Origin of the sequence: Hymenobacter translucens (genome assembly GCF_020685205.1) — a bacterium.
Classification (GTDB): Bacteria; Bacteroidota; Bacteroidia; order Cytophagales; family Hymenobacteraceae; genus Hymenobacter; species Hymenobacter translucens.
Window position 1 is genome coordinate 227,987 of the sequence record NZ_JAJERB010000004.1, and the last position, 56,521, is coordinate 284,507.

Genomic DNA, 56,521 nt, shown 5'->3' on the forward strand with positions numbered 1-56,521 from the left:
TCCTGAAGAGCTTCGACATCTCCTTCATGGTGCATTGGAAAAACGGTGGCTACATCTCCAACCTGAGCCGTCTGCTCCAGGATGAAGCTGGTACCACGGTTGACTGGAGCGACCCCAGCGGCCGGAACGACGGTCAGACCATCGGTCAGTTCCGCGCTGGCCAGGCCGGCGTAGATGCCCGTCAGTTTATTGAGGATGGCAGCTACGTGCGTCTGCGCGAGGCTTCGATCTACTACAGCGTGCCGTCGGGTGTTCGCACCAGCCTGTTCAAGAACTATGTGCAGAACATCCGTGTTGGCGTATCGGCTAACAACCTGCTCACCTTCACGGACTACACTGGCTATGACCCCGAGGTTTCCAACTTCGGTGCCACTTCCAACTTCGCGCAGGTTGACGTAGCTGGCTACCCCAACACCCGTCGTCTGTTCTTCCACCTCGGCATTGATTTCTAATTTTTGCTAACTCTTCCAATGCATAAGATCATTTTCCCATATCAGAAGACCCTTGCGGCCGGCGCACTTGCGCTCCTGCTCGGTACGTCTTCGTGCAGCTTCTTCGAGACGGAGGCTGTAACCGACCCCAACAACATCAGTATCGAGAGCGTCCTGCAGAATGCTAATCAGTCGCAGATCAACGCCCTGGCCGTCGGCCTCGAAGCTTCCCTCCGCCTAGGTCACGTAAGCAACGCGCCGAACAACCAGGTTGTCGGTACGTTTGGCCGGGAGGTGGTTGTAATGGCTGGCACCGAGTCGCGCTGGTATACCGAGCTGCTCGGTACCCGCAGCGCTACCCTCGACGATGCTGCCTACTACAACGCGGCTTACTCGGACTTCGCCCGTGTTCGTCGGGCTGCGCAGATCTTCCGCGAGTCGGCGCAGAACGCCCAGATTCTGACTGCTCCCCAGAAAGCCGGAGCTGCTGGCTTTGCCCGCACCTACGAGGCGCTGTCCAAGCTGCACATCCTGATTCTGCAGGGCGGCGAAGGCAGCACTGATCCTAATGCCGGTGGCATCCGCATCAACCTGGATGACATCCGCAAGCCGGGTAAGTTCGTGTCCTACGCTGAAGCGCTGACGCATCTTCGCCAGCTGCTCGATCAGGCTGCTGGTGAGCTTGATCAGGCCGGTAGCACGTTTGCTTTCCCGCTGTCGTCCGGCTACGCCAACTTCAACACCCCGGCTGACTTCAAGAAGTTCAACCGGGCACTGGCAGCCCGCGTAGCTCTGTATCAGAAAGACTACGCCGGTACGCTGACGGCCCTGGGCCAGTCCTTCTACAGCCGTACGGCCGCTCTGACCCTGGGTCCGAAGATTACCTTTGATCCGGGTGCCGCAAACAACTCGGGCAATCCGTATTTCCAGCTCTCTAACTCGAATGCCGCTACGGTGGTAACCGTTCCGGATAACTTCCAGGCCGAGGCTGAAACCGGTGATACCCGCCTGAACAAAGTAGCCCTCCGCACCACTCCCCGCCGGGTAGGCACGGGACCAACGGCTGTCGATGGTAACTACGAGCCCCGGGTATTTGCTTCGCAGACCACCCCGCTGGATATCATCCGCAACGAGGAGCTGCTGCTGATTGCTGCGGAAGCCCGGGCCATGACGAATGACTACGCCGGTGCCACGCTCGACATCAACGTGGTTCGCACCGCTGCTGGTCTGGCCCCCACGGTTCTGACGTCGGCTAACGCCCTCGACGTGATCCTCAAGGAGCGCCGCTACTCGCTGTTCTACGAAGGTCACCGCTGGCATGACCTGCGCCGTACCGGCCGCCTCCGCACGGAGGTAACCCCGGCCGGCGTAGTGGGTGTTGTAAAGCCCCAGACCCTTATGTACAGCGCTACACCATTCCGTCTGTACACCCGCATGGAGCGTCCGGTTGCTGAGAAGCAGTGGGACATTGCCAACCCGTAACGGAAACCACGCTCACGAAAAAGGGCTGCGCAACTGCGCAGCCCTTTTTTTGTGTCCTGACTTCAGGTTTCGTAAAACTCAGCTCTGCATCAGAAAGCCCCGGATATACTCGTCCAGATCCCCGTCGAGCACGTTCTGCACGTCGGTCCGCTCGATGCCGGTGCGCAGGTCCTTGATAAGCTTATAAGGGTGCAGCACGTAGTTGCGGATCTGCGAACCGAAGTCGATGCGCTTCTTGCCGGCTTCCACCTTGTCGCGCTCGGCGTGGCGCTTGTCCATCTCCAGCTGGTAAAGCCGGGACTTGAGCATGCGCAGAGCGTGCTCTTTGTTCATAAGCTGGCTGCGCTCAATCTGCACCGCGATGATGATGCCCGAAGGCGCGTGGGTAAGGCGGACGGCGGTTTCCACCTTGTTCACGTTCTGCCCCCCGGCGCCCCCGGCCCGGTAGGTGTCCCAGCTGATGTCGGCCGGGTTAATCTCGATCTTAATGGTGTCGTCGACCACGGGGTAAGCAAACACCGACGCAAACGACGTGTGGCGCCGGCCGCTGGAGTCGAACGGGGAAATGCGCACGAGGCGGTGGACCCCAATCTCACTTTTCAGGTAGCCATAGGCAAAGGCGCCGTCGATTTCCAGCGAGGCCGACTTGATGCCGGCACCTTCGCCGGGCTGGTAGTTTACCTGGCGCACGGCAAAGCCGTGCTTTTCGCCCCACATGATGTACATGCGCATGAGCATCTCGGCCCAGTCCTGGCTTTCGGTGCCGCCCGCGCCGGGGTTGATGTCGATGATGGCGGAAAGCTGGTCTTCCTCGTCGGAAAGCATGCGCTTGAACTCCAGCTGCTCGACGGCCTTGAGGGCTTTGTCGTACTCGCGCTGGATTTCGGCTTCCGGAACTTCCCCCTCGCGGTAGAACTCAAACAGCACCTCCACGTCGCCCACGGCGGCCAGCACGGCTTCGTAGTCGTCGGTCCAGACCTTTACGGCCTTGATTTCCTTGAGCACGGCTTCGGCTTTCTTGGAGTCATCCCAGAAGTCGGGAGCGGTGGTTTGCTCCTCGGTGGCGGTTACCTGGGCTTTGCGGTTATCGTAGTCAAAGATACCTCCTCAAGGCCTCAGCGCGGCCCTTCAATTCCTTAACCTGGTCCTGGGTCATCCGGAAAAAATAAGTGTGAAAAAAGAATGCTACTCGGGCTGCAAAGGTATCCAAACGAAAACGCCCGCCACCAGTCCAGGACCGGAAGCGGGCGTTTTTAGCCGGATTAGTTTACGCTACACGCTCACCATCCAGTTGTGCGTATCGGGCGCCTGGCCGGTGCGGATAGCATCCAGGGCCGCCGAAACGCGCTTGGAAAAGGCATTGGCCGGGGCCGTGGGCAGGTCATGGTCCTGACCCCGGAAGCCGATGGTGGCAATCGGGGCGATGGTCGCGGCCGTACCCACCCCGAAAGCTTCCTGCAGGGTGCCGTTCTGGTGGGCTTGGAGAATTTCGTGGATCGAGATTTTGCGCTCTTCCACCGGCATCCCCCAGTCACGGGCAATGGTCAGCACGCTTTTGCGGGTGATGCCGTCCAGAATAGAAGTACTCAGCGCCGGCGTAATCAGGCGGCCGTCGATGACGAACATCACGTTCATGGTACCCGACTCTTCCACGTAGGCATGCTCGGAGGCGTCGGTCCAGAACAGCTGGTGGTAGCCTTCGTTCTGCGCCAGCTTGGTGGGCCACATCGAAGCACCGTAGTTACCGGCCGCCTTGGCGTAGCCGGCGCCACCCTCGGCCGAGCGGACAAACTTCTCTTCGAAGCGCACCCGCAGCGGCTTGTTGTAGTACAAACCCACCGGGCAGGTGAAGATCATAAAGCGGTACGACTCGGAGGGACGCACGCCGATAAAGCCGTCGGTGGCAAACATGAACGGGCGGATGTACAGCGCGCTGCCGGGCTTGTCGAGCACCCAGTCAGCATCGAGGCGAATCAGCTGGGTGAGGCCCTGCATAAACAGCTCCTCGGGTATGGCCGGCATACACATCCGCTCAGCCGAGACGTTGAGGCGGTGCAGGTTGTCGTAGGGCCGGAACAGGGTGATTTCGCCCTCCGCATTCTTGTAGGCCTTCATCCCTTCAAAGATGGCCTGCCCGTAGTGCAGGGCCGAGTTGGCCGGGCTGACGGCCATGTCGCCGTAGGGCACAATCTGCGGGTCCTGCCACTCGCCGTCGTGGAAATCCACGGAAAACATGTGGTCGGAGAAGATTTTGCCAAACTCAATATGTTCGGGGTCCAGCTCCTGGCGACGGGAAGCGGTAGTGCGCTGGGTCCGAATGGTAAGGGTGTCGAGCATAAGCGTGAGTGGGAGTGAGAAGCCGGCTGGCGGGAAGGTGGGATTCCTGAAACGGAGGGCCGGGGCCGCCCGTTGCTGACCGGCAAGTGGGAGATATGACCTTTAACTGAGAAGTCCTGAAAATGAATCAATCAGGGAAATAAAAATGCTTACATACGGGGCCGCCAGCTAACCTCTTCGGCACCCAGGTCGTGGGCCATCTGCCGGCTCAGCACAAACAGATAGTCCGACAACCGGTTCAGGTACATCACCACCAGCTCGGCTACAAACGCGTCTTCCTGCAGACTGATGACCAGCCGCTCAGCCCGGCGACAGACGCAGCGGGCTACGTGGGCAAAGGAAACCGACTGGTGGCCGCCGGGCAGGATAAAGACGCGCAGCTCCGGCAGCACCTCGTTCATGCGGTCCATCTCCTGTTCCAGCAGGCGGATGTCTTCGGCGTGCAGGTCCGGAATCTTCATCTTCGACTTCTCGGGGTCCGAGGCCAGGGAAGAGCCAATCGTAAACAGGCGGTCCTGAATTTCCTTGAGCAGGTCGCGGCGGGACGCATTCACGTCCTGGTCGCGCAGCAGCCCAATGTAGGAGTTGAGCTCATCGACCGTACCGTAGCAGTCGATGCGCAGGCTGGACTTCGGCACGCGCGTACCGCCAATGAGGGAAGTGAGACCCTGGTCGCCGGTCCTGGTGTAGATCTTCATTGGCGGGTGCGGAAGGTAAAGGGGAAAGGATACCTGCTGAAAGCGTGTTCGAGGTAAATTGTTGTAGTCGGCCAGGCAAATGCCAAAATTTTCAGCCCGGATCCCGGAAAGTAAGCTGCCGGGGCATCGTACTCTCTTGGGTGCGGCAGCTACGCGCCGGCGGGGTGATGGGTCGCAATATCGGTGTTGACCAGGTCGGATTCCACGAGGCCGTCGCGCAGGCGCACGATGCGGTGGGCGTAGCGGGCAATGTCCTCCTCGTGGGTTACCATGATGATGGTGTTGCCTTTGGCGTAGAGCGCCTCAAACAGGTCCATGATTTCGTGACTGGTCTTGGTGTCGAGGTTGCCGGTGGGCTCGTCGGCCAGGATAATGCTGGGGTCGTTTACCAGGGCTCGGGCAATGGCCACACGCTGGCGCTGACCACCGGACAGCTCGTTGGGGCGGTGCTTGGCCCGGTCGGCGAGGCCTACGCTGCGCAACGCCTCCAGGGCGCGCTCCTGGCGGGCGCTCTTGCCGTAGCCGGCGTAGATGAGCGGCAGGGCCACGTTGTCGAGCGAGGTAGCCCGGGGCAGCAGGTTGAAGGTCTGGAAGACGAAGCCGATTTCTTTGTTTCGTACCTCCGCCAGCTGGTTGTCCGACATGTTGCTCACGTCCTGCCCGTTGAGCACGTAAGTGCCGCCGGTGGGCGTGTCCAGGCAGCCTACGATGTTCATCAGCGTGGACTTGCCCGAGCCCGAAGGGCCCATAAAGGCTACGTACTCGCCGCGCTGAATAGAGATAGTGACGGAACGCAGGGCGTGAATCCGCTCGGCTCCCATCTGATAGATCTTGGAAATATCGTTGGTTTCAATGACGGGGGGCAGCATAGCAAAGCTAAGTTATTGCCAGGAGGCCGCCGCCGCAGCCTGAGCGGCGCGCCGTTGGTCGTACTGGGCGAGAAAGGTAGCGTATTCGGCCGGGGCAAGCAAAGTACCCAGTTTCTCCACCGACGTTGCAGCGTACTCCCGCAGGCCGGCCTGCACCGCCGCAAAGGCATGGGCCCGGAGCATCGGCACTGATTCTGGCGCGTACTCAATGCCCCGCAGCAGGATGGAATAAGCTTCGAGAGGATTCTGCCGGCGGGCAAAGAAGTCGGCCCCGGCCAGCATACCCGATTCCTGAAACGGTGCCTGAAAGCTCAGCTGCTGGTAAAGCCGGCCGGCTTCGTCGGGGCGGTTCTGCGCCTCAGCCAGGGCGGCACGGAAGTACAGTCGCTCGGGCTGGGCGGCCGGGCCGAAGTAGCCCTGGCTGAGCAGCCTGTCGAGCTCAGCCGGCAGCTTGGCTTGGAGCAGGTAGTGCCCCCGCAGCACGTTCCAGGCCGAGGCGGAAGCGGAGCGGGTGCGGGCCGCCGGGGCAAAGCGCTGAATGACTTCGGCTACGGCAGCCAGCTGACCCGCCTGCAGTGCCCGCGGCACCTGGGCCAGCAGCGCCGCCTCCCGGGCCGCCGGGCTTTGAATGGCGGTAGCCTGGGCCAGCAGACTTTCGGGATAGAAGCTGCCGCCCCGCAGCACCAGGTACTGCGCCCTGGCCGAGTCGGGAACCTGAGCCAGCTGCTGGGGCGTAAGATTTAGAATAGTGAGCAGGCCCACCGCCTGCCTGACTACGGGCATATCCTTCTCTTTGGAAGCCCGCAGGGCCTCGGCTTTGGCGGAATCGGGCCGGGCGGTGAGCGCCAGGGAGTAGGCATGGGGCAGCGCGGCCGTGGTAAAGCCGTTGGATACGGCCCGGGCCAGCAGGGCTTCGGCCGAGGTGTACTGCTGCTGCTCCAGCAGCCAGAGCCCCCGCATCTGCTGGTAGTAGGCTGCGCTGGGTGTGTTGTTGCCGCCCAGCAGGGGCAGCAGCAGGGCCTGCGCTTCCACGGGGCGGCCCCCATAGTGCAGCAGCAGGCTTCGCAGCAGCGTCAGCTGTTCGAAGTAGGCCTCGTTGCCGGGCCGGGCCGAAAGCGTAGCCAGCATGGGCAGCATACTGGTGTCGCGTGCCGCTACCTGGTGCAGGCCGGTATGGTAGAGCCGCCCAAATGCCGGCAGGTCCAGGTCGTGGTTGGGTGGTACGTCGGCCTGGGCCGGGCCTGGCTGACGGAGCAGGCGACCTAACAGCAGGGCATTGCTTTGCAGGGCGGGCTCATCGGCGTCCTGCCCTTTCAGAAATTCCGTTGCGGCCGGCAGCTGTCCGCTCTGGATCAGGTATGCCAGCTGGTTGACGCGCAACACCGGGTCGTCAGGGGAGGCGTCTTCGGCCCGGGCGCGGTAATAGGCAATGGAATCGGTGAGAAACGAGCGGCCAAACAGCTGAGCCAGGTTGGTGGCCAGCGGGGCGCTGTCGGGTGCGTCGCGGATACCGCCCCGCAGCACATCCAGGCGGTCGAAGAAGTCGGCCTGCTCGTTGAACAAAGCCGCCAGGCGCAGGGAAATCCGCTCGGACGGCTCCCGGCGCAGGGTCCGGCGCAGCACGTTAATCTCGTTCTGCCGCTGCCCCCGAAACCGGTACAGGGCCGCCCGGCCCAGGCTGGCCTTGTGGTTGAAGCGGTCCAGCACGTCGCTCTCGGCGTAGTAGCGCTCCGACAGCAGCGCCAAGCCTTCGTTGTCCGGCTGCTGCTCGCTTTGCAGTCGCACCAGGTCACCGAGGTTGTTGTAGTAGCCCGCGCTTACCTGGTCGGTGAGGGCGAAGTTGTAGCGGTAGATAATCAGAAACAATCCGGCTATGCCCAGCAGGTAGGCCGCATAAAACGGAAAACGCCGGGGCTCAAACACCACCCGGTACACGCGCAGCCGCTGCTTGATCAGGGGGGCAAAGTTTAGCAGGATATACAGGAAGAAGGCCGCCCCGATGGCCAGTAATGCCCAGGCCGTAAAGCTGCGGGCCGCGTCAATCAACGGGGTGTTGAAGCTGGCAAAGGCGTAGCCCAGGGCCGCCAGGGCCAGGCCAGCCACGGCCAGGTACAAGTGGGCCGCCCCCGGCCAGAACGGCACCCACGCCCCATACGAGGCGGCACGCCGGGGCAGAAACAGCCAGCCGATAACCACTGCCGGCAAGAGTAGCACCAACGGGTCGAAGCGCAGGCCGGGCAGGATGAATAGCTCACCCTGATTCAGAAAGTACAGCAGCAGTATGCCCAGGTACAGGCCGCTGGCCAGCACGAACGGCAGCAGGCCAAAGCGGCTGCCGGGGTTTTCGGCCTGGGTATTAAACCAAAGCAGCCCGTGGATATTCTCAATGGCGACCCAGACTACCAGCAGAGCCACGGCAGCTGCCCCGGCGTACGTAGCGTAAGCGGCCAGGTGCAGCACGGTAATGTCGGCGGGAAAGCCGCTTTGCAGAAAAATCAGGACACTCAGCGCGGCAATCAGGCCCGTAAAGGCCAGCAGGCGGCGGAGCAGCGGAACGTCGGTCCAGAAAGCGTGGAACACGTAGGCCGGCAGCCCCAGCGTGAGGAGGGAAAGCAAAAGAAAATACTGCTGCTGGGCGCTGAAAATACCGAGCTGGTCGGTGTTGAGCGACATCAGCAGAAAGATGACCAGGGCCATGCCGGCTACAAACGCCATCCGGGGCAAGGCAGTAATGGCGGCCAGGAAGTATGCCAGGCAGCCGGCCAGAATCAGCAGGAAAACAGCGGCTGCCTCGGGCTGCACGTAGGGCCCGGCCACGTCGTAGGTCTGGGTGATAAGGTAGCCGTTGACCTGCAGGGGCAGTTCGGCCAGCCCGATCCGGACGGGCGTCAGCGGCACCGGAACCGGGGTTAGCTGGGAGGTAGCCTGTAGCGGCAGGGTGCGGTCGGCGCCGGTTGCGTAGTGAAACAGGGCCAGGGCAAAGGCGAGCAGGACCAGCACGGCCAGACCGGCCAGGGGCCCGCGCCAGGGGGAGCGGGCGGGGGAAGCGGGGAGGAGCGCCAAGCCTTATTCCAGTACTTTCGGTACGCGGAAATAGTCGGAGTCCTTGCGCGGGGCATTGCGCAGGCCTTCCTGGTGCGTCACCGAGTTCAGGGCCTCGTCGGGGCGCAGCACGTTGATTTCGTGCGAAAGGTGCACCAGCGGCTCTACGTCGGTGGTATCCAGCTCACGGAGCTGCTCTACCCAGTCGAGAATCTTGTTCAGGTCGCCGAGCATCTGCTGCTCTTTGGTAGCATCGAATTCAAGGCGGGACAGGTGGGCCAGTTTGCGCAGGGTGGCAAGGTCAGTACTCAAGGGAAAGCAACGTTAAGAGACGGAAGAAGAGGGAAGGGGCTGGGAGCCGGCCCGCTGGGCTTGGCGGGCCGCTTTGTGGCGCAGGTTTGGCCGGGGCAGGCGGGAAGCCTCGGGGATGCCGGCGTCCTCGGGCCGAAACTCACTGGCAATGGCGTTGTAGGCCTGCTGCTTGAGGGCATCCGCATCTTCCAGGGTAAGCCCGGTCGTCGGAATCGGCTCGTGCAGCACCACCCGGAGCGGGGAGTAGCGCACCCGCAGGGAGCCTTCCACATCGGGCAGGAAACGGTGGTTCAGGGGCATGGAAACCGGCACTACCGGTACTCCGGCGCTGATGGCGAGCTGAAAGGCGCCCACCTTAAACGGCAGCATCTCTTCGCCGGGCTTGGTCGAGATAGTACCTTCCGGGAAGATGACGACCGAGCGGCCGGCGGCGAGGCTTTTGCGGGCCTGCACGATGGAGCGGCCCCGGCTCACGGCGCTTTCGCGGTTCACGGTAATGTAGACCTGCCCGAAGATGGGGCCCCAGAGCGGCACTTTCGCCAGGGAGCTTTTGCCCACAATGTTCAGAAAGCCCGGAATAGCCTTGAACAGCAGAGGAATATCAATGTAAGAGCTGTGGTTGGCCACGTACACGCAGGGCTGGGTCGGGGGAAGGGGCTTTTTGATGACCACGTCCACCGGCATGCCCCACATGCGGATGATAAAGATCGACCAGCTGCGGTTTAGCTGGTGCAGGTGGCGGTGCCAGGCCGGCTTGCGCACCAGCACCAGCTGCAGGGGGTAAGTGACCACGAAGGGCAGCACAAACCAGAAGGTGCTCCAGGTAGTGTAGAGCCGGTGACCAATAAAACGAAGCAAACCAGGCATACGACAAAGGTAGCGTAGAACTCGTAGTGCGCCCCGGTTCCGGGTTCGCACCTCTAAAATACACAAGATTAGCAAGCCTGAAAAGCCCGGCCCTTTGCTGAACGCACTACTGCTCAGCTGAAATCAGCGGCTGGCCAAGACTTTTTCAGCTTTCAGCAGGCCGGCCACGCTGATGGCGTCGGTGATGCGGTTGTCCATGGCCATGCGGACGGCTTCGGCCAAGGGCAGCTTCCAGAGGCGCAGGTCCTCGGTTTCCTCGGGCTCGGTTTCGCCCGGGGTCAGCTCTTCGGCCAGAAACACGAAGCCTTCTTCGTCGGTAACGGAGTTGGAGGTGTGCAGGCGGGCAATGTTGGTCCAGCGGGCGGCGCTCAGGCCGGTTTCTTCCCGCAGTTCCCGCCGCGCCGATTCCAGGATGTCGAGCTCCACCGGGCCTCCGCCCATCGGAATCTCCCAGGAGTACTCGTTAAGCGGGTAGCGGTACTGGCCCACCAGCCAGGTGTTGCCCTCGGCATCCACCGGCACGATGCCCAGGGCCTTGTTTTTCATCGACACCACCCCGTAGATGCCTAGTCCGCCCGCCGGGTTGATCACCTGATCTTCCCGCACGCTGATCCAGGGGTTCTGGTAGCGGACTTCGGTGCTGAGCACCTGCCAGGGGTTGTGGTTTTCGTCGAAGGGGAAGCCGGGCACGTGAGGCATAAAATGGATAGCAGAATAAGTGCGGCACAAAGGTAAAGCGTAGCGCCGGGCTATTTTCATTCGCAGCGCAGAAGCCAGCTTCCGGCGAGTAAATCCTGCCGTTCATCCAAAAGTTGAAACTAAGCCCCTGAGGGAGAGTATTTTTGTATCAGTAATAAAGACCAGCGCAGTGGAAGTCTGTGGAAAGGAATACTTCTGCTGCGTCGCGCCGTCCCGGTAGTGAGTAGGGTGGATTTTAGTTTTTACCGGACGGCGCCGGTTCAGGCCGCTACTGATTCAGTAGCGGCCTTTTTTATGCCGTTTGCCTTAGCCGGGAGGAGTCACGCACAGAAGCCGTGCCCAAAACCTGCCCGCCGCCGGTGCGTACCAATCAGGGAAGGCCGCAAACATCCCGGCCCGCACCGCACCCCTTATGGCCAATCAACCAAAAAACCAGTCCAACCCCGAGCCTCAGCCCGGTGACCCGCTCTTCAACCTCAAGCACGCCCAGGCCGAAGCCGAGCTGCAGCAGAACACCGGCGGCCTTGGCCCGACCACCAATGTGTACATCACCACCGACGAAGAAGACTCCATGGATGATGGTCCGCGCGACAAGCAGGGCCACCGCCGCGGCGAGCCGGATGGTCCGGAAACCGGTACCACGGCCGGCCGCCACTAAATAGCCCGGGACTTGGTCCCAACCAGAAAAAGCCTCTCCGGTCGCACTGCGGCCGGGGAGGCTTTTTTGCGTTCGGGGGCGGGGCGGCTGCCGGCGGGTTGTAGCTTTGCCGGCTATGCTACTTGCTTCCTACTCGGGCCGGCCCCGCGAGGCGGGCCTCGACGAAGCCGGCCGGGGCTGCCTGGCCGGCCCCGTATTTGCCGCCGCCGTAATCCTGCCCCCCGATTTCGCCTGCGCCTATCTGAACGACTCCAAGCAGATGACGGCCCGGCGCCGGGAGCTGGCGCGGGCACAAATCTGCCGGGAGGCTGTAGCCTGGGCCGTGGCCGAAGCCTCGCCCGATGAAATTGCCTCCATCAACATCGCCAACGCCAGCTACCTGGCCATGCACCGGGCCGTAGCCGCGCTGGCCGTAGCGCCCGAGTTTCTGATTGTGGACGGCAACCGGTTCAAGCCCTATCCCAGCCTGGAGCACTGCTGTCTGATTCAGGGCGACGCCCGCTACCAAAGCATTGCTGCCGCGTCAGTTCTGGCCAAAACGTTCCGGGACGAGCGGATGCGGGAGCTGGCGGCCAAGTTTCCCGAGTACGGCTGGGAGCAGAACGCCGGCTACCCCACCGGCCGGCACCGCGACGCCATCCGCACCCACGGCCCCACTCCCCACCACCGCATGGGCTTCCGGCTACTGTGAGAGGAGTGACGGAAGCGCGGAGCAAGCGTACTGGTAGCGGTAATAGGTCAGCCGTCCTGGGTGATACCGAAGCCCTTTTCAACAGCAAAGCCCCGGCGTACGCATACGCCGGGGCTTTTATAACAGAAGATTTTGCTTACTGCTCAGGCGGGTGGTATCGGAACCCATACTGCAGCAGATGCAAAACTAGCTTTCCTTGAGCTGTAGCAGGTCGAGGAAAAGGCTGAAGCCGTCGACGGTCGAACCGCCTTCACCGAACTTGTCGAAGTTGAGGGGCTTGATGATGTAGCCGCTGACGGCCAGGTCCCGGGCTTTCAGGCGGTCGGTTTCCAGGTCGGAGGTGGTCATGATAAACACGTTCAGTCCTACCATCTCCGGGTCCGAGCGCAGGGCTTCGAGCAGCTCCAGGCCGTTCATGCGGGGCATGTTGATGTCAAGCATCACCACGCTGGGCTTGTCGATGCGGGTCTGGCCGCCCTCACCGCGCAGCATACCCAGGGCGTCGCGGCCGTTGCGGGCAATGTGGAGGGGGACAGTAATGTTGTGCTTGCGCAGTTCACGCTGCACATTCATAATATCCATCTGGTCGTCTTCGACGAGCAGAATACTGGGTTGATGAAGGTCAGAAGACATACAGTTCGGAAAGGAAACGCGGCGGGGCAGAAGGTTTCTGTGGGGGTATACGCAAAACTGACAGCTTAGGCCACCTGAGGAGTATCTACGGCCGCTCCGCGCTTCAGCATGGCCAGGCTTTCCTCTTTCGGCCAGGTAAATACAAATGTGGCGCCCTTGCCCTCTTCCGACTCCACGTGGATGCTGCCGCCCTGCCGCTCCACGATTTTCTTGACGATGGCCAGGCCTACCCCGGTGCTTTCCAGGGTGTCGCGCTCAGTCAGCGTCTGGAAGATGACGAAGATCCGCTCGTGGTACTCGGGCGCAATGCCAGGGCCGTCGTCGGCCACAGAAAAGATGTACTGCTGCCGGTCTTCCCGGCAGGAGATGCGCACGGCTCCTTTTTCGGGCTGATGATGGTACTTCAGGGCATTGCTGATAAGGTTGGTAAACACCTGCTGGAGCTGCACGCGGTGGGTAAACAGGGTGGGCAGGTAGGTGGGCAGCTGCACCCGGAATCCTTCGGGCGGGGCCAGGGAGTCCACGATTTCGGTGAGCAGCTCCCGCACGTTTACCCGCTCGGTGGCCTGCTGTACCCGTCCCACCCGGGCCAGGTCCAGGATGCCGGTAATCAGGCTTTCCATGCGGTGCACCCGGGTGCGCATCAGCACCAGAAACTCGCGAATGTGCTCCGGCAGCTCCTGCCCCATGTCTTCCTCAATCCAGCGGGAAGCACTTTCAATACCGCGCAGAGGGGCCTTCAGGTCGTGCGACACCACGTAGGAGAACTGGTCGAGCTCCTTGTTGCGGCGCTCCAGCTGCGTGAAGCTCGAGCCGATGGTGCTGGCCATCACGTTCAGCGACGAAGCCAGCTCGCTCAGCTCGTCCTGGTCGGTGTCCTGGATGCTGGTCTGGTAGTCGCCGCCGGCAATGCGGGTGGCCAGTCCCACCATGCGGTTGATGCGTTGGGCAATCAGACGGGTGATGTACATGGCCCAGGCCAGCCCCAGGATGATGGCCGTCACGGTGAGCCCTAAAGAGATTAAGCGGGTCTGGTTGATGCTTGCCGCCAGCTTTTCGCGCAGCTGGTTCCGGTTGCGGAACTCGGTGCTGTCGAACGCCTCGAACAGGATGCGGATCTGGTCCACGAGCTGCTTGCCGGTCATGTTGTCGCTCAGAACCCGGTGCTCCAGGCCCTCCATGCCGATGTGGTTGGGGTCGCGCCGCCGGGCTTCGCGCTTCTCGCTGATGAGCAGGTGGGTGTAGGCGGCCCACTGCTGGTACAGGCGCTGGGCCCGCACCAGCCGCTCGTACTGTTCCGAGCCGGTTTCCAGGTTTTCGCGGAGGCGGGCAAACCGGCTCAGCAGCTCCCGCTCGCCTTCGTAGTAGGAGTCGAGCAGCTGCTCGTTGCCCATGAGCAGGTAGCCCCGGAAGCCGGTTTCCATGTCGATGATGTTGCGCAGCAGGGTGGTGCCATCCGACGTAATCTGCTGCGACGTTTCCACGCGCTGGGAGTTGCGCAGCACCTTGCGCGAAAGCTGGTAGTTGATGAATACCACCACCGCAAACAGCAGGGAAATGGCCAGGAAGCCAGCAAAGAGTTTGGTAGAAAGCTTCAGTTTCATAGGCAGGTGCCCAGGGATAAAAAGAAGAAGTTAGCGGGTCTGCTCCTGCAGCTGGTGCAGCAGCCGGGTTACCCGGTCCGCCAGTTTTTCGACGGCCGGAAAGCCTTCCCGGGCCCGCTCGGCCTGCCCGCGTTGGTACAGGTCCATGAGCTTATTGGCTTCCTGGTGAATCAGGGTGTGTACGCGCTCCAGCTCCAGAAAGTCGGGGAAGGGGCGAAGCTGGTCCTGCACCGGCTGCTGCAGCCACTTGCCGAACGAGCACTGCAGCGGGTCGCGGATGGGCGCCTCGGCCATTGGGCTGCCGTAGAGAAAGGAACGCAGCTTGCTTTTAAAGCCCAGGTGCTTGATCAGCGCTTCGGTGAAATCGGGTTTGGAGTCGTGGGTCATGTCCTCAGTCTATCAGGCGCGGGGTGGCGGGCCGGATGGTCAGAAAATAGGCCGGCTTTACCGGCAGTCCAAACCAGGGAGCCGGCCGGGGCGCGTGGCTTGCCCGGGAGAATTAGCTAATTTCGCCGCTCATCCCGGCTGCGTTTCAGCCGGGCGGCTCAGCGCCCGGCGTCCTTTCCGGCTTTACCTCCGGAAGCCGACCGCCGACCGTCGTGCTTGTTGTACTCCGAAGCCGTAAAAACGTTTTCCTGACCTTTTCCCGCCCACCCCAACTTTCCCGCATTTCAACTCCCATGGCCGAAGAACTCAAAACCGTAGTCCTCAACGATGTGCACCAGCAACTGGGTGCCAAGATGGTGCCTTTCGCGGGCTACAACATGCCGGTGCGCTACTCCTCCGACCTAGAAGAGCACCACACCGTGCGCCGGGCCGTCGGCATCTTCGACGTATCCCACATGGGCGAGTTCCGGGTGCGCGGCCCCCAGGCCCTGGACCTGATTCAGCGCGTCACGTCCAACGACGCCAGCAAGCTCACCAACGGCAAGGCCCAGTATTCCTGCCTGCCCAACCACGAGGGCGGTATCGTCGATGATCTGCTGGTGTACAAGCTGGCCGACGAGGACTACATGCTCGTCGTGAATGCCTCCAACATCGACAAGGACTGGAACTGGATTCAGCAGTTCAACACCGGCGGCGCCGAGCTGGAAAACGTATCCGACCAGATCAGCCTGTTTGCCGTGCAGGGCCCCAAGGCGGCCGACGCGCTGCAAAGCCTGACCGACGCCGACCTGAAAAGCATTCCTTACTACTCCTTTGTGCAGGGTACCTTTGCCGGGGCCCCGGACGTCATCATCTCGGCCACCGGCTACACCGGCGCGGGCGGCTTCGAGCTGTATGTGCCCAACGAGCACGCCAAAGCGGTGTGGGAGCGGATTATGGAGGCCGGCAAAGCCTACGGCATCAAGCCCATCGGCCTTGGCGCCCGCGACACGCTTCGGCTGGAAATGGGCTACTGTCTCTACGGCAACGATATCGACGACACCACGTCCCCGCTCGAAGGCGGCCTGGGCTGGATTACCAAGTTCACCAAGGAGTTCACCAACTCCGCCGCCATCAAGCAGCAGAAGGAGGAAGGCATAAAGCGCAAGCTCGTGGGCTTCCTGCTCGATGGCCCCGGCATTCCGCGCAGCCACTACCCGCTGGTCGATGAAAACGGGGAGCCGGTTGGCGAGGTGACGTCCGGCACCCAGTCGCCGAGCCTGAGCAGGGGCGTAGGCCTGGGCTACGTGAAAACCGAGTTCAGCACCCCCGGCAGCCGGATTTTCGTGCAGGTTCGCGGCAAGAACTTCCCCGCCACGGTGGTGAAGCTGCCCTTCGTGCCCGGCACCGAAGAAGTGAAATAAGCAGGCTGCGAAGCCGGGAAGTGGTGAGTTTGACGTTCGACCCGCTGGTCGGGCGTCAGGCTGACCACTTCCTTGTTTCCGGCCCTTCCAACGCCCACCATCAACATCCCCCTTATTCCCTTCATGCCTTCCATCGACGTCTGCTTTTCGCCCGAGTTACTGCCGCTTTCCGACCTGCGCGGAAAGGTTGCCGTTATCGTGGATATCCTGCGGGCCAGCAGCACCATCGTCACCGCGCTGGGAGAAGGCATCAGCCACGTGTTTCCGGTGGCAACGCTGCCCGAATGCGCCGCGCTGGGCCAGGAGCAGGGCTGCCTGACGGCCGCCGAGCGGGACGGGGTGCCCGCCGCCGGCTTCGACCTGGGCAATTCGCCCTTCAGCTTTCTAACGGATGGCCGGCCCCATGCCGGCCGGGCGCTGGCCATCAGCACCACCAACGGAACCACAGCCCTGCGCCGCTCCCACGCAGCCGCGCACATCGTAGCCGGCGCTTTTCTGAACCTGAGCGCCGTGGCCGGCTTTATCCGTAGCCAGCAGCGGGACGTGTTGGTGGTCTGCGCCGGCTGGAAAGGCCAGTTCTGCCTCGAAGACACCGTATTCGCCGGGGCCCTGGCCGCGCGCCTACAGCACGGGTTTGACATCAGCTCTTCCGACGCTACCCTGGCGGCCCTGCACCTCTGGCAGCAGGCCCAGGCCGATTTACCAGCTTACCTGCTGCAGTCGGCCCACGTGCGCCGCCTTAATTCCCTCGAGGCCAGCCAGGACTTTGAGTTCTGCATGCAGATCGACACCTATGCCCACGTGCTCCCAGTCTGGGAAAACGACCGGCTGGTGCTGGCGCAGGGCTTATAGCAGGGGCTTTTCGGGCAGGCCGGGCTTGGGCCGCTTGTCGGGCTGGCGCAGCTTCTCGTTCTGCTGGTGGCGGGTGGCGTCGCGCTGGGTTTTCTTGGCCAGGTTCTTTGCCAGGGCTTCAGTCAGGTTTACGCCCGTTTGGTTGGCCAGGCAGATAACCACGAACAGCACGTCGGCCAGTTCATCGGCCAGCACCTTATCCTTGTCCGACTCCTTGAACGACTGCTCCCCGTACTGCCGGGCAATGATGCGGGCCACTTCGCCCACTTCCTCCGTCAGCATGGCCATATTGGTCAGTTCGTTGAAATACCGGACGCCGGTGGTCTGAATCCAGGTATCCACGGTTTTCTGCGCTTCTTCGATTGTCATAGGATAGTCAGGTTAGGAATTGCCGATGCGCTCCTCACTGCAAGGGCTGAAGGTAGAAACCGGGAACACGGGCCCCACAGCCAGCGCGCTGTCCTAGATTTTACCGACCGGCGAATCGAGCACAATGGTAACCGGCCCGTCATTCAGAAGGCTGACCTGCATGTCGGCGCCAAACTCGCCGGTGGGCACGGGCTGGCCCAGCAGCTTTTCCAGCATCCGCACGAACTGCTCGTAGAGGGAAATGGCAAGGGGTGGGGGCGCGGCCCCGATGTAGCTGGGGCGGTTGCCCTTGCGCGCATCGGCCAGCAGCGTGAACTGGCTGACGACGAGCACCTGCCCGCCCACGTCCTGCACGCTCCGGTTCATTTTGCCCTCCTCGTCGGAAAAGATGCGCAGCTGTACGAGCTTGCGGGCCATCCAGTCGAGGCTGGCGGTGTCGTCGTCGGGGGCGAAACCGGCCAGCACCAGCAGGCCGGGACCAATCTGCCCGGTGATGCGCCCTTCCACTGTGACGCTGGCGTGGCGCACCCGCTGAACTACCGTGCGCATAAGGAAAAGAAAGCTACGTTGGGAAATAGGCTGGCAAGCATCCGGCAAGTATAAGGCAGCATCCGTTAAGACTCTTTCTGCGGCATCCTTGCTTACTTGCCGCCGTGTTGGCCCGGCCCCCTCAATCATCTGCTTTGCGCACCATATCCTGGCTGGGCCCGGCGCTGCTGGTCGTGGCCGCCGTGCGCCTGCACGGGCTGTCCGCCGCTGCCCTGCCCGACTACGACTCGGTGCGCAACTGGCAGATTGTGCGGGAAGTGGCCGCCGGTAACCTCAGCAACCTGTTTCATCACGGCAGCCCGGGCTTTTCGCTGCTCTACGCCCCAGTAGCCTGGTTTACGACCAGCTTCCACGTCTTCCAGTACCTGAATGCCCTGGTCGCGGTGGCTGCCGTGGGCTGGCTGGCTGTTTTCATCCGGCGCGAAGCGGCGCTGCCTGCTCTCGAAGCCGGCCTGCTGACGGTGCTGATGGGAACCTCGGTGTTTCTGACTTTCTCGGGCCGCGACTTTACCATGAGCTCCTGGAGCCTGCTGGCTTTTACGGGCTTGCTGCAGGCGTACTATCAGCGCCTGCGCGCGCCGAGCCAGGCTGCTTTGCTTCGCAGCGTAGCCTGGGTGGCGGCCGGGCTGAGCATCAACTACAAGTTTCTGCTGATCCTGCCCATCCTGGCGGTGTTCGAGCTGTGGCAGCGCGATGGGCAGCTTTGGCAGCGCGGCAGCTGGTGGCGGGTCGGGCTGATTCTGTTGCTGCCCTATGTGGTACTGGGGGCGGTGGGCGTGGCCGGGGGCTTGCCCTGGCACCGCTGGCCGGCAGTGTACTATAACATCATCAACCCAGGCGCTGCCAACCCGGCCGGCCGCATCGACAAGGTTCAGCTCGACCTGCTGTACTACCCCCGCTTTTTGTGGGATTTCGAGTCGCCGCTGGTGCTGGCCACGCTGGTAGCCGTGCCCCTGCTGTGGCGGCGGGAGCTGCTGGGCAACCTGCGCCGCATCAACCTGGTGCGCTACCTGGCCGGGTGGGCCTACGCGTTTCTGGCAGGCATGTCGCTGCTGCTGAAGGCACCCCGGGGGCTGCTGCTGGTGTACGCGCTGTTCTGGGTGCTTGCGTTTCTGAGCGTACGTCGGCTGGTGCCGGGGCGGGGCCTGCTCATCGTGGTGCTCGGCGCCATTCTGCTCAACGTCATCAGGGTTCAGCGCGAAATCTACGCCTACACGCCCAGCAGCTACCCCCGGGTGGCGACCTGGCTGCGGGAGCAGGGCGCGACGGGCGTCGTCAGCACGGTCGGGCAGGGCGCAGCTCCGTTTCTGGAGCCCGGTACCCGGCTGGCCGTAGTGCTGGACGAGCGGCAGCTACCGGCCCTGGCCCGACAGGGCTACGATTACGTGCTGCTCGACAACTACTGGCACGTGACGAACGTCGCCCGGTTTGACTCCCTGCGCCGGGAGCCGCCCCTGAAGGTCTGGCCCGAGCCCATGCTGACTTCTCCGCTGCTTTATCTGGAGCATTCCGAGTTCACCGGCCTGAGCTACCGAGCCACCTTGTCCCGGCAGCGGGCCGCGTCCCGGGACCCGTTTCAGCTGCAGCTCTACCGTTTGCCCCGAACGCGGTAGGAGTGGGTCCAGACGAAAAAAGGCAGCCCCGCAGAGCTGCCTTTTTTGGTTGCCGTTCGGGCCGCTTAGGGGCGGGCCGTGGTCGGCAGGGTGTTGGGGTCCACGAAGGGGATGCTGGCCTTGTAGGTCGTGTTCAGCACCCGGATAAACTCGTTGGCCAGCAGGGCATTGCCCCGGGGCGTGAGCGAGTACATATCCAGGGAGTAGATATTGCCGCGCACCGGCTCGGTGGTGTACAGCACTCCGTTAAATGAAATCTGGTTGGCAATCTTGTTAAAGAAAGCCACTTCCAGATCCAGATAAGGCAGCTTGTACACGTTGTCTGCCAGACGAATCAGCTCGGTGTTCAAAGCCTTGAGAGCCGGGTTGATGCGGGTGAACTGGAACTCGTCGAGCACGTCGCGGCGCACCAGCGGGTTCAGGCGGTCGAGGCCGTAGCGGGCGGTGCGGGTGCCGCCACCGGGCATGGTCACCGTTTCGGCCCGGCCCAAGCGGGCCAGGCCGCTGGGAAGCACAAAGTCATTGTCGCCCGCCTGCCGGACGGAGTTGGCCGGCGCAGCAATGATAAAGATAGTGTCATTAGGGAAGCGGCTCTGCACTTCGCGCCGGGCGCCCTGCTTCAGAATGGGGAGCCCGCTCAGGTCGGGGTTCAGGGCAATAATACCTTTGCGGCCCCCGGCCGTGAGGCGGTCCAGAATTTTTTTGGCGTTGGCGTTCAGCGTGCTGATGGACGGCACGGTGCCGCATTCGCCCCCGCTCAGCACGTAGGGAATGGCGTCGCCCATGCCCATGAAGAACGTGAAGAAGGTTGCGTTGGCGCTGACGTCCGTCACGGCCTGCAGGTAGGTCCGGTTGTCGCCAGCCGGCAGCAAACGCTCAAAGTAGGGATTGAACTGGTCGACCCGGTTCAGGTTGGCTTCGTTGCCGAGGCCAATCGTTTCAATCTGCGTGAGGCGAATACCCGGCACCCCGAGGTTCTGGGGGAGAGTGGTCTGCGACCGGGGGTAGAGAAACACGGTGTCGGCTCCACCACAGGCGGCGGCGTTGGCAAAAAACGGCCGGCCCCCGCGGTCAGGCCTTACCCGGGCAGTGATGGGCACGTTGTTGGCGGTGTAGCCGACCAGTCGCAGGTAGCCGGTGCCCTGCTCGGAAGTCAGGGTGGGCTGGGTGAACGTCACCGGCTGACCGGTCTTGGCCAGCTGCTGGGCCAGCAGGTTCGGGTACGAGTACTGCTGGGAAGTCGGCGTGAGGCCGCCTTCGCTGAAGCCGGCCGTGTAGGAGTCGCCCACCGCTACGTAGCGGCTGAAGTCGGCAGCGCCCGGCGAAGGAGTAGGGACGTCCTGTTCGGGCGTACAGCTGCCGAAGCCCAGAGTGCCCAGGGCCAGCAGGAAAGTTGCCCGCAGGGCAGCAGAAGCAAGAAGTTGTTGCACGATGGTCCGGCAGTCAGAAGATTAAAACGAATACGACAGGCCCAGCGCGGCCGTGTGCACCTGGGTGCGGTAGATTCCGCTCACGTTGGGGTTGCCCAAGTTGGAGGGGTTGATGCGGGCCTGGCGCTGGCCGGCCATTTCAAACGAGTAGCCGGCGTCTACGGAAATCTTCTCGGCCAAACGCCAGCTCAGCCCGAGCGAGCCGCCCAGCTTGTTGCCGTCCGGAAACTCCGGGTTGATGTACTCGTCGCGGACCGGGCTTTCGTCGTAGGTAACGCCGGCGCGCAGCGTCAGGGCATCGGAGTAGGAGTACTCCCCGCCGACCCGGAACGCCATGGCATCTTCGTAGCGGCGAACCTTCTTGATCTGGCTCGGCGTGGCTTTGTCGAGGGTGAAGTTGACGGAGTCGTAGCGGCTCCAGCCCGTGAGGGTAAAGTCGAAGGTGATAAGCGTCTTCTTGCCCAGCTGGTTGGCTACGCCCACCGATAGCGCGCCGGGGAGCTTCACGTCGGCGCTGAGCCCCGATGTGTTGGGGTAAGCCACCTGATCCTGCTCGGCTACGCCGGTGAACGTGGCCTCGCCGTTGCGCATCTTCAGCGTGAGCGGGGACCGGAAGCTGATGCCGAACGACAAGTCTTCGGACGTGCGGCCGTAGAGCCCCAGGTTGTAGCCGGCACCGCCGCCGTTGCCGGTGAGTACCGCCTCGGCGGCAGGGTTGTCGTACTGGCCCAGGCCGCGCTGCTGGCGGATGCCGCCGTAGGCGTACACCAGGCCGGCGCCCACGCTGAAGTTGTCGTTGATGCGGTAGGCAGCCGTGGGCTGCACAAACACCGTGCGCAGCCGCGACTCCTGTACCACGCTACGGCCTTCCCAGTTAAGGGGCCAGCGGGTATCATAGCCGAAGGGCGTATTCACGCTCAGGCCAACGCTAACCTTTTCCGTAACCGAGTGGGTCGCGTACAGGTAGCCGCCGGCAAACGGCTGGGTTTCCTGCTCAGCCAGCAGAAAAGAGTTGGTGCCCAGAAAAGACGTAGGCCGGAGCGTGCCCAGGCCGCCCACGCTGATATGCGTCAGGGAGTCGAGGCCGCCGAGAGCGCCGGGGTTGTAGAAGATAACCGAAGCGTCGCGGGTATACGCGGTGCTGGCCCCGCCCAGACCCAGAATGCGGGCGCCCTGGGGACCGTTCTGAAAGCCGCCCCCGGCCGCCGAAAGAGAAGAAAAGAGCAAACCAAAAGAAAGGTAGCGAAGCGTCATGCAGGCAGGATTTCGGAAGTAGGGTGTAAAAGTAACAAACCTGCGCTACAACTCTCGCACCCCGGCGCATTTACCGGGCCTGAGCAGCAGGTCGGTAGCCCGGCTCACACGGGCGTACCGGGCGGCGCAAGGTCCCTGCTACCGCCGGATTTTCAGGCTGTCGAGCCGCTGCTGGTAGCGGCGGGCGTTGCGGCGGTGCTCGGCGTAGGTTTCGGCAAAGTCGGAGTAGCCGCTGCCGTCAGGGCGGGCGCAAAAGAAAAAGTAGCGGTGGGCGGCCGGCTTCAGCACCGCGTCGAGGCTTTGGCGGTTGGCCGAGGTAATGGGGCCGGGCGGCAGGCCGGCGTGCTTGTAGGTGTTGTAGGGAGAGTCGGCCAGCTTGTCCTTGTTCAGCACCCGGCGCACCCCGAAGTTGCCGATGGCCCAGAGCAGGGTGGGGTCGGCCTGCAGGCGCATCCGGGTGCGCAGGCGGTTCAGGTACACGCCGGCAATGACGGGCTTGTCTTCCGGCTTGGCTGTTTCGCGCTGCACGATGCTGGCCAGGATGTGCACTTCGGCCGGGCTCAGCTTCAGCGAGTCGGCCCGCCGGCGACGCTCCGCGTTCCAGAACCGCCCGTGGACGGCTGCCGCCGAGTCGAGAAACTGCTCGGCCGAGGTATCCCACAGCAGGCGGTACGGCCCGGGCAGGAACATCGTCAGAATGGTGGTCGTGTCGAGCCGGTAGCGCCGGAGCAGCCGGCGGTTATCGGCCAGCAGCTCGCGCAGCCGGATTGAGTCGGCTTCGAGCTGGATGCCTACCTGCCGGGCCAGCTGGGGCTTGTACTTAAAGGCGTTGAGCATAAAGGCCACGGTGTCCTGCCGGCCCTGCATGAGCATATCCAGTAGCGCGTCGTTGCCCAGGTCAGGCGTAAGCAAGTACCGGCCGGGCCGCACGTGGGCCGGGTACTGCCGCTGCCCGGCCAGCCAGCGGAACGTACCGGGCTCGACGAGCAGCTCGTGCGTTTCCAGCGAGTCAAGCACCGCCTGATACGACGAGCCCGTGCGGATGTAAAGGTAGGCGGGGCCAAAGGCCGAGGGTGCTACGTTGGGCTTCCAGAGCACCCGCCACGCCCCGTACAGCGCGCCCAGACCCAGCACCAGCAGCAGCAAAACCAGGGCGACGGCCACGCGGCGCCAGAGCCGGCGGGAGGAAGACGAAGTGGACTGGGGCAAAATAAAGTGGTTACTATCCCTTAGTGGCTTTGGCAACGACGCGCTGCCACACAAAAGTAACCTCATCGGCCGATTGCTGAATCTGAAAGGCTTCAGCCGCGCCGGCCGGGGCCTTGGCAAACTCGGTCTTCAGCGCCTGCAGCTGTTCGGCGGTGCAGCCGGACTTGGCAGCCCAGTCGGCCAGGTTTACGCGGGCTTCCCCGGCAATGGGCTCCACCGTGTGCGCCCGCAGGCCGGCAGCTTCCAGCTCCTGCCGCCATTCCTGCGGGGCCAGGTTGCGGCGGTGCGAGGGGTCGCGCAGCAGCTCGATGTGGTTTTGCCAGCGGCTGATTTCCGGCGCGTCGTTGGGCACGGTGGTATCGGCCAGCAGCAAGCGGCCCCCAGGCTGCAGCACCCGGGCCACTTCGGCCAGAAACGCGGGCACCGACAGGAAGTGGTGGGGCGCAATGCGGCAGGTGACCAGGGTAAATGCAGCGTCGGGAAACGGCAGGGCCTCAGCGGCGCCTTCCAGCCACGTCACGTTGGTCAGGCCGCGCTCCTGCTGCTGCCGGGCCGCCTGGGCCAGCATGCCCGTCGATACGTCCAGCCCAACCACCGACTGCACATGCGGCGCAAACGCCAGGGCCGTGAAGCCCGAGCCGGTGGCTACGTCCAGGGCCACGTCGGTAGGCTGGCAGTCGGCGTGGTCGAGCAGCCAGTTCAGCGAGGTTTCGGTCCACGCGTTCCACTGGGCATTGTACTGCGCCGCCTGCCGGTCGAACTGTTCTTTTGCGGAAGTCATGGTCTTAAGGAGCTAAGGTGAGAAATGGCCTGGAGTGGGAACGGAGCAGAACGTGGCAAACAGGGGTGGTGGTGAAATGTAAACGGGCTGCGGGGCAAGGTCATTTCCTTTTGGAAGCCATTCCGGTCTGTCCGCTATCCGAATACCGTTGGCTTTGAAAGGAATGTCCATGTAAAGCAAACGGACATTCTGACCTTCCGCACAATCCACCCATTAAAAATCACCCGTTGACCAGCGCAGCTACGGAGGCTTCGAGTTCTTTGCGGCGCTGCTGCCGCTCGATTTCAACCGGCGGGGCCGAGCGGACTTCACAGTCGGGAATCGGGCACCGCTCACAGGTTTCGTTGACCACCTTCAGCGGGATGCTCACGTCGTCGATAAAGCGCACCTTCTGGCGCAGGTTGTCGTCGCAGAGCAAGCCTACGGTTACGCTCACGGCCGGCTCGGTGGCGGTGCCCGCCCGGGCCAGGGTCAGGCAGAGGTACTCGTCGTCGGTACCGAAGTAGTGGGAGCGTTGGGCGCCGATGGCCGTGTTGGGGGCCTCGGTGGTTTGCTGACGCAGCTCGGCAATCAGGCGCAGGGAAATCCAGCGGCGGCAGTAGTGCTCGTTCAGCTCGTTGCCGTGGGGATTGTGCAGGCGGGAAAGGTGCAGCTCCTTGGTCAGCACGTAAGGGCCGGCGGCCATGTTCTGGTCGAAGCGCAGAAAGAACAGGCTTTGCAGGCCGAAATGGCGCGGCAGCAGGTTGGTCAGGCGCTGCATGAACATCTCCGGGCTTACGTCATACTTGGTCATCAGCCCCAGCAGCAAAGCCGGGTCCCACTTCTTGTTGGCAAACAGCTTCTGCAGGTCGCGCACCAGGCTTTCCTCTTCCATCAGCAGCGCCACGGCAAAGTAGGAGGCCTTGAAGTTGTTGAGCACCTCGTCAAACGATCGGACCGGAAACGTGGCATTCACGTAGGGGCGTTCCTTGAGGCGCAGGTAGTTGAAGGCTACTTCCCGCCCCAGCACAAAGGCTTCCTGGGCCGTAGTCAGGCCCGGGCGGAGCAGCAGGCGGCGGCTTTTCGGCTGAAAGACCGACCGGAGCCGGCTCAGCGTCGGGTGCTGGCCCAGGGTTTCGCGGTCCACGGTGTAGCCGTACTTGTCGGTCAGCACCCGGGCCAGCTGGGCGGTGTCGAACGGAGCGGTGGCCGTCAGCTTCTGCTCCACTGTGAAGGTGCGCACGTCCTGCTCCAGCTCCTCGAAGTAGTTGTCGTGCATCTCCTGGTAGGAGCGGAGCGCCGCCAGAAAGAAGTGCTCCTGCCGCATCTCGTAGTTGCGGGCAATTTCAAACAGCGTGCTGATAAAGGCGTTCATCTTGGCCGGGGCGTCGGCAATCAGCTCCACGATGCGGATGGGGTCAAGCCCGAACATGTCCATCGGAAACTCCTTGAGCAGGTTTGACTGCAGCAGCTCCGAAATCGGCTCCAGCTTCCGGCTCAGGGTTAGGGAAGTGAGCTGGTCGTAGGTTACGCCCAACACCTTGCTCAGGCCCAGAATCTTGTCGGCCTTGGGGTATTTCTTGCCTTTCTCAATCTCGTTGAGATACGACACGGATACGTCGCAGGCCCGGGCCAGCTCAGCGGGGGTGAAGCCGCGCTCCTGCCGCAGCTCACGCAGCTTAAGGCCAAAAATGAGCCGGACTACCTGGCCGTGACTAAGCATAGAGAAGGAATTTGAATTCAATGAAACGGCCAGCCCGACGTAAGACACACAAATCCGGCACGGGCAGGGGAGGAAAAAATGGTGGCGGGTAAAGCCCAGCCGAAGTGGTAAAACTACGCGCTAATAGCGATTTTAAAAAATTAGCGAATTTTCGCTTGTTTGTTAAAATTCGCTTAAGTACGTTTGGTCCACACGCCAGTCTTCCACCACAACCACTCGTAGTATGCTTTTCACCGAGCCCAACGTTATGGCCCCGCCGCCCACCTATCTGACGCCCGAGCGCGTTAAAATCATTGGGGAATACCACCCGGCGTATGCCGAAATCCTGACACCCTCCGCCCTGGCCTTCGTAGCCGAGCTGCAGCGCCGTTTTGACCGCACCCGCCGGGAGCTGCTGCAGCGCCGCGTAGCCCGGCAGCGGGACTTTGCCGCCGGCATTCTGCCCGACTTTCTGCCCGAAACCCGCCTGATCCGGGAAAAGCCCTGGACGGTGGCCCCGCTCCCGGAAGATTTGCTTGACCGGCGGGTAGAAATAACCGGCCCCGTGGACCGGAAGATGATTATCAATGCGCTGAACTCCGGCGCCAAGGTGTTTATGGCGGACCTGGAGGACTCCAACTCGCCCACCTGGACCAACGTGGTGGAGGGGCAGCGCAACCTGCGCGACGCCGTGCGCCGCACCATCTCCGTGAGCACGCCGGCCAAGGAGTACCGGCTAAGCGAAACTACCGCCACACTTATCGTGCGGCCCCGGGGCTGGCACCTGGTGGAAAAGCATGTACTGGTGGATGGTGAGCCCATCAGCGCCTCCCTGTTCGACTTCGGGCTGTACTTTTTTCACAACGCCCACGAGCTGCTGGCCCGGGGCTCGGGGCCGTACTTCTACCTGCCCAAGATTGAAAGCCACCTCGAAGCCCGCCTCTGGAACGACGTGTTCGGCTTTGCCCAGTGGGCGCTGAAAGTGCCGAAGGGCAGCATCAAGGCCACCGTGCTGATTGAAACCCTGCCGGCCGCGTTTGAGCTCAACGAAATCCTCTATGAGCTGCGGGAGCACTCGGCGGGCCTTAACTGCGGGCGCTGGGACTATATCTTCTCGTACATCAAGCGACTGGGTTTGAACCCCGCTTTCCGCCTGCCCGACCGCGCCCAGGTGACCATGGCCGTGCCGTTCATGGCTGCGTACTCCCAGCTGGTTATTCAGACCTGCCACCGCCGCGGCGTGCACGCCATCGGGGGAATGGCCGCCCAGATCCCCATCAAGAACGACCCCGAGGCCAATGAGCAGGCCCTGGAGAAAGTGCGCCAGGACAAAATCCGGGAGGCCCGCAACGGCCACGACGGCACCTGGGTAGCTCACCCCGGCCTGGTACCCGTGGCGCTCAATGTCTTCGACGAGCTGATGCCCGGCCCCAACCAGCTCCACGTTCTGCGCGAAGATGTGCAGGTAAGCGCCGAAGATCTGGTGCGGGCCCCGGAAGGCACTATTACCGAGGAAGGGCTGAAGCTCAACATCGACGTGGCCATTCAGTACCTCGAAGCCTGGCTGGGTGGCAACGGCTGCGTGCCCATCTACAACCTGATGGAAGATGCCGCCACCGCCGAAATCAGCCGGGCGCAGGTGTGGCAGTGGCTGCACACCCCCGGCACCACCCTGACCGACGGCCGCCCCGTGACGGTGGAGCTGTACCGCTCCCTGGTACCGGGCCAGCTCGAGAAAATCCGGGCGCTGGTAGGCGAGGAGCGCTACGAGCGGGGCCACTACCTGCAAGCCACCCGCCTGTTCGACCGTCTCGTGACCAGTGAGCAGTTCATCGAGTTCCTCACCGTGCCGGCCTACGACCAGTTGGCATAAGAACGAAGCTTCCCTCCTCAGCTGAGGAGGGAAGCGGTTCGACTTCCATTTCTTGCAGCTTAAAAAAAGCCGGTTTTCAAGCCAGCCTGGCCGCGCTTTGCCTACCCTTTTCCACCACCATCCTCTTCAATCCTCCATTCCATGAACAAGTCCGAACGAATTGCCGCCCTCAACCACTACTGGCAGACCAACTCCCGCTGGAAAGGCATTGAGCGGCCGTACACCGCCGAAGATGTCGTCAAGCTGCAGAATACGGTACACATCGAGTACAGCCTGGCCCGGCAGGGCGCCGAGCGGCTGTGGCAGCTGCTGCACACCGAGGAGTACGTGGCGGGCCTGGGCGCCCTTACCGGCAACCAGGCCGTGCAGGAAGTACAGGCCGGCCTCAATGCCATCTACCTCAGCGGCTGGCAGGTGGCTGCCGATGCCAACGGCGCCGGTCAGATGTACCCTGACCAAAGTCTTTACCCCGTCGACAGCGTGCCGAGCGTAGTGCGCCGTATCAACAACGCCCTGCTCCGGGCCGACCAGATTCAGAACCTGACCGGCGACGGCGACGTGCACTGGCTCGTGCCCATCGTGGCGGATGCCGAGGCCGGGTTCGGCGGCAACCTGAACGCGTTTGAGCTGATGAAGATGATGATCGAGGCCGGGGCCGCCGGCGTGCATTTCGAGGACCAGCTTTCCTCGGCCAAGAAGTGCGGGCACCTCGGCGGCAAGGTGCTGGTGCCGACGCAGGAAGCCATCAACAAGCTGGTAGCTGCCCGCCTCGCCGCCGACGTGCTGGGCGTGCCCACCCTGGTCGTGGCCCGCACCGACGCTGATGCCGCTGACCTTATCACCTCCGACGTGGACGAGCGGGACCGGCCCTTCGTGCTGCTGGAAGAAGGCCGCACCAGTGAAGGATTTTACCGGGTACGGCCCGGTGTCGAGTCCTGCATTGCCCGCGGACTGGCTTACGCCCCCTACGCCGACCTGCTCTGGATGGAAACCTCCCACCCCGACCTGGAGCAGGCCCGGGCGTTTGCCGAGGCTATTCATGCGCAGTTCCCCGGCAAGCTGCTGGCCTACAACTGCTCCCCGTCGTTTAACTGGGCGTCCAAGCTGAGCGTGGAGCAGATGGAAACGTTCCGGGAGGAGCTGGCGGCCCTGGGCTTCAAGTTTCAGTTTATCACCCTGGCCGGCTTCCATGCGCTCAACACAAGCATGTTCGAGCTGGCCCGGGCCTACCGGGAGCGGGGCATGGCCGGCTACTCCGAGTTGCAGGAGCGGGAGTTCAAGTTGCAGAAGCATGGGTTCAAGGCCGTCAAGCACCAGAGCTTCGTGGGCACCGGCTACTTCGACGCCGTGCAGAGCGTGGTATCAGCCGGCAAGTCGAGCACTAATGCCCTGGTGGGCTCCACGGAGGAAGCGCAGTTCCACGGGTAGGCTCTTTGCCAGAACAATCAAACAAAAGCGCCCGGCTAAAACCGGGCGCTTTTGCGTTTTATATCTAAAAATGAATCCTAAAACGGATCGGCCACTAGGGTGTAATCCAGCTTGTGCCGCTCGGCGGTTTCGCGCAGGATGGTTTTCTGCCAGGGCCGCAACACCTGCTCGGCCCCTTGCTCCACGATGTCCGCCACCAGGCGGTTCGACAGCACCAGGTTGGCCACGTAGCCGTTGATGTCGGTGGTGATGTGCGTTTTCAAAGTCATCAGCAGGTTTTCCCGGGCGTCGGCGCGGGCGGCTTTTTCCCCGCTCAACCGGCGGCGGAACGGGAAGCGGCGCTGCTCGGCGGGCAGCTGGGGCTCCGGGACGGGTGTAGTGCCGGGCTCCGTGAGGGCGGCCAGCTGGTCGAGGTAGGGCGAGCGTTTCAGCTCGGGGTGCAGGCCCCGGGCATTTTTCCAGTCGTTAAGGCTACGCGGGGCTTCGCGCACCAGCTCGGGCAGCCGGTCGTTGGCAAACACCATGTAGGGCGGCCGGTCCAGCTCCCGGGCCAGCCGGTCGCGGAGCATGTACAGGTCGCGGAACAGGGGCAGCTCGTCGTGCTGAATCCGGTACTTGCCGGCTACGCGCAGGTAAGGCCGCTCGTCGCGGGAGTAGCGCACTTCCTCCAGGGCCGCGTTTTCCTCGGCGGCCCAGTGCGTGCGGCCCAGGGCCTCCAGCTTGGCGGCCAGGCGGTCGGCCAGCTCAAACAGGTACAGCACGTCGTTGGCGGCGTACAGCTTCTGGGCTTCGGTGAGGGGGCGCTTCAGCCAGTTTGACTTCTGCTCGCCTTTGTCCACCTCCAAACCCAGCTCGCTCTGAATCAGGCGGCCCAGGGAGATGTTGTTGTCGGCCTCCGCCAGCAGCGTGTACTGCACGCTGGTATCGGTGATGTTGCGTACGTGCACGCCGAACAGCTCGTCGAGCAGCAGGATGTCGGACTTGCAGCTGTGAAATACCTTTTCCACGGCCGGGTCGCGGAGCACGGCCCAGAGCGGCTCCAGGTCCCGGGCCTGGTCGGTCAACGGAATCGGGTCGATCAGGTACACGGTCTGGCCGTCGAAAACCTGGATCAAAGCCAGGTTGCGCCCGTAGCGGTGGCGCATATCGTCGAACTCCAGGTCGACGGCCAGGCGGGGGCGGGTATGCAGGACCTCGGCTGCCCGTTGCACGGCCGCCGCAGAGGTCAGGTACTGAATGTCAGTCATTAATTGCAATAAGAAGGAGCGAAGCGGTAGTGCCGCTGACTGTCAGGCGGGAGCCGACGCGGAAAGTGGCTGCCGGACCGGGTAAAGGTAACAATTGAGGTGAGGGAAACCCAACGACGGCGGACGGGCAAGGTAGGGGGAAACACCGTTCAGGGCCGCATAGTGCAGGCCCAAAACAGGCAACCGGGCTTATTTGTCGGACAACAGCAGCTGGGGCGCGGTGCGGCCGCCACCCATAATGATAACCTTGGCGTTGGGCGAAGTGGCAATTTCGCGGTTGGCTTTGATGGTTTCGTACTGAAGCAGCTTGTCGCTCAGCTCTCCGCTGATGATTTTCTGGTAGTCGGCAATGCCCTGGGCCTCTACGCGCTTGCGCTCAGCTTCCTGGCGCTCCTTCTGCAGCACGAACGGCATCTTCTGGGCGTCCTGCTCGGCCGAGATCTTGCTTTCGATGCTGCGCTTCACCGATTCCGGCAGCTGGATGTTACGGATCAGCAGCTGCTCGAGCTGCAGGCCCCGCGCCCGGAAGTCTTTTTCGATGCTGGTAAAGATGCGGGTCTGAAACTCGTCGCGCCGGGTGGAGTAGAGCGCCACGGCGTCGTAGTAAACGGCATTGTCGCGGATGCGGGTGCGGGTAACGGGGCGCACGATGGCGTCCTGGTAGTTCGCACCAATGGTTGACAGGATGCGGGGCGCTTTGTCGGGCAGCACCCGGTAGAGCACCGTCAGGTCGATAACGACTTCAAGGCCGTCGGCGGAAAGCACCCGGATGGCGTCGTCGCCGGCCCGCTGCCCTTCCTCGCGCTGGGCCGACATGGTGTAGTTCTGGGTTTTGGTGTCGAAGTGAGCTACATCGACCAGGGGATTGACCACGTTCAGGCCGCTGGTCAGGATGCGGGGCTGCACCTGCCCGAACAGCGTCTGCACGCCCACCTCGCCGGCTTCAATCTGCACGACGGTGCTGGCTGAAAGGCCGATCAGCAAAAGCAGGGCGCCCAGGAACGTCAGCCCCTGCCGGAACCGCTCAAAGCCGGGAGAGAGTTTGGCAGCGTTCAGGCCTACGATAAGCAGGACCAGGCCCAGGAAAGTTAACGTCATGACCTTAGCGAAAAAAGCCAGTCCGATACCGGAAGCGGGCTAACCCGGCGAAAAGGTAAGCACTTGGCCGGGATTACGCCCGGCCGCTGCCGACGGGAGCATGTCAGGCTTCGCTGTCGTCTTCGTCCTCTTCGTGGGAGCTGAAATCCAGCTCCCGGGCCACTTCCAGGGCGTCGGCAATAACTTCGTCCATCAGCGGCCGGGTATCGGCGTCGAGGGTGCGCTCAAACAGGTTCAGCAGCTGCTCCCCGTCGTCGTTCACGTAGAGGTTGGTATAGAGGCGCTCAAACAGCTTGGCTTCCTTGGTAATAGTCGCGTCGATGTCGGCCACCGATTTGGCTTTCAGCGCCCGGTGCAGCACGTCGAGCACCCGGCGGCTTTCCTCGTTGTCGCCCAGGTCGGCCAGCAGCTTCATCAGGGACATGGCCACGGCGAGCCGCACCCGCTCGAAGCGGAAGGGCAGGTCAGCCCGGCTGGCCTGCTGGAACGTGGTGTAGGCGGTGCGCTCAGCCGGCGAGAGGTAGCGGGCCGCGTCGGCATCAGAAGAAAAGGCGGCTTGCAGCAGCTGCTCAAAGGCTTGGGTACTCATGGCAAAGCGAAAAGTGGGGTGGCGGCCCGGGCCGCACAACCTAATGGGCCAAAGATACGATTGGAAGAACAGGACCCGGTCCAGCGGCCGGGCCGGCTTTCATTCATCTATACGTTCTATACCATGACACACAAAACCAAATGGCTGCTTTTCTCCCCGCTCGGGCTTGTAACCGTTGGCGCCGGGGCTTGCATGATTCAATGGTCGGGAGCTATGAAGGACCGCAATGCCCCGACCCGGGAGTGGGTAGCGGCGGGCACGGCTGCGCTGGTGGTTTTCAACGCCGGCCTGAGCCTTTTCGGGCGGGGTGTGGCCGAAAGCGTGCTGTACCAGCTGCGGGAGAAAGACGCCCCGGACCGCGCCAACGGCGGCCGCTAAGCTTCTTCCGGCAGGGTAGGCGAGGCACCCCCGGCCAGGCGGCGCTCCTCGTCGTTTTCCAGGTCGTCGAGCTCGATGTTCAGGGCGTCCACCGAAATCAGGATTTCCCGTAGCGACATGGCCAGGGATACCAGCAGGGCTATTAGGCTGCCGCCAAACACCGCCTGCCCGGCTTTCACCTGATCGGCAAACAGCAGAAACATGGCCAGCACGCAGCCGAACATGCCCGCGCTGCCCACGGCCTGCATGTTGCGGATAATGACCAGCCGGCGGCGCAAACTCTGAATCTGCTTCATCAGGTGCGCACTGTGAGTGGTCTGGTACTGCGACTTGAGCGTGCGCACCCGGTTAGCCAAAGCCAGAAACCGGTTGGTGTAGGCCAGCAGCATCAGTGAAAGCGCCGGAAACAGCAGGGCCGGGGTGGTGAGCGTGATTTGCATAAGCCAGGAGCAGGGCCGGATAACGCCCATACGCGAAAGTACCCCGACGGCTGCAAAGCCTAGCTGCCGGCTGCCCCAAACACTACTGATCCTGGGTGAAGGGAGCAAGGACGGGATAGGTACGAACCGATATGTCTCACATTTGAGACTTTTGTGTAGTTTTGCGTATCGCCATGCCGGACACCCAGCAAACTATCATCGACGCCGCCATCCTCGTGTTCAACGAGGACTATTCAGCACCGCTGGAAAAAGTAGCGGAGCGGGCCGCCATTACCCGGCGCACCCTGCACCGGTACTTTACCGGCCGCGACGAGCTGCTGGCCAGCTGTGCCCGCGACATGCAGCGCCGCTGCAACCAGGCCATGGCGCAGGCGCTCGACAGTTCCGACGTGCCCCTCGTCCAACTGGAAAACATGCTGTATGCGGGCGTGGAGTGCGGAGCCAAGTATTCGTTTCTGAGCAAGCTGCACAACCGGCCGGAGCACCTGCACAATCCGCAAAACCCTAACTGTGCGCATTATGATGCCATGATGACCCGCTACCGGGGAGTGGTTTCCTTTCTTATCGATGAGGGGACAATCAGCCGGGAACTTACGGTGGAGTGGGTTACGATGCTGTTCCGCAGCGTGATATCGGCTACCGTGAATGCGGAAGCATCCGGTACGGTAGCCCGGACCAGCTTAAAGCACTTCGCCTGGTTTTCCTTCAGCAAAGGCATAGGCGTCTGATTTTTTTTGCTAACTCATGTCACATAATAGAGACAAATAACCTTTAAAAGAGACGAAGCATGACTGCAAAAGCGCAACTTCAACCAAAGTTTGATGTGGTAATCATTGGCGGGAGCTACGCCGGTCTTTCGGCCGGGCTGGCCCTTGGCCGGGCCATTCGCAATGTGTTGATCCTGGACAGCGGCCGCCCCTGCAACCGGCACATGCCCCATTCGCATAACTTCCTGACCCAGGATGGCAGCACCCCGGCCGCTATTGCCGCTCAGGCTAAAGAACAGGTACTGGCTTATCCGACGGTGCAGTTTCGGGCCGATGCCGCGACGCGCGTGGAAGGAAAGGATGATAGCTTCACCGTGACAACGGCGGGCGGCCTGGTGGTGCGCAGCCGGAAGCTGCTGTTTGCAACCGGGGTCCGCGACCTGTTGCCCGCGGTTCGGGGATTTACGGAGTGCTGGGGCATCTCGGTTATTCACTGCCCTTACTGCCACGGCTACGAGTACCGAAGCCAGGCCACGGGCATCCTGCTGAACGGGACCATGGCGTTTGAGCAGGCGCGGCTCCTTCGCAACTGGACCCGAGAGCTGACTATCTTCACCAACGGCGAATCTACCCTGGACGCCGAGCAGCGGCAGCAGCTGGCCGACTGGCAGGTGTCCGTAGTAGAAACGCCCGTACAGGAGCTGGCTCACCGGAACGGCTACCTCACGCACGTAGCCTTATCCGACGGGCAGCAGCTGCCGCTGACTGCCCTGTACGCGCGCCCGCCATTTGAGCAGCACTGCCCGTTGCCCCAGGCACTGGGCTGCCTGCATACCGAAGCCGGCTACCTCCAGGTAGATGAAACCCAGCAAACCAGCCAGCCCGGCATCTATGCCGCCGGCGACGCTACCACTCCCCGGCGGGCCGTAACCATAGCCGTGACGGCGGGCACCCTGGCCGGCATTGGCATCAACCATGACCTGCTGGCCTCGCTCTGATGCCTGCTTAAACGCACCTTCATCGGTCTGCCCGCGCGATAAAAAAGTTGCTCCGGGTAGGATTGCAGCGTAAGTAGTGGAAATTCGAATCCCGGGAGCCGGAAGTCCGCGTTTAAGCTCCCGATTGGTCGTGCAGCGGCACAATCCCTGTCCGGCGTACATTCCCATTTGCCTGTATGAAGAACATTACTATCGCCGGCGGCGTACGGCATCGCCTGCTACTGTTGCTGCTCGTGCTGCTGCCCCTGGCTGTAGCTGCTCAAAACAATCCCTCCGCCGGCCCCCTGCTGACCCCCACCCAGTTTCTGGGCTACCCGCTGGGCTCCCGGTTTACCACCCACGCCGAGCTGCTCCGCTACGTCGACCACGTGGTGCAGCACAGCCCGCAGCAGATGCGGCTCGTGTCCTACGGGCGCTCCTACGAGGGCCGGCCGCTGGAAGTGGTGCAGATTGCCTCGGCCGAAAACCTGAGCCGCCTGGAGGAAATCCGCCGGGCTAACCTGCAGCTGACCGGCCAGGCAGAAGGCCGCCCCACCGGCCGGCAGCCGGCGCTGGTATGGCTCAGCTATAACATTCACGGCGACGAGGCCGTGTCGAGCGAGGCGGTGATGCAGGTGCTCTACGACTTGGCCAACCCCCAGAACCCGCAGGCGGCACAGTGGCTGCAGAACGTGGTGCTGCTCGTGGACCCCTGCGTGAATCCTGACGGACGGGAGCGGTACGTGCAATGGTACAACCGGGTGCGCAGCACAACGCCGAATGCCTCGCCCTACGCCTGGGAGCACCAGCAGCCCTGGCCCGGGGGGCGGTTCAACCACTATTACTTCGATCTGAACCGCGACTGGGCCTGGCAGACCCAGCAGGAAAGCCGGCAGCGGGTGGCCCTCTACAACCAGTGGCTGCCCCAGGTGCACGCCGACTTCCACGAAATGACGGCCGAGGGCGCCTACTACTTCTCACCCGCCGCCAAGCCCTACCACCAGGACATCACCCCGTTTCAGCGCAGCTTTCAGAACGTCATCGGTGACTACAACCGCCGGGTGTTCGACGCGAAAGGCTGGCTGTACTTTACCCGCGAAACCTACGACCTGTTCTATCCCAGCTACGGCGACACCTGGCCCACCTTCAACGGCGCCATCGGCATGACCTACGAGCAAAGCGGCGGGGGGCGGGCCGGCCTGCGCTACGCCCGCTCCGACGGCGACACGCTTACCCTGGCCCAGCGCGTGCAACACCACCACGCCGCCAGCCTGGCCACCATCCAGGCTTCGGCCGACCGGCGCGAGGAACTGGTCCGCGAGTTTCGCAAGTACTACGATGATGCCCGCCTCCGGCCCAAAGGCGAGTTTAAAACCTTTGTGCTGAGCGGCACGCCCGAAGGTCTGCGGGGCGTTACGGACTACCTCGACCGGCAGGGCATCCGGTACGGCTACGCCTATAAAGGCCGCAGGCTGCGCGGCTTCGACTACGCAACCGGGGGCGATGCCAACCTCACGCTGAAGCCCGAAGACCTGGTTGTTTCCATGTACCAGCCCAAGTCGACGCTGGTGAAGGTTCTGTTTGAGCCCCGGGCCGCGCTGGAAGACTCCCTGACTTACGACATTACCTCCTGGGCCATTCCCTACGCTTACGGAGTGAAAGGCTACGCCCTGCGTACCCGCCTTGAGCCGCAACATCCCAAGGACTTCCCCGGGGGCAAAGGCCACACGGGGGTAGGTGTAGTTGGTGGGGCAAAGGTTGTGCCTTATGCTTACGTAGCCCGCTGGAACACTATGTCGGACCTGCGGTTCCTGAGTCGGCTGCTCCAGCAAAAGGTGCGGGTGCGGGTGGCCCAGCGTCCGTTCGAGGCCGAGGGGCAGCAGTACCAGCCCGGTACGCTCGTCATCACCCGGGCCGGCAACGAAGCCCTCGGCACCCGCCTCGACCAGCTTATCCGGGCCCAGGCCGATTCGGCAGGTGTGCTGGTGCAGGCAGTGCAGTCGGGCTTCTCCACGTCCGGGGCCGACCTGGGCTCGGGCTACGTCCATTCCCTGAAAGCTCCGACTGTGGCCGTTGTGGCCGGACCCGGCGTGTCGCCCACGGCCTTCGGGGAAGTCTGGCACTTCTTCGAGCAGCAGCTGGGCTACCCCGTCACGGTACTGGGAGCCGACTACCTGAGCAGCGTACCCCTGGCCCGGTTTGATGTGCTGATTCTGCCCGACGGGGACTACACGGGTATCTACCCGGAGCGCAGCCTCGAAAGCCTGAAGCAGTGGGTGCGCGGGGGCGGCCGGCTTATTGCCATGGAAGGAGCTGCCGGCTTTCTGGCCAACAAAAAGGACTTCGCCCTGAAAACCAAAGCCCCCGACAGCACCGTGGCCCGGCCCCAGCCCGAGCAGCTGCTCCGGCGCTACGCCGACGCCGAGCGGGAGCAGATTCAGCAGACCGTGCAGGGCAGCGTGTACCGGGTGCAGCTCGACAACACCCACCCGCTGGCTTTTGGCTACGGCTCCTCGTACTACGCCCTGGTGCGCGACACGCTCAACTACCGTTTCCTGGGCCCCGGGGGCTGGAACGTGGGTGTACTGCGCCGCAATGACTACGCCGCCGGCTTTGCCGGCAGCAAGGCCCGCCGCAAGCTCACCGATACGTTTGTGCTGGGAGCCCAGGAAATGGGGCGGGGTCAGGTGATTTACCTGGCCGATAACCCGCTGTTCCGGGGATTCTGGCAGGGCGGCAAGCTGCTGTTCGGCAATGCCCTGTTTATGGTGGGCCAGTAGTCAAAACAGAGCAATAAAAAAGCCTCTCCATTGCGGGAGAGGCTTTTTTGCTGGTAAGCCGGTACGGCTAGTCTACTACGTCGGTGGCGGTGTTCTTCACGGCGCGGCCGGCTTTCTTGGCTACGTGGCCGGTTTTCTGGCCAGCGCGCTTTACGACGTGGCCGGTTTTCTTGCCGGCGTATTTGGCACCCTGGCCGGTCCGCTGAACGACAGTGCCGGCCTTGGTGCGGCCGGTGCGGGTGGTGGTTTCGGTTTTTACCGTGCCATTGCTACGAACGTCGGTTTCGCTTTTTACTTCGCCCTGGGCGAAGGCAGCCGTGGAGAAAGCCAGGGCGGCGGTAAGTGCAAGAAGAGTTTTCATGATTTAGCAGAGTTAGGGGACAATGCCCCTTATACGCTGCCCCCGGAAATAGTTGGCCCGCGCCTGACTTAGTGCCCAGCATGACGCGTCAGGGCAGCAGGAGGGAACTGTCGCCGTAGCTTAGAAAGCGGTAGTTGTGCGCCAGGGCGTGGTCGTAGACATTGCGCCAGCCGGAACCCAGCAGCGCCGCTACCAGCAGCAGCAGGGTACTTTCAGGCTGATGAAAGTTGGTGATGAGTCCCTGAATCACGCGGAACCGGTAGCCGGGGGCAATCAGCAGCTGGGTGGAGGCTGCAATTACGGGGGCTCCGGTGCGGTCGAGGAAAGCAACTAATGCTTCCAAAGCCGCACGGAGCGGCACTTCCTCGGCGTGGGCTTCGTACGGGTCCCACTGGCTTACCTGCAGCTCGGAAGTGTCAGGCTCCCGCACCAGTCGGGCCCCCAGCCAGTACAGGCTTTCCAGGCTGCGCAGGCTGGTCGTGCCCACCGCAATGATGGGCCGGCCAAGCTGGACTAGCAACTGCTCCAGCAATTGACGGTCAGCCTGAATGGGCTCGGCGTGCATGGGATGGTCGGCCATCTGGTCAGCCTTGACGGGCTGGAACGTGCCGGCGCCAACGTGCAGGGTGAGGTGGGCCGTCTGGATGCCCCGCGCTGCCAGGTCGGCCAGAACCTGGTCGGAGAAGTGCAGACCGGCGGTGGGAGCGGCTACGGCGCCTTCGTGGGCGGCGTACACCGTCTGGTAGCGCACGGCATCTACGTCGGTGTCGGCGCGGTTGAGGTAAGGGGGCAGGGGCAGGTGGCCGGCTCCGCGCAGCACTTCGGCAAACGGCAGAGCGGCCGGCTCCCAATGGAACTCAATCAGGGAGTAGCCCGGGCCGGATTCAAGCCGCTCGGCGCGAAGCAGGGCTGGCTGGCCAGCCGCTTCAAACGAAATGAGCACCGCCCCGCTTTTCCAGCGCCGCCCGTTGCCAACCAGGCATTTCCACACGCAGCTCCCGGTCTGCTGCATGGCGGGCTCTATCGCGCGGTGTGGGGCTACCGGCTCGAGGCAGAACAGCTCCACCGCCCCGCCCGTTTCGCGGTGACCGAGCAGTCGGGCCCGCACCACTTTCGTGTTGTTGAAGACCAGCAGCGCGTCGCCTGGCAGTAGGTCGGGCAGTTCGGCAAAGGTGTGGTCGGCCAGCTGCCCGCCCCGGCTCACCAGCAGCCGCGACTGGTCGCGGGCGGCCAGGGGCTCGGCGGCAATCCGGTCGGCAGGCAGGTCGTACGTGAAGTCGTGAATGGAAAGCTGGCGGGGGTCGGACATGGCGCAAAGATAGCGCACCGGCCCGCCCGCTGCTGCTGAAAAGCAGGCCAACAAAGGCAGCACCCGTGGCCCGTGAAAAAGCTGTGACAAACCAGTCGGTGACAAAACGTTTTGTCACCGACTGGTTTGTCACAGAAAAGTCAGCGCGTACAAGCCACGCAATTGGTGGCGCTACCGGGCTACTTGGCTTTCCGGAAAATCATGAGGTGCTGCTGGGGCAGGGCTTCGATGCTTTCCACGAAAGTCAGCCCCACGGCGGCCATTTCGCGCTTGGCCTGCTCCACGCTCATCTTGTGGATTCGCTTGATCGGTACTTTGGGATCTTCGGCCCGGTACTCCACCAGCGCCAGGCGGCCCTCCGGCTTCAGGCTGGCCCGCACTGCCCGCATCATCTCCCGCGGAAAGTCAAACTCGTGGTAGGCATCCACTACCAGCACCAGGTCCACGCCGCCCGCCGGCAGGTTCGGGTTTTTGGTGGTGCCCAGCACGGGCTCCACGTTGGTAATCTGCCGGGCCGTGCGGGTCTGGCGCAGAGCCGTCAGCATTTCCTCCTGGATGTCGACGGCCAGCACCTTTCCCTTGGGCACGAGCGGACTGATCCGGAAAGTAAAGTAGCCGGTGCCGGCGCCCAGGTCGGCCACTACGTCGGTGGGCTTCAGCTTAAGCTCCCGGAGCAGAATATCGGTGCCTTCTTCCTGCTGCCGGTCGGCCCGCTCCAGCCAGTCGGCGCCTTCGTGGCCCATCACGTGGGCAATCTGCCGGCCGAGGTAGTATTTGCCGATGCCGTTGGGGTCGGCCGGGGGGCGCACTTCGTAGCCGCTGGTATCGGGCGCCAGGCTATGCCGGCGTTCCATCAGGCCGGCGGCCGTGCTTTCGGTCGGTGGCTGGGTGCAGGCCAGGGGCAACAGCAGAGAGGCGCCCAGCAGGGGCAGCCAGCGGGAGGCAGTCAGGTTCATGCGGGGAGGTAAAGCAACCGGTTGAAAGCAGAACAGCGGGCGGGAGAGAAGCGTTCGACAGGCGCTGAAGCCGGAGCGAATCCGGGGATACGGATATATTTTGCTATTTAGGATCAGGGGTAACCGAAAAAGCGGCCGCAAAATGCCACTTTTGCCTGACGATTTCTTTCTTTGCCCGTACAAAGGCCATTTTCCAACATTCACCCATTTTTATTACCATGATGAAGCACCTTTCCGGAATCATGCACAAGCTGACGGTTATCGTAGCCGCCACGCTGGCCCTGAGCAGCTGCAACCGCGCCCAGTACGCCATGTTGCCCAAGACTACTCCCTACCACCAGTCGTACCGCACGGCACCGGTGGCGAAGCCTGTTGCTCAGCCTGAGGAAGTGAAGGCAGTCCCCACCGAAGTAGCTGCCGTTGAGGCTCCGGCTGCCCCGGCTACCCCCGTTGCGAAAGTTGCCACTCCGGCCCCGGCCAAAAAGGCGGTAGCCGCCACCGTGGCTGCACCCGCTGCCAAAGCCACCGCTACGGCCAGCGTTGCCAAGAGCAAGCCTGGCTTCCTGCAGAGCGCCGCTACCCAGAAAGTGCTGAAGAAAGCCGACAAGCTGGCCGGCAAAGTAGCCACCAAGTTCAACCAGCACCGCGAAACGGCTTCGGCCAGCAAGCTCGACGGCAGCCTGCGCAACGGCATCCTGCTGCTGCTGCTCGGTTTGCTCATCGAGGTTATCGGTGCCGTACTCGGCGGCGCGGTTGGTACGCTGCTTTACCTGGTTGGTGCCATCATCGCCATCATCGGCGTGGTTCTGATCGTGCTTTACATCGTCAATCAGCTGTAGAACGACGCTGATTACAGCAAAAAGCCCCGGCTGCATCGGCAGTCGGGGCTTTTTTTGTGGGCCGCAGTACGGGGCTGGTGCGCGGTGGGCTGCTGCCAGCTACCCCACACCGGCCGCTACATCGGGTCGACGTCGGCCACTAGGCGGGCCTGCTTGAACTCCTTCTGGTCTTTCACCACGTTCATGGCCTCTACAATCTGGGCCTTGGCGTGCTTGAGGACGGTGTGCTCCCGATCGAGCTTGATGGTGATTTCCTGCAGGTAGAAGTTGCGGATGCGGAAGATGTAGGGCGCCTCCGGGCCCAGCACCGCCTCCCGGCCCAGGCGGTCAACGAGCTGCTGGGTGAGCAGAATGGCCGCCTGCTCGGCTACCGACTGGTCCACGTGCTTTACCGTCATCCGGATCACGCGCATAAAGGGCGGGAAGCCGTATTCCCGCCGCTGGGTGATTTCGTAGTCGTAGAAGTCCAGGTAGTCGTTGCGCATCACCTTGTCGAAGATAACCTGGGTGGGGTCCTGCGTCTGAATCAGCACCTTGCCCTTCTTGCCTTTTCGGCCGGCTCGTCCGCTGACCTGCACAAACATCTGAAACGCCCGCTCGTGGGCCCGGAAGTCGGGGTAGTGAATGATGGAGTCAGCATTGATGATGCCTACCAGGCTTACGTTGGCAAAGTCAAGGCCCTTGGTGACCATCTGGGTGCCCACCAGCACGTTGGTGACCTGATTTTCGAAGTCCGCAATAATCTGCTGATAGGCGTTCTTGGCCCGGGTGGTATCGAGGTCCATGCGCTGCACGTTAGCCTGGGGCAGCATGATCTTGAGGTCGTCCTCGATCTTCTCGGTGCCGAAGCCCACGGTTTTCAGGTTGCGGGAGCCGCAGGCGGGGCATTCTACCGGCATCCGGTCGTTGTAGCCGCAGTAGTGGCAGCGCAGCTCGTGGCTGTGCTTGTGGTAGGAGAGGCTCACCGCGCAGTTCTTGCACTTCGGAATCCAGCCGCAGTCCAGGCAGTTGATGAAGGGCGAGTAGCCCCGGCGGTTCTGAAACAGAATCACCTGCTCCTTGAGGCTGAGCTTGGTTTCGATTTCGGTGAGCAGCTCGGGCGTGAAGTGGTTGAGCAGCTTTTTCTGGTCCCGGCTCTTACGGGTGTCCACCAATTCGATGTCGGGCAGGCCGGCCTCGCCAAACCGCTTGGTCAGCGTCACGAGTCCCCAGCGCCCGGCCCGGGTCTGGTAGTAAGTCTCGACGGCAGGCGTGGCCGAGCCGAGCAGGGTTTTGGCACCCTGGAAGTTGGCCATCATCAGCGCCACTTCCCGGGCGTTGTAGCGTGGGGCCGGCTCGTACTGCTTATAGGAGCTTTCGTGCTCCTCGTCCACGATGATGAGCGAGAGGTTGTCGTAGGGCAGAAACACGGCCGAGCGTACGCCCACCACCACCTGAAACCGGCCCGATAAGACCCCGTTCCACACTTCCACCCGCTCGTTGTCGGAGAATTTGGAGTGGTACACGCCCAGGCGGGAGCCAAACACGCGCAGCAGGCGGGTCACGATCTGAGCCGTAAGCGCAATTTCAGGCAGCAGGTACAGCACCTGTCCGCCCCCGTCGAGGGCGTTGCGGATCAGGTCGATGTAGATTTCCGTCTTGCCCGCCCCGGTCACGCCGTGCAGCAGCACGATGTCGCGCTGCCCGAACTGGCTCATGATGTCGTCGCGGGCGGTGGTCTGGGCTTCGCTCAGGTTGAAGGGCAGCTTGGCCTCGGGACTGTCGTCGAGCGGAAAGCGCGACACAATCACGTCAAACTGCTCCAGTACCCCGTTTTTGATCAGGGTATTGACGGCAGAAGGGGAGAGGTGGGGGCTGCTGGTAAGGGCCGCCTTTTCCATGCCCCGGTGGTTGGAATGCACATCCTGGTACACCGGCACGCGCTGCAGGTAGCGCATCAGCACGTCGAGCTGCTTGGGCCGGGTAGCCAGCTGGGCAAACAAGGTTTCCAGGGAGTTTTCCTCGACGAAGTGGTGAGCCAGGCGTACCTTCTTCACCACCTTGGGCGTGTACTTGTCGGCCAGGTGCTCGAACAGAAAGATGACGTCCTTCTGAATCAGGGACTTGATAACCTTGTGAAACGAGCTGATGCCCAGAATCTCGCCGACCTCGGTGAAGGTGAGGGCCTTGCCGTCCTCGGAGCTGAGCACCTCCACCAGCTTCTCCTCCTGCTCGGAAAGCGGGTAGGGGTTGTCGGACGGTACAAACGCCGGGTGCAGCTGGATGCGCGACTCCGAGCTGAGCTTCAGGGCCGAGGGCAGGGCGGCGTTGATGACTTCGCCCAGGGTGCAGAGGTAATAGTCGGCCATCCAGCGGAACAGCTTGAGCTGGGGCTGGGTCACCACGGGCGCGTCGTCGATAAACTCGAGGATGTACTTGGCCTGGTATTCCTTCGGCGCCTGCTCGTGCACGGCCGCCACGATGCAGCTGAGCGTCTTCTTGGCCCCGAACTGCACGATTACCCGGCCGCCCACCACCACCTGGTCGTTTAGCTCGTAGGGCACGCGGTAGGTGTAGAGCTTGGGCAGGGGCAGGGGCAGAATCACGTCCGCAAACAGTGTGACGCGGTCCACGGAAGCCGGCTCCGGCTGAATAAAATCAAAGGTGAGGCTCAACGGGCAGGGGCAAGGGAAACCGAACGGTAAAGGTAACCACGCCGGGCAATGCAATGCTTTACTTTTCGGTGCGGGCCGGGCATTTTGCCTGAGCGGCCCACTATATTCCGAGCGGCATCAGAGCTGGGCCAGCGCCTCCGCCACGGTGTGCACGGGCTGCCGGCAGGTGCGGTCGAAGCACACGTAGAGCGTGGTTTGGCCGTTTTGGGCGGTGCGGTGCCGGAGCAGGGGCAGCTCGCTGGCGGTAGTGGTGCCGGCCAGCACGGCGTTGGGCAGAAAGTGCCGGCTCAGCTCCCGGCGCACGTCTTCCGCTTCGGGGCCGACGATGGCAATTTCGGCCGTGGGCCAGAGCAGTGCGGTGTAAAGCGAGGCCCAGTTCGTGAGGTGCTGGGGCTCCTGCACCACCAGGTTCTGTACTCGCCCCAGCATGGTAGTGGCCAATTCGGTGTAGCGAGTGTTTTCCAGCAGCAAGCCCAGCCGGTGCAGGTTGTGGGCCATAACTGAGTTCGAGCCGGGAATGACATTGTCGAACAGCTCCTTCTTGCGGGCAATCAGCGTTTCGCTGCTGTCGTCGGTATAGAAGAACTGTTCTTCGGCCGGGTCGAAGAAATGGGCCAGCACGTACTCCAGCAGGGTTTCGGCGGCACGGAGCCACGCTTCGTCAAACGTGGCTTCGTAGAGGCTGGTGTAGGCCTGGATGAGCAGGGCATAGTCTTCCAGAAAGGCGTCGATGGTGGCGCGGCCGGCTTTAAAGCTGCGCTGCAGCTTCCCATCCCGGTACAGGCTGCCCTGGATGAACCGGGCGTTGCGCAGGGCCAGGGCCAGGAACTCCGGCTCCCCGAAGGCCCGGTAGGCATCGAGCAGCCCGCTCAGCATCAGGGCATTCCAGCCCGTCAGAACCTTGTCGTCGAGGCCGGGCCGGACCCGCTCTTCCCGGGCGGCCATGATCTTCTCTTTCCAGCCCTGCACGAGGCCGGCTACTACCGCCGGCGCCAGCTCGTGCTCGACGGCAAAGTCGGCGTCCGACTGGCGGCGGTGCAGGATGTTGCGGCCGTGCTCCCAGTTGCCAAGGGCCGTGCAGTTGTAATACGCCGAAAACAGCGTTTCCTCGTCGCCCAGAATCTGCTGCAGCTCTTCCCGGGTAAACACGTAGAACTTGCCTTCCTCGCCCTCCGAGTCGGCATCGAGGGACGAGTAGAAGCCGCCTTCCGGGCTGGTCAGCTCCCGCCGTACAAACGCAATGGTTTCGTAGACGACCTCTCGGAACAGCTCATCCTGCGTCACCTGGTAAGCCTCGGCATACAGGCTAACGAGTTGCCCGTTGTCGTAGAGCATCTTCTCGAAGTGGGGCGCCAGCCACTCTTCATCCGTCGAGTAGCGGGCAAAGCCCCCGCCGGCCTGGTCGTAGAGGCCGCCCCAGGCCATTTCCCGCAGGGTGAGCAAGGTCTGATTAAGCGCTGGTGCGGTGCCGGTGCGGGCGTGGCTGCGCAGCAGAAACCGCCAGATCGAGGGCATCGGAAACTTGGGCGCGTGCCTGGTGCCGCCCCGCTCCCGGTCGAAGCGGGCGCTCAGGTTGTAAAGCAGCAGCCGGAACCGCTCCTCCGTCAGCCCGGATTCCGACACTTCAGCCCGATACTTTTCCAGGTCACTGGCGCGCAGGGCCTGGGTAAGCTGTTCGGCCGTATCGTCGAGCTCCGCCCGATACTCCCCGGTATAGGCGTCGGCTACGTTCTGCAGCAGCTGGGCCCACTGCTTAGGTGGGAAGTAAGTGCCGCCGTAGAAGGGCTTGGCATCCGGGTTCAGGATAACGTTCAAGGGCCAGCCGCCGGAAATGCCCATGGCCTGCACCGCGTCCATGTACACCTGATCCACGTCGGGCCGCTCTTCCCGGTCTACCTTGATGCAAACGAAGTGCTGGTTCATCACCCGGGCAATCTGCGGGTTCTCAAACGACTCCCGCTCCATCACGTGGCACCAGTGGCAGGCCGCGTAGCCGATGCTGACCAGAATCGGCTTCTGCTCGGCCCGGGCCTTCTCCAGCGCCTCAGGGCCCCAGGGATACCAGTCCACCGGGTTGTGGGCGTGCTGGAGCAGGTAAGGGCTGGTTTCGCTGGCAAGGCGGTTGGTGTGGGCAGGTTGAGCAGACATAGTGGAGAGGAGGTGACAAAGCAAAACCCGGCTGGAAGGCCGGGCTTGCTTGTACGATTATCAGGAAGGTTGGTCGCCGGCCGCAGGCTTTTTGCGGGGCGGCCGTTTGCGGGCGGCGGGCTTGGCTGGAGCCGCCGGCGCTGCTTCGGCCGCTGGCGGGACAGGAGCCGGAGCCGCCGGTTCGGGCTTCTTCTTAGCCCGGGACGGCCGGGACGCTTTGGGTTTCGGCGCCGGCTTAGCCGGGGCCTCAGCCGGAGCTACGGGAGCCGGCTCAACGGAGACAGGTTCTGCTGCCGCAGGAGCTGGTGTTGCTGCCGGCGGGGTGGGCGCTGGAGCTTTCGGTGTTACTGGCGCATCGGCCACATCCGCATCGGGCTCGCGCATGGAGCCGAAGCCGTAGGGCTTCGTCGGGGCCGGAGCAGGGGCAGCGGGCGCTTTGCGGCGCGAAGGCCGACCTTTCGGCTCCGCAGGCTGGGGCTCGGCTACGGGTACGGCATCCGGTTCCGTGGCGGCTTCAGGAACAGCTACGGGCACGGGCTGTTCCGGTGCTGCCTCAGGTACTACGGTTGCTTCGGGTAGAGTTGGCACTGCGGGAGCTTTACGGCCTCCTCTCGAGCGTCCCTTGCGGGGCGCCGGGGCCGGTAGCTCAGCCGGAGCCGGCTGCTCCAGGGGCTGCTCTTGCACCGGCTCGGGGCTAGGCTCGGGAGCCGGGGTAAAGTCGGTTGCTAATGACTCATTGAAGAACCGCTCCGAGTCGGCGGAGGAATACACGGCGCCTGATGAAGCGGGTTGCGCCGGAGCGGCAGCTTCAGCGTCAATAGCCGGTAACGCGTCGGCGGGTAGGGGCACTGTGGCCTGAGCGGAACCATCCGCCTGGGCGGCCAGCAAGGCTGCTTTCTTGCCCCGGTTGCGCTTGGCGCCACCCCGGGAGCGGCGCTTCCGCTTTCGCCCTCCGGTGGGCTGCTCCCCGACGGGGCCGGATCCTTCTTCCCCTTCCTCCGCGTCGTCGGATGATTCGGGTGTAGCGGCTTCGGCCGGCTGCTGTTGCTGCAGACGCTCCTTGACGGCATCCCGCCAGTGCTTGGCTGGCGCCGGCGCTCTTTCCGACGCAAGAGGGATTTCCACGTCGTCGGCCGCTTCCGTTACGTGCAGAGCCGTTTCACTGCGCTCCTCAATGTCGATCCGCTCTTCGTCATCCTCCAACTCGGGCACGGGAGCTGGCTTGGGAGCTGGCAGGGCCTGAATCTGGGCCTGGATACCGGCAATTTCAACCTGCACGTCGGCCTGCCCGGCCAGGCGCTCAAGGCGCTCCAGCGTGGCAGCCAGAAACTCGGCGTGCTCGGGGGCGGCCGGGTGCAGGGGCCGGTGGGTCAGGGCCTGCCGCAGCGACCTCCACTCTTTTTTGAAGCGTCCGAAGCTCTGGTCGAAGTAAGTATGGGTAAACTTCTCCCACACGTAGTTCTCCGCAACTTCCGACGGGTGCAGCATATCGGGGCCGTAGAAGCGGTAGTCGCGCAGATCGTCCATCAGCAGCTCGTAGGCCGGGAAGTACGATACGTCGGGCAGCAGCTCGCTCAGGTAGTGGCAGGCCACCCGCAGCACCGACTTGCTCACCGAGTTCAGCGGCAGCGTGTCCTTGAGGTGACGCACGGGGCTTACCGTCAGAATAAGCCGCAGCTTCGGGTTCAGCCGGCGCAGGCGGGCATGCGTTTCCGAAAGGCTGGCCACGATGTCCTCGGCCGACAGCAGCTCCCGGTCAAACCGCTCAGCGGGCACCTTGTGGCAGTTGCTGACGATTTCATCGGTTTCCCGCAGGCGGTAGGCGTAGGCCGTCCCCAGCGTCAGCACTACCACGTTGGCCGTGCGCAGAAACTCGCCGGTCTGCTCCACCAGCGTCTGAATGCGGGTCAGCAGCTCGGGCGGGGAGTCGGCGCCTATGGTAGCGTGGAAGTCGTAGCTCTGCCACCGGCCCCGGGCTTCTACCAGGTGCTGCTGCCAATCCATATCCTCGCCGGCCGCCGCCCGCAGCAGCTTGGCCGCCGCCAGCGGGTTGAACACGGTGCCAAAGGGATTCACCAGGGTGGGGACTTTATAGTCGGCCAGCCGGGCGCCCATGACGTCGGAAAAGCAGGAGCCGATAGTCAGCACCCGCGCCCCCGGGGGCAGCTGGTTTGGATCGGGCGTAAGCGGTAATTCGGTACGAAACATTCTGCGAAAATAAGGCTGGAGGCCAGCCAACGGAAGGGCAACTTACTCAACTGCGCCCCGTCGGCCAAACCGCCCCCCACTGAAGGGCGGAAACCGGGACGTCGGACTCTGTACCATACGGTGGCCCGGGGGGCGGCAGTTTGGCGGTAAGCCGGGGAAAGGGTAACAAAAAAGCCCGGCCAACGGGCCGGGCTTTTCGGATGGAATAGCGGGCAGCTTATTCAGCTACTACGTTGAAGCGAACCTGGTGCTTCACTTCCTTGTGCAGGTTGAGGGTAGCAGTGTACTCACCGGCAGCCGTGGGCTCCTGGTCGAACGAGATACGCTTGCGGTCAACCTCAATGCCTTTGGCCTTCAGGCCTTCGGCAAGCTGCAGGGTCGTTACGCGACCGAAGATTTTGCCGGTTTCACCCACTTTGGCGCGGATGTCCAGCACCGTGTCGCCAATCTGGCTGGCAACGGCTTCGGCGGCAGTTTTGATCTTCTCAGCTTTGTGCGCAGCCTGACGTACGTTCTCGGCTACGATTTTCTTGTTGGTCTTGTCGGCCAGGATAGCCAGACCCTGGGGGAGCAGGTAGTTACGACCGTAGCCGGGCTTTACCGTCACGATGTCGTTCTTGTAGCCCAGGTTCTTGACGTCGTCTTTCAGAATTACTTCCATGTCAGTTTTTTTGAAGGAGCTAGGAGATAGAAGCTAGGAGGCAGAATATTCTGGCTCCTAAACTCCCAACTCCGGACTTCTAAGCTTCTATTTCAGCGAATCAGTTACGTAGGGCATCAGCGCCAGGTGGCGGGCTTTGGCTACGGCCTGAGCTACTTTGCGCTGGAACTTCAGGCTGGTGCCGGTGATGCGGCGGGGCAGCACGCGGCCCTGCTCGTTCACAAACTTCAGCAGGAAGTTCGGGTCTTTGTAGTCGACGTACTTGATACCGGCTTTCTTGAAGCGGCAGTACTTCACGCGCGTATCCTGCTTGTGGATTTTCTCGTTGGCGAGGCTCATCTTCTTATTGGGCTACGGCTTCTTGTTCTTTTTTAGCTTTCTGCTGGTTCATCTCACCGTTGCGACGGCGCTGGTTGTACGACACCGCGTGCTTGTCGAGCACGGTGGTCAGGAACCGGATGATCCGCTCGTCGCGGCGGAAAGCCAGCTCCAGAACGTCCACGATGTTACCCGAGCCAGTGAATTCCACCAGGAAGTAGTATCCGGTGTTCTTCTTCTGAATCGGATAGGCCAGTTTCTTGAGGCCCCAGTTTTCAGTGTTGATAATGTCGGCGCCATTTTCCTTAAGCACCTGCGAGAACTTCTCGATCGTCTCTTGCACCTGACCCTCATTGAGGACGGGAGTCAGAATGAAGACCGTCTCGTAATTTCTTACTTCCATTAGACGGGATGAAAAAATTAAGTTGAAAAAAAGTAATGAGCCCGCAAAGGTAGGTAAAACCCAGAAAATCTGGAACAAGCCAGCTGATTTATTTCCGAATGGTAGAAATACCAGGTTTGCTCAGGCACCGGCAGGGGAGAGGAAGCTCAACCGCAGGGGGCCTGTGCCGGAATGCTGGTATAGCTAATCCTGTTCGCCTAGAAACTAAGGTGGATAGCTGATAGTTAAGCTCTTTGGGAGGGCAGAGCTGAGCACTAGCAGCCGCGAAATTTGCATTCGCGTTGCATGCCTTATAATAAGGTAAGCGGAAATCGTGGATTTTAACGGGGTTTGACGGCTTCCGGCTTTCCCAAAAATTGGAATTCTGCTTTTGTTTCCTGCGATTCCCAACCTACATTTGTGCCCTTGAAGCACCCCTGCGTTTCTTTTCCCCAGTCACTTTGTGCGATGGATAGCATCCGACTTCGTTCCCTTCCTCACCTCCTTCTTGCTCTCTTTCTGACCTTTGCCGCCGTCGGTTCGGCGTCGGCCCAGGAACCGGCCGCCGGTGCGGTCGGCCAGGCTCCGGCAGTAAGCAAAGAAGGAGTGACTCCCGGCGCCACCGCCGGCGCGGCTCCTGCCGCCGCCGCGGGTGCCACCACTGGCGATGCCGCTGCCATTGCCGCCGGCGACGCCTTGTTCAAAGGCAACTGCGCCCAGTGTCACGCCATCAACGACGTGGTAGTTGGTCCGGCCCTGGCTGGTATTGCCAAGCGCCGCCCGATGTCCTGGCTGATTCCCTGGATCCGGAACTCAAGCAAGGTGGTTGCCTCCGGCGACGAGTATGCCGTGAAGATCTTCAATCAGTACCAGAAGCAGCAGATGCCCAGCTTCCAGCTGACGGACGCTGAAATCACCTCCATCGTTTCCTACATCACGGCTGAGGAAGGCAAGTCGGCCGGTGCACCCGGCGCCGCCACCGGCATTAAGGCCGCCGACGGTACCGAAACGCCCGGTACGGCCGCCGCGGATGGCGGTTCGTCCCAGACCATGGACATCCTGCTCATCGTGCTGGTAGTCGTGCTGCTCGTGCTGATCGTGACGCTGGTGATCATCGCCAACATCATGAAGGACGTGCTGCGGGGCCGCAAGGACCTCGACGGCCGCGACGTTGAGCTGCTCGACCAGCGCTTCGACTTCTCCAAGATCTATAAGTCGAATGTGGTTCGCGGTATCGTCGCCACGCTGTTCGTGCTGGTGGTACTGTACCAGTCGCTGCAGGGCGTGATGGCCATCGGTATCCAGCAGGGCTACCAGCCCACCCAGCCCATTGCCTTCTCGCACAAGCTGCACGCCGGCGAGCACCAGATCAACTGCGCCTACTGCCACACCTCGGTGTACAAAAGCAAGAGCGCTAACATTCCTTCGGCCAACATCTGTATGAACTGCCACTCGCAGATCAAGACGGAATCGCCTGAAATCAAGAAGATCTACCGCGCCATCGAGCGTAAGCAGCCAATTCAGTGGGTGCGGATTCACAACCTGCCTGACCTGGCGTACTTCAACCACGCCCAGCACACGCAGGTGGGTGGCATCGAGTGCCAGACCTGCCACGGCCCGATCCAGAACATGGAAGTGGTGTACCAGTATTCCCCGCTCACGATGGGCTGGTGTATCAACTGCCACCGCGAGACGCCCCTCAACACGAAGGGCAATGCCTACTACAACAACCTCGTGAAGCTGCACGAGACCAGCAACAGTGCCAAGCCCTTCACGGTATCGTCGAACGGCGGTACGGAGTGCTCGAAGTGCCACTACTAATTGGTGCGTAGGGTTCGGCAGCGCCTCGACAGGCCTCCCGAACCCTGCTTTTTGCCCCACAGACGTTACTAAAACAAGCCTTACTTGCGGGCTGAACCCGGTCGCCTAATCACGGCCGCAGTCCCCAAGACCCTAAGTCCCCATAACAAATGCAAGAGTCGCCTAAGTACTGGAAGGGAATTGAGGAACTGGAAAGCTCGCCGGAGTTCATCAAAAACGCGTTCAACGAGTTTGACTATCTGCCGGTAAGCGAGTCGCACGGTTCCTCCGATGCAACGGTAGCCCCGCGACGTGACTTTCTGAAGCTCATGGGCTTCGGCATTGCCGCCGCCACCCTGGCCAGCTGCGAAACTCCCGTTCGGAAGGCAATTCCCTACCTGAACAAGCCCCAGGAGGTAGATCCGGGCATCGCCAACTTCTACGCCTCTTCCTACTTCAACGGCAGCGAGTACAACAGCGTGCTGGTGAAAACCCGGGAAGGCCGGCCGATTAAGCTGGAAGGCAACCCCAACTCCCCGGTAACCCGCGGCGGCCTGTCGGCCCGGGCTCAGGCCTCCGTGCTGAGCCTCTATGACCAGAGCCGCCTGCAGAACTTCACCATCAAGGGGAAGGCTGCCGAGCGCGCGCAGGTTGACCGCGAAATCATGACGAAGCTGGCCGGCACCACGGGCCGCATCGCCATCGTGTCGCCGACCATCATCAGCCCCTCCACCAAGCGCGCCATTGCCGCGTTTGCCGGCCGCTACGCCAACACCGAGCACGTTCAGTACGACGCCAATTCCCAGAGTGGCATCCTGCGCGCCAACGGCGGCGTGCTGCCCTCCTTCGACTTCAGCAAGGCCGACATCATCGTCAGCCTCGCCGCCGACTTCCTCGGTACCTGGATTTCGCCGGTAGAATACGCTGCCCAGTACATCACCAACCGCAAGGTATCGGCCGACAAGAAGACCATGTCGCGCCACTACCAGTTCGAGCCGTACTTCTCGCTGACCGGCTCCAACGCCGACGTGCGCGTGCCGGTGAAGCCCTCGGAGATGGGGGCCATAACGGTTGAGCTGTACAACGCCATCGTAGGCGGTGGCACTGCTTCGCCCCGCGTCGCCAAAGCCGCTAACGACCTGAAGGCCCACCGGGGCCGCAGCCTTGTGGTTTCGGGCTCGAACAGCGCCGCTGAGCAGACGCTGGTAGCGGCCATCAACGCCGCCCTCGGCAACGTTGGCGCCAGCGTTAACACCGCTACGCCGTCGATGCTGCGCCAAGGCGATGACGCCCGCATGCTGCGTCTGATCGACGACATGAACCGCGGCACGGTAGGAGCAGTAATCTTCTACCACGCCAACCCGGCCTACGACCACCCCCAAGCCGACAAAGTAAAGTCGGGCCTGGCCAAGGTGCCGTTGACCATCTCGTTCAATGAGAAGGCGGATGAAACTGGCTCGCTGTGCACCTACGGCTGCCCCGACCACCACTACTTGGAGTCGTGGAACGACTTCGAGCCCCGTCGCGGCTCGCTGAGCCTGGCTCAGCCCGCTATTTCCCCGCTGTTTGCCACCCGTCAGGCGCAGGACTCCCTGTTGACCTGGGCCGGCAGCAATCAGAGCTACTACAACTTCCTGCGCGAGAACTGGCGTGGCGTTCTCGGTGCTGGCAACTTCCAGGCTGCCTGGGACAAGGCCGTGCACGATGGCGTTGCCACCGGTACCGCCAGCCCGGCTCCTACGCCCCAGATGGCCCCGGCCATGAGCGTAGACCAGGCCGTGGCCGCTATTGCTTCGGCTCCCAAGCCCTCGGGCACGGAGCTCGTACTGTACGAGAAAGTGGCTATCGGCAATGGCTGTGATGCCAACAACCCCTGGCTGCAGGAGCTGCCCGACCCGGTTTCGAAAGCTACCTGGGGCAACTACGTGGCTGTGCCGCGTAAGATGGCCGAGGCCAACAAGTGGGAGCAGGGCGACGTGCTGAAGGTTACGGCCAACGGCAAGGCGATTGAGCTGCCCGTACTGGTGCAGCCCGGTCAGCCGGCCGGCTCCGTCAGCATCGCCATCGGCTACGGCCGCGAGAAGGCCGGTAAGGTTGGCAACAAAGTAGGCGCCAACGCCTACCCGCTGGCTACCGTGCGCGACAACGCCCTAGTGTACATGACCGGCGTAACGCTGGAGAAAACCGGTGCTACCTCGCCCATTGCCCAGACCCAGACCCACCACACCATCATGGACCGCAAGTCGGTGGTGCAGGAGTCAACGCTGGCCAAGTACATTGAGAACCCCAAGGAGGTAACCGAGTACGACAAGATTGCTACGCCCGAGGGCCTGGAGAAGCCCAACAAGGTTTCGTTGTGGCAGGACTACGAGTACAAGAATCACCACTGGGGCATGGCCATCGACCTCAACTCCTGCATCGGCTGCGGCTCGTGCGTAGTGGGTTGTCAGGTCGAGAACAACGTGGCCGTGGTCGGCAAGCAGGAGGTTATCAACCGCCGCGAGATGCACTGGCTGCGGATCGACCGCTACTACAGCTCCGACGCCAGCAAGAAAGACTTCGCCACCAAGGGCAAGCTCGACACCTACGCGGCTATGGAAGATCCTTCGGAAAATCCGTCGGTGATTTTCCAGCCGATGCTGTGCCAGCACTGCAACCACGCTCCCTGCGAAACGGTGTGCCCGGTACTGGCTACCACGCACAGCTCGGAAGGTCTCAACCAGATGACCTACAACCGTTGCGTGGGTACGCGCTACTGCGCCAACAACTGCCCCTACAAGGTGCGTCGCTTCAACTGGTTCTCGTACTACTCGAACGAGAAGTTCGAAGACGTGAACGGCCACATGTTCACTGACCTCGGCCGCATGGTGCTCAACCCTGACGTTACGGTTCGGGCCCGCGGTGTAATGGAGAAGTGCTCCTTCTGCGTGCAGCGTATTCAGCTCGGCAAGCTCGAAGCCAAAAAGGAAAAGCGTCGCCCGATGGATGGCGAAGTGGTAACGGCCTGCGCCCAGTCCTGCCCTACCCAGGCCATCGTCTTCGGCGACCTGCGTGACCCCAACTCCCGCGTTGCCCAGATCTGGAAGCGCGAGGACGGCGAACGGGCCTTCAAGGTTATCGAGGCTATCAACGCTCAGCCGAACATCACGTACCTCACCAAGATCCGCAACGTCGAAACCAAAGAAGTTCGGAACGCTTAATTACCGGATTGCAGGGTGCCGGGGCTCAGCTTTCCACCAGGGAAGGTCAGAGCTCAGAAAACACCAAGCCCCTACGACCCTAAGTCCCCAAGACCCTAATCAAATAACCATATGCAGCATGTATCAGCCGTAAGGGAGCCGCTCGTAACGGGTGGTAAAACTTACCACGACGTCACGCAGGACGTGTGCCGCCAGGTTGAGGCCAAGCCGAACATTCGGTGGATGGCGGCCCTGAGCGTAGCACTCTTTTTCCTGGGCATCTTCCTTTACTCGGTGTACCGCACCCTGTGGTACGGCATCGGAGAGTGGGGTCTGAACAAAACGGTGGGCTGGGCCTGGGACATCACCAACTTCGTGTGGTGGGTGGGCATCGGCCACGCCGGTACGCTGATTTCGGCCGTACTGCTGCTGTTCCGCCAGAAGTGGCGCTCCTCGATCAACCGCGCCGCCGAGGCCATGACCATCTTCGCCGTTATCTGCGCGGCCATGTTCCCGGTGCTGCACATGGGCCGTCCGTGGCTGGCGTATTGGGTATTTCCCTTCCAGAACACGTTTGGCTCGCTGTGGGTAAACTTCAACTCCCCGCTGCTATGGGACGTGTTCGCCATCTCAACGTACTTCACCGTTTCGCTCGTGTTCTGGTACACGGGCCTGGTGCCGGACTTCGCTACCATCCGTGACCGGGCCAAGGGCCCCATTGCCAAAGTAGCCTACTCGCTGCTGAGCTTCGGCTGGACCGGCTCGGCCAAGCACTGGTCGCGCTACGAGACTGTCTCGCTGATTCTGGCCGGCGTGTCGACCCCGCTGGTACTCTCGGTACACACCATCGTATCGATGGACTTTGCCACCTCCGTCGTACCGGGCTGGCACACGACGATCTTCCCGCCCTACTTCGTGGCCGGTGCTATCTTCTCGGGCTTCGCCATGGTGCTCACCCTGATGCTGATCACCCGTGTGGTGTTCAAGCTGGAAGACTACATCACACTCGAGCACATCGCCCTGATGAACAAGATCATGATGATCACCGGCTCGATCGTGGGCGTGGCCTACATCACCGAGTTCTTCATTGCCTGGTACTCGCAGGTGGAGTTTGAGCAGTACGCCTTCATCAACCGGGCCACGGGTCCGTACTGGTGGGCTTACGCGGCCATGATGACCTGCAACGTGATTACCCCGCAGCTGGTGTGGATCCGCAAGGTGCGCTACAGCATTCCCTTGACCTTCATCCTGTCGATCATCGTCAACATCGGCATGTGGTTCGAGCGTTTCGTGATTATCGTCACCTCGCTGCACCGCGACTACCTGCCCTCGAGCTGGGTGATGTTCTCGCCCACCATCATCGACATCGGCATCTACGTGGGTACGCTGGGGCTGTTCTTCACCTTGTTCCTCTTGTTTGCCAAGTTCTTCCCCGTCATCAACATGGCCGAGGTGAAGACCATCCTCAAGTACACCGTCGACAACGGCCCCACTTATACCGGTGTCGACCCCCACGCAAACCACGGCCACCAGACTACCACCCACGGGGTTCCTGCCAACGCTCCGGTAAACTACAATAAGCATGACTAAGCGCTTCGCCCTCGGCATCTTTGAAGACGAAGATGTGCTCCTGCACGCGGTTGAGAACATCCGCGCGGCGGGTGTGAAGATCTACGAAGTGTTCACGCCCTTCCCGATTCACGGGATGGACGACGCCCTCGGAATCGAACGGTCGCGCCTGCCTATTGCCGCTTTTTTCTACGGTATGACCGGTCTGGCCTTTGCCCTGTGGATGCAGATCTACATGCTGGGCTTTGACTGGCCGATGATTATCGGTGGCAAGCCCCACATTGCGCTGCCCGCCTTTATTCCGGTTTCCTTCGAGCTGACGGTGTTTTTCTGCTGCCACGGCATGGTAATCACCTTCTACACCATCAGTGGCCTGTACCCGCGCTGGAGAACCCCCGTTCTCGACGTCCGCTCCACCGACGATAAGTTTGTGGTAGCCATTGAGCTGAACGAGAAGTCGGACCTGAACGGCCTGACCAAGCTGCTGCGCGAGAACGGTGCATCGGAGGTGAACGAAAAAGAAATGACTAAGAACTAATGACGCATTCGCTGAAACTAGGTCTGTATTCGTCGGCTATCCTGTTTGGCTCGGTCCTGACCGCTGGCTGCAACCGGGCGGATGACACGGGTCTCGAATATGCTCCGCAGATGTACGAGCCCATTGCGTACGAGCCCCTGAAGCAGATCCATACCAACACGGTAAACCCCCAGGGTATCAACATGCGCACTCCGGTAGTGGGCACGGTACCCCTGGGCAAGCTCGACTACT

General features: G+C 62.4%; 50 protein-coding genes (2 of these 50 cut by a window edge). 19 read left to right on the plus strand and 31 right to left on the minus strand.

The window, feature by feature from the left end; all coding sequences use genetic code 11:
* Together LJY25_RS11135 and LJY25_RS11140 are read left to right on the plus strand one after the other, a co-directional pair.
* Positions 1-452: the end of a SusC/RagA family TonB-linked outer membrane protein gene (locus LJY25_RS11135; protein ID WP_227608414.1), read on the plus strand. Its footprint begins 2,557 nt before the window's first position; the window shows 452 of its 3,009 coding nt (coding positions 2,558-3,009); its start codon lies beyond the left edge, outside the window; the stop codon is at positions 450-452.
* An 18-nt stretch (positions 453-470) separates the two neighbouring features.
* Positions 471-1,913 carry a RagB/SusD family nutrient uptake outer membrane protein gene (locus LJY25_RS11140; protein WP_227608415.1) on the plus strand — a complete coding sequence of 481 codons (1,443 nt, stop codon included), beginning with the start codon at positions 471-473 and terminating at the stop codon, positions 1,911-1,913.
* A gap of 78 nt (positions 1,914-1,991) precedes the next feature.
* Here the strand turns inward: LJY25_RS11140 and prfB are convergent.
* The 8 genes from prfB to LJY25_RS11180 form a co-directional block, all read right to left on the minus strand.
* A protein-coding gene (gene prfB / locus LJY25_RS11145) for a peptide chain release factor 2 (RefSeq protein ID WP_227608416.1) occupies positions 1,992-3,069 on the minus strand; the annotation gives its coding sequence in 2 pieces (ribosomal slippage) (positions 1,992-3,017 and positions 3,019-3,069; 1,077 coding nt in all).
* 116 nt (positions 3,070-3,185) lie between these two features.
* Positions 3,186-4,250 (minus strand): branched-chain amino acid aminotransferase, encoded by a 1,065-nt coding sequence (locus LJY25_RS11150; RefSeq protein ID WP_227608417.1) that lies wholly within the window; start codon positions 4,248-4,250, stop codon positions 3,186-3,188.
* Between the two features lie 149 nt (positions 4,251-4,399).
* Positions 4,400-4,948: a cob(I)yrinic acid a,c-diamide adenosyltransferase gene (locus LJY25_RS11155; RefSeq protein WP_227608418.1), complete on the minus strand. Its 549-nt coding sequence runs from the start codon at positions 4,946-4,948 to the stop codon at positions 4,400-4,402.
* A 149-nt stretch (positions 4,949-5,097) separates the two neighbouring features.
* Positions 5,098-5,817: an ABC transporter ATP-binding protein gene (locus tag LJY25_RS11160; protein ID WP_227608419.1), complete on the minus strand. Its 720-nt coding sequence runs from the start codon at positions 5,815-5,817 to the stop codon at positions 5,098-5,100.
* Positions 5,818-5,829: 12 nt separating this feature from the next.
* A complete protein-coding gene (locus LJY25_RS11165; RefSeq protein ID WP_227608420.1) occupies positions 5,830-8,880 on the minus strand; it encodes a tetratricopeptide repeat protein in 3,051 nt (1,016 codons plus the stop codon).
* Positions 8,881-8,883: 3 nt separating this feature from the next.
* Positions 8,884-9,171: an Asp-tRNA(Asn)/Glu-tRNA(Gln) amidotransferase subunit GatC gene (gene gatC, locus LJY25_RS11170; protein ID WP_227608421.1), complete on the minus strand. Its 288-nt coding sequence runs from the start codon at positions 9,169-9,171 to the stop codon at positions 8,884-8,886.
* A gap of 12 nt (positions 9,172-9,183) precedes the next feature.
* On the minus strand, positions 9,184-10,038 hold the full coding sequence (locus LJY25_RS11175) for a lysophospholipid acyltransferase family protein (RefSeq protein WP_227608422.1): 855 nt from the start codon (positions 10,036-10,038) through the stop codon (positions 9,184-9,186).
* Positions 10,039-10,161: 123 nt separating this feature from the next.
* Positions 10,162-10,737 carry an NUDIX domain-containing protein gene (locus LJY25_RS11180; protein WP_227608423.1) on the minus strand — a complete coding sequence of 192 codons (576 nt, stop codon included), beginning with the start codon at positions 10,735-10,737 and terminating at the stop codon, positions 10,162-10,164.
* A gap of 412 nt (positions 10,738-11,149) precedes the next feature.
* Here LJY25_RS11180 and LJY25_RS11185 point away from each other — a divergent pair, with 412 nt between their 5' ends.
* Together LJY25_RS11185 and LJY25_RS11190 are read left to right on the plus strand one after the other, a co-directional pair.
* Positions 11,150-11,395: a hypothetical protein gene (locus LJY25_RS11185; protein ID WP_227608424.1), complete on the plus strand. Its 246-nt coding sequence runs from the start codon at positions 11,150-11,152 to the stop codon at positions 11,393-11,395.
* Positions 11,396-11,510: 115 nt separating this feature from the next.
* Complete coding sequence (locus tag LJY25_RS11190) at positions 11,511-12,086, plus strand: ribonuclease HII (protein ID WP_227608425.1); 576 nt, start codon at positions 11,511-11,513, stop codon at positions 12,084-12,086.
* Positions 12,087-12,272: 186 nt separating this feature from the next.
* On the opposite strand, the gene LJY25_RS11195 is transcribed toward LJY25_RS11190, so the two are convergent.
* The 3 genes from LJY25_RS11195 to LJY25_RS11205 all read right to left on the minus strand — a co-directional run bounded on the left by LJY25_RS11195 (position 12,273) and on the right by LJY25_RS11205 (position 14,710).
* The gene (locus LJY25_RS11195; protein WP_227608426.1) at positions 12,273-12,719 is read right to left on the minus strand and encodes a response regulator; all 447 of its coding nucleotides are present in this window, start codon (positions 12,717-12,719) and stop codon (positions 12,273-12,275) included.
* Between the two features lie 65 nt (positions 12,720-12,784).
* Positions 12,785-14,323 (minus strand): sensor histidine kinase, encoded by a 1,539-nt coding sequence (locus LJY25_RS11200; protein WP_227608427.1) that lies wholly within the window; start codon positions 14,321-14,323, stop codon positions 12,785-12,787.
* Between the two features lie 30 nt (positions 14,324-14,353).
* On the minus strand, positions 14,354-14,710 hold the full coding sequence (locus tag LJY25_RS11205) for a CZB domain-containing protein (protein ID WP_227608428.1): 357 nt from the start codon (positions 14,708-14,710) through the stop codon (positions 14,354-14,356).
* Positions 14,711-15,003: 293 nt separating this feature from the next.
* Between LJY25_RS11205 and gcvT the strand changes: the two genes are divergently transcribed.
* On the plus strand, positions 15,004-16,113 hold the full coding sequence (gcvT, locus tag LJY25_RS11210; protein WP_227608429.1) for a glycine cleavage system aminomethyltransferase GcvT: 1,110 nt from the start codon (positions 15,004-15,006) through the stop codon (positions 16,111-16,113).
* A gap of 123 nt (positions 16,114-16,236) precedes the next feature.
* Positions 16,237-16,965: a 2-phosphosulfolactate phosphatase gene (locus tag LJY25_RS11215; protein ID WP_227608430.1), complete on the plus strand. Its 729-nt coding sequence runs from the start codon at positions 16,237-16,239 to the stop codon at positions 16,963-16,965.
* On the opposite strand, the gene LJY25_RS11220 is transcribed toward LJY25_RS11215, so the two are convergent.
* Both LJY25_RS11220 and dtd read right to left on the minus strand, forming a co-directional pair.
* Complete coding sequence (locus LJY25_RS11220; RefSeq protein ID WP_227608431.1) at positions 16,960-17,334, minus strand: nucleotide pyrophosphohydrolase; 375 nt, start codon at positions 17,332-17,334, stop codon at positions 16,960-16,962. The two genes, LJY25_RS11215 and LJY25_RS11220, sit on opposite strands and share 6 nt — an antisense overlap.
* 93 nt (positions 17,335-17,427) lie before the next feature.
* A complete protein-coding gene (gene dtd, locus LJY25_RS11225) occupies positions 17,428-17,883 on the minus strand; it encodes a D-aminoacyl-tRNA deacylase (protein ID WP_227608432.1) in 456 nt (151 codons plus the stop codon).
* 134 nt (positions 17,884-18,017) lie between these two features.
* Here dtd and LJY25_RS11230 point away from each other — a divergent pair, with 134 nt between their 5' ends.
* Positions 18,018-19,496, plus strand: a complete 1,479-nt coding sequence (locus LJY25_RS11230) for a hypothetical protein (protein ID WP_227608433.1) — start codon at positions 18,018-18,020, stop codon at positions 19,494-19,496.
* Between the two features lie 65 nt (positions 19,497-19,561).
* Here the strand turns inward: LJY25_RS11230 and LJY25_RS11235 are convergent, their stop codons facing one another.
* The 5 genes from LJY25_RS11235 to LJY25_RS11255 all read right to left on the minus strand — a co-directional run bounded on the left by LJY25_RS11235 (position 19,562) and on the right by LJY25_RS11255 (position 25,872).
* On the minus strand, positions 19,562-20,926 hold the full coding sequence (locus tag LJY25_RS11235; protein ID WP_227608434.1) for a hypothetical protein: 1,365 nt from the start codon (positions 20,924-20,926) through the stop codon (positions 19,562-19,564).
* A gap of 21 nt (positions 20,927-20,947) precedes the next feature.
* Positions 20,948-22,180 carry an OmpP1/FadL family transporter gene (locus LJY25_RS11240; RefSeq protein ID WP_227608435.1) on the minus strand — a complete coding sequence of 411 codons (1,233 nt, stop codon included), beginning with the start codon at positions 22,178-22,180 and terminating at the stop codon, positions 20,948-20,950.
* A 138-nt stretch (positions 22,181-22,318) separates the two neighbouring features.
* Entirely contained in the window at positions 22,319-23,389 is a 1,071-nt protein-coding gene (mltG, locus tag LJY25_RS11245) for an endolytic transglycosylase MltG (RefSeq protein ID WP_227608436.1), read from the minus strand.
* 13 nt (positions 23,390-23,402) lie between these two features.
* Complete coding sequence (locus LJY25_RS11250; protein WP_227608437.1) at positions 23,403-24,170, minus strand: class I SAM-dependent methyltransferase; 768 nt, start codon at positions 24,168-24,170, stop codon at positions 23,403-23,405.
* A 220-nt stretch (positions 24,171-24,390) separates the two neighbouring features.
* The gene (locus tag LJY25_RS11255) at positions 24,391-25,872 is read right to left on the minus strand and encodes a helix-turn-helix domain-containing protein (RefSeq protein ID WP_227608438.1); all 1,482 of its coding nucleotides are present in this window, start codon (positions 25,870-25,872) and stop codon (positions 24,391-24,393) included.
* A 223-nt stretch (positions 25,873-26,095) separates the two neighbouring features.
* Here LJY25_RS11255 and aceB point away from each other — a divergent pair, with 223 nt between their 5' ends.
* Positions 26,096-27,724: a malate synthase A gene (aceB, locus tag LJY25_RS11260; RefSeq protein ID WP_227608439.1), complete on the plus strand. Its 1,629-nt coding sequence runs from the start codon at positions 26,096-26,098 to the stop codon at positions 27,722-27,724.
* A gap of 141 nt (positions 27,725-27,865) precedes the next feature.
* The gene (aceA, locus tag LJY25_RS11265; RefSeq protein WP_227608440.1) at positions 27,866-29,152 is read left to right on the plus strand and encodes an isocitrate lyase; all 1,287 of its coding nucleotides are present in this window, start codon (positions 27,866-27,868) and stop codon (positions 29,150-29,152) included.
* A gap of 77 nt (positions 29,153-29,229) precedes the next feature.
* Here aceA and LJY25_RS11270 read toward each other — a convergent pair whose 3' ends face one another.
* The 3 genes from LJY25_RS11270 to LJY25_RS11280 form a co-directional block, all read right to left on the minus strand.
* A complete protein-coding gene (locus tag LJY25_RS11270) occupies positions 29,230-30,399 on the minus strand; it encodes a ribonuclease D (RefSeq protein ID WP_227608441.1) in 1,170 nt (389 codons plus the stop codon).
* 189 nt (positions 30,400-30,588) lie between these two features.
* Positions 30,589-31,497 (minus strand): prohibitin family protein, encoded by a 909-nt coding sequence (locus tag LJY25_RS11275; protein ID WP_227608442.1) that lies wholly within the window; start codon positions 31,495-31,497, stop codon positions 30,589-30,591.
* Positions 31,498-31,600: 103 nt separating this feature from the next.
* A complete protein-coding gene (locus LJY25_RS11280) occupies positions 31,601-32,086 on the minus strand; it encodes a hypothetical protein (RefSeq protein WP_227608443.1) in 486 nt (161 codons plus the stop codon).
* 123 nt (positions 32,087-32,209) lie between these two features.
* Here LJY25_RS11280 and LJY25_RS11285 point away from each other — a divergent pair, with 123 nt between their 5' ends.
* Positions 32,210-32,464 (plus strand): hypothetical protein, encoded by a 255-nt coding sequence (locus tag LJY25_RS11285; RefSeq protein WP_227608444.1) that lies wholly within the window; start codon positions 32,210-32,212, stop codon positions 32,462-32,464.
* Here LJY25_RS11285 and LJY25_RS11290 read toward each other — a convergent pair.
* The gene (locus LJY25_RS11290; RefSeq protein WP_227608445.1) at positions 32,461-32,904 is read right to left on the minus strand and encodes a DUF2721 domain-containing protein; all 444 of its coding nucleotides are present in this window, start codon (positions 32,902-32,904) and stop codon (positions 32,461-32,463) included. The two genes, LJY25_RS11285 and LJY25_RS11290, sit on opposite strands and share 4 nt — an antisense overlap.
* 173 nt (positions 32,905-33,077) lie before the next feature.
* Here LJY25_RS11290 and LJY25_RS11295 point away from each other — a divergent pair, with 173 nt between their 5' ends.
* The 3 genes from LJY25_RS11295 to LJY25_RS11305 all read left to right on the plus strand — a co-directional run bounded on the left by LJY25_RS11295 (position 33,078) and on the right by LJY25_RS11305 (position 37,368).
* On the plus strand, positions 33,078-33,632 hold the full coding sequence (locus LJY25_RS11295; RefSeq protein WP_227608446.1) for a TetR/AcrR family transcriptional regulator: 555 nt from the start codon (positions 33,078-33,080) through the stop codon (positions 33,630-33,632).
* 95 nt (positions 33,633-33,727) lie between these two features.
* Positions 33,728-34,609 (plus strand): NAD(P)/FAD-dependent oxidoreductase, encoded by an 882-nt coding sequence (locus LJY25_RS11300; RefSeq protein ID WP_317206593.1) that lies wholly within the window; start codon positions 33,728-33,730, stop codon positions 34,607-34,609.
* A 176-nt stretch (positions 34,610-34,785) separates the two neighbouring features.
* Positions 34,786-37,368: a M14 family metallopeptidase gene (locus LJY25_RS11305; protein ID WP_227608448.1), complete on the plus strand. Its 2,583-nt coding sequence runs from the start codon at positions 34,786-34,788 to the stop codon at positions 37,366-37,368.
* Positions 37,369-37,435: 67 nt separating this feature from the next.
* On the opposite strand, the gene LJY25_RS11310 is transcribed toward LJY25_RS11305, so the two are convergent.
* The 3 genes from LJY25_RS11310 to LJY25_RS11320 all read right to left on the minus strand — a co-directional run bounded on the left by LJY25_RS11310 (position 37,436) and on the right by LJY25_RS11320 (position 39,994).
* The gene (locus tag LJY25_RS11310; RefSeq protein WP_227608449.1) at positions 37,436-37,729 is read right to left on the minus strand and encodes a hypothetical protein; all 294 of its coding nucleotides are present in this window, start codon (positions 37,727-37,729) and stop codon (positions 37,436-37,438) included.
* An 88-nt stretch (positions 37,730-37,817) separates the two neighbouring features.
* A complete protein-coding gene (locus tag LJY25_RS11315) occupies positions 37,818-39,038 on the minus strand; it encodes an S-adenosylmethionine:tRNA ribosyltransferase-isomerase (RefSeq protein ID WP_227608450.1) in 1,221 nt (406 codons plus the stop codon).
* A gap of 179 nt (positions 39,039-39,217) precedes the next feature.
* Positions 39,218-39,994, minus strand: coding sequence for a class I SAM-dependent methyltransferase (locus tag LJY25_RS11320; RefSeq protein WP_227608451.1), 777 nt, complete (start codon positions 39,992-39,994; stop codon positions 39,218-39,220).
* 218 nt (positions 39,995-40,212) lie between these two features.
* Between LJY25_RS11320 and LJY25_RS11325 the strand changes: the two genes are divergently transcribed.
* On the plus strand, positions 40,213-40,833 hold the full coding sequence (locus tag LJY25_RS11325) for a hypothetical protein (RefSeq protein WP_227608452.1): 621 nt from the start codon (positions 40,213-40,215) through the stop codon (positions 40,831-40,833).
* Between the two features lie 116 nt (positions 40,834-40,949).
* Here the strand turns inward: LJY25_RS11325 and priA are convergent, their stop codons facing one another.
* The 6 genes from priA to rpsF form a co-directional block, all read right to left on the minus strand.
* A complete protein-coding gene (gene priA, locus LJY25_RS11330; RefSeq protein WP_227608453.1) occupies positions 40,950-43,487 on the minus strand; it encodes a replication restart helicase PriA in 2,538 nt (845 codons plus the stop codon).
* Positions 43,488-43,604: 117 nt separating this feature from the next.
* A complete protein-coding gene (locus tag LJY25_RS11335) occupies positions 43,605-45,635 on the minus strand; it encodes a thioredoxin domain-containing protein (RefSeq protein WP_227608454.1) in 2,031 nt (676 codons plus the stop codon).
* A gap of 60 nt (positions 45,636-45,695) precedes the next feature.
* Positions 45,696-47,843 carry a GSCFA domain-containing protein gene (locus tag LJY25_RS11340; RefSeq protein ID WP_227608455.1) on the minus strand — a complete coding sequence of 716 codons (2,148 nt, stop codon included), beginning with the start codon at positions 47,841-47,843 and terminating at the stop codon, positions 45,696-45,698.
* Between the two features lie 217 nt (positions 47,844-48,060).
* Entirely contained in the window at positions 48,061-48,504 is a 444-nt protein-coding gene (gene rplI, locus LJY25_RS11345; RefSeq protein ID WP_227608456.1) for a 50S ribosomal protein L9, read from the minus strand.
* Positions 48,505-48,591: 87 nt separating this feature from the next.
* The gene (gene rpsR / locus LJY25_RS11350; RefSeq protein ID WP_227608457.1) at positions 48,592-48,843 is read right to left on the minus strand and encodes a 30S ribosomal protein S18; all 252 of its coding nucleotides are present in this window, start codon (positions 48,841-48,843) and stop codon (positions 48,592-48,594) included.
* 4 nt (positions 48,844-48,847) lie between these two features.
* Positions 48,848-49,225, minus strand: a complete 378-nt coding sequence (rpsF, locus tag LJY25_RS11355) for a 30S ribosomal protein S6 (protein ID WP_227608458.1) — start codon at positions 49,223-49,225, stop codon at positions 48,848-48,850.
* A gap of 447 nt (positions 49,226-49,672) precedes the next feature.
* Between rpsF and LJY25_RS11360 the strand changes: the two genes are divergently transcribed.
* The 5 genes from LJY25_RS11360 to LJY25_RS11380 form a co-directional block, all read left to right on the plus strand.
* Positions 49,673-51,025, plus strand: a complete 1,353-nt coding sequence (locus LJY25_RS11360; RefSeq protein ID WP_227608459.1) for a cytochrome c3 family protein — start codon at positions 49,673-49,675, stop codon at positions 51,023-51,025.
* A gap of 149 nt (positions 51,026-51,174) precedes the next feature.
* Entirely contained in the window at positions 51,175-54,204 is a 3,030-nt protein-coding gene (locus LJY25_RS11365) for a TAT-variant-translocated molybdopterin oxidoreductase (protein WP_227608460.1), read from the plus strand.
* Between the two features lie 111 nt (positions 54,205-54,315).
* A complete protein-coding gene (gene nrfD / locus LJY25_RS11370; protein ID WP_227608461.1) occupies positions 54,316-55,773 on the plus strand; it encodes an NrfD/PsrC family molybdoenzyme membrane anchor subunit in 1,458 nt (485 codons plus the stop codon).
* Positions 55,766-56,290: a DUF3341 domain-containing protein gene (locus LJY25_RS11375; RefSeq protein ID WP_227608462.1), complete on the plus strand. Its 525-nt coding sequence runs from the start codon at positions 55,766-55,768 to the stop codon at positions 56,288-56,290. Before nrfD ends, LJY25_RS11375 begins: the two co-directional genes overlap by 8 nt.
* Positions 56,290-56,521, plus strand: the 5' portion of a protein-coding gene (locus tag LJY25_RS11380) for a c-type cytochrome (protein WP_227608463.1). It continues 494 nt past the right edge of the window; the window shows 232 of its 726 coding nt (coding positions 1-232); the start codon lies at positions 56,290-56,292; its stop codon lies beyond the right edge, outside the window. Before LJY25_RS11375 ends, LJY25_RS11380 begins: the two co-directional genes overlap by 1 nt.

Coding starts and splice junctions, on each gene's coding strand:
- LJY25_RS11375 (WP_227608462.1), top strand. CDS start 55,766: ATGACTAAGCGCTTCGCCCTCGGCATCTTTGAAGACGAAGATGTGCTC.
- LJY25_RS11215 (WP_227608430.1), top strand. CDS start 16,237: ATGCCTTCCATCGACGTCTGCTTTTCGCCCGAGTTACTGCCGCTTTCC.
- LJY25_RS11295 (WP_227608446.1), top strand. CDS start 33,078: ATGCCGGACACCCAGCAAACTATCATCGACGCCGCCATCCTCGTGTTC.
- LJY25_RS11185 (WP_227608424.1), top strand. CDS start 11,150: ATGGCCAATCAACCAAAAAACCAGTCCAACCCCGAGCCTCAGCCCGGT.
- LJY25_RS11150 (WP_227608417.1), bottom strand. CDS start 4,250: ATGCTCGACACCCTTACCATTCGGACCCAGCGCACTACCGCTTCCCGT.
- LJY25_RS11200 (WP_227608427.1), bottom strand. CDS start 14,323: ATGAAACTGAAGCTTTCTACCAAACTCTTTGCTGGCTTCCTGGCCATT.
- LJY25_RS11140 (WP_227608415.1), top strand. CDS start 471: ATGCATAAGATCATTTTCCCATATCAGAAGACCCTTGCGGCCGGCGCA.
- nrfD (WP_227608461.1), top strand. CDS start 54,316: ATGCAGCATGTATCAGCCGTAAGGGAGCCGCTCGTAACGGGTGGTAAA.
- LJY25_RS11335 (WP_227608454.1), bottom strand. CDS start 45,635: ATGTCTGCTCAACCTGCCCACACCAACCGCCTTGCCAGCGAAACCAGC.
- LJY25_RS11155 (WP_227608418.1), bottom strand. CDS start 4,948: ATGAAGATCTACACCAGGACCGGCGACCAGGGTCTCACTTCCCTCATT.
- aceB (WP_227608439.1), top strand. CDS start 26,096: ATGCTTTTCACCGAGCCCAACGTTATGGCCCCGCCGCCCACCTATCTG.
- rplI (WP_227608456.1), bottom strand. CDS start 48,504: ATGGAAGTAATTCTGAAAGACGACGTCAAGAACCTGGGCTACAAGAAC.
- LJY25_RS11255 (WP_227608438.1), bottom strand. CDS start 25,872: ATGCTTAGTCACGGCCAGGTAGTCCGGCTCATTTTTGGCCTTAAGCTG.
- dtd (WP_227608432.1), bottom strand. CDS start 17,883: ATGCGCACGGTAGTTCAGCGGGTGCGCCACGCCAGCGTCACAGTGGAA.
- LJY25_RS11240 (WP_227608435.1), bottom strand. CDS start 22,180: ATGACGCTTCGCTACCTTTCTTTTGGTTTGCTCTTTTCTTCTCTTTCG.
- LJY25_RS11280 (WP_227608443.1), bottom strand. CDS start 32,086: ATGAGTACCCAAGCCTTTGAGCAGCTGCTGCAAGCCGCCTTTTCTTCT.
- LJY25_RS11290 (WP_227608445.1), bottom strand. CDS start 32,904: ATGCAAATCACGCTCACCACCCCGGCCCTGCTGTTTCCGGCGCTTTCA.
- LJY25_RS11275 (WP_227608442.1), bottom strand. CDS start 31,497: ATGACGTTAACTTTCCTGGGCCTGGTCCTGCTTATCGTAGGCCTGAAC.
- LJY25_RS11190 (WP_227608425.1), top strand. CDS start 11,511: ATGCTACTTGCTTCCTACTCGGGCCGGCCCCGCGAGGCGGGCCTCGAC.
- LJY25_RS11180 (WP_227608423.1), bottom strand. CDS start 10,737: ATGCCTCACGTGCCCGGCTTCCCCTTCGACGAAAACCACAACCCCTGG.
- LJY25_RS11250 (WP_227608437.1), bottom strand. CDS start 24,170: ATGACTTCCGCAAAAGAACAGTTCGACCGGCAGGCGGCGCAGTACAAT.
- gcvT (WP_227608429.1), top strand. CDS start 15,004: ATGGCCGAAGAACTCAAAACCGTAGTCCTCAACGATGTGCACCAGCAA.
- LJY25_RS11365 (WP_227608460.1), top strand. CDS start 51,175: ATGCAAGAGTCGCCTAAGTACTGGAAGGGAATTGAGGAACTGGAAAGC.
- LJY25_RS11220 (WP_227608431.1), bottom strand. CDS start 17,334: ATGACAATCGAAGAAGCGCAGAAAACCGTGGATACCTGGATTCAGACC.
- LJY25_RS11205 (WP_227608428.1), bottom strand. CDS start 14,710: ATGACCCACGACTCCAAACCCGATTTCACCGAAGCGCTGATCAAGCAC.
- LJY25_RS11195 (WP_227608426.1), bottom strand. CDS start 12,719: ATGTCTTCTGACCTTCATCAACCCAGTATTCTGCTCGTCGAAGACGAC.
- rpsR (WP_227608457.1), bottom strand. CDS start 48,843: ATGAGCCTCGCCAACGAGAAAATCCACAAGCAGGATACGCGCGTGAAG.
- LJY25_RS11175 (WP_227608422.1), bottom strand. CDS start 10,038: ATGCCTGGTTTGCTTCGTTTTATTGGTCACCGGCTCTACACTACCTGG.
- LJY25_RS11305 (WP_227608448.1), top strand. CDS start 34,786: ATGAAGAACATTACTATCGCCGGCGGCGTACGGCATCGCCTGCTACTG.
- LJY25_RS11285 (WP_227608444.1), top strand. CDS start 32,210: ATGACACACAAAACCAAATGGCTGCTTTTCTCCCCGCTCGGGCTTGTA.
- LJY25_RS11310 (WP_227608449.1), bottom strand. CDS start 37,729: ATGAAAACTCTTCTTGCACTTACCGCCGCCCTGGCTTTCTCCACGGCT.
- LJY25_RS11315 (WP_227608450.1), bottom strand. CDS start 39,038: ATGTCCGACCCCCGCCAGCTTTCCATTCACGACTTCACGTACGACCTG.
- rpsF (WP_227608458.1), bottom strand. CDS start 49,225: ATGGAAGTAAGAAATTACGAGACGGTCTTCATTCTGACTCCCGTCCTC.
- aceA (WP_227608440.1), top strand. CDS start 27,866: ATGAACAAGTCCGAACGAATTGCCGCCCTCAACCACTACTGGCAGACC.
- LJY25_RS11340 (WP_227608455.1), bottom strand. CDS start 47,843: ATGTTTCGTACCGAATTACCGCTTACGCCCGATCCAAACCAGCTGCCC.
- LJY25_RS11270 (WP_227608441.1), bottom strand. CDS start 30,399: ATGACTGACATTCAGTACCTGACCTCTGCGGCGGCCGTGCAACGGGCA.
- LJY25_RS11320 (WP_227608451.1), bottom strand. CDS start 39,994: ATGAACCTGACTGCCTCCCGCTGGCTGCCCCTGCTGGGCGCCTCTCTG.
- LJY25_RS11360 (WP_227608459.1), top strand. CDS start 49,673: ATGGATAGCATCCGACTTCGTTCCCTTCCTCACCTCCTTCTTGCTCTC.
- LJY25_RS11325 (WP_227608452.1), top strand. CDS start 40,213: ATGATGAAGCACCTTTCCGGAATCATGCACAAGCTGACGGTTATCGTA.
- LJY25_RS11160 (WP_227608419.1), bottom strand. CDS start 5,817: ATGCTGCCCCCCGTCATTGAAACCAACGATATTTCCAAGATCTATCAG.